This window comes from Desulforhopalus sp. IMCC35007, from assembly GCF_005116575.1.
Classification (GTDB): Bacteria; Desulfobacterota; Desulfobulbia; order Desulfobulbales; family Desulfocapsaceae; genus Desulforhopalus_A.
In genome coordinates this window covers 229,176-286,846 of record NZ_SWCN01000003.1, presented here as the reverse complement: position 1 = coordinate 286,846, position 57,671 = coordinate 229,176, and the positions used below count along the sequence as shown (strand labels likewise).

The 57,671-nt window shown below is 46.5% G+C and carries 48 protein-coding genes and 1 pseudogene (2 of these 49 cut by a window edge); 24 read left to right on the top strand and 25 right to left on the bottom strand.

Annotated features, from left to right (window positions below; translation table 11 throughout):
- From FCL48_RS04740 to FCL48_RS04730, 3 genes are all read right to left on the bottom strand, one after another.
- Positions 1-441, bottom strand: the 5' portion of a protein-coding gene (locus FCL48_RS04740) for an efflux RND transporter periplasmic adaptor subunit (protein ID WP_136871098.1). 1,143 nt of this gene lie to the left of the window's left edge; only the first 441 of its 1,584 coding nucleotides appear in the window; the start codon lies at positions 439-441; the stop codon falls past the left edge of the window.
- A gap of 18 nt (positions 442-459) precedes the next feature.
- On the bottom strand, positions 460-1,869 hold the full coding sequence (locus tag FCL48_RS04735; protein ID WP_205747645.1) for a TolC family protein: 1,410 nt from the start codon (positions 1,867-1,869) through the stop codon (positions 460-462).
- A gap of 119 nt (positions 1,870-1,988) precedes the next feature.
- Positions 1,989-2,426: a hypothetical protein gene (locus tag FCL48_RS04730; protein ID WP_136871096.1), complete on the bottom strand. Its 438-nt coding sequence runs from the start codon at positions 2,424-2,426 to the stop codon at positions 1,989-1,991.
- A gap of 532 nt (positions 2,427-2,958) precedes the next feature.
- Here FCL48_RS04730 and FCL48_RS04725 point away from each other — a divergent pair.
- Together FCL48_RS04725 and FCL48_RS04720 are read left to right on the top strand one after the other, a co-directional pair.
- Entirely contained in the window at positions 2,959-4,683 is a 1,725-nt protein-coding gene (locus tag FCL48_RS04725; RefSeq protein WP_136871095.1) for a nitrogen regulation protein NR(II), read from the top strand.
- Positions 4,680-6,053: a sigma-54 dependent transcriptional regulator gene (locus tag FCL48_RS04720; RefSeq protein ID WP_136871094.1), complete on the top strand. Its 1,374-nt coding sequence runs from the start codon at positions 4,680-4,682 to the stop codon at positions 6,051-6,053. The genes FCL48_RS04725 and FCL48_RS04720 overlap by 4 nt, the downstream gene beginning before the upstream one ends.
- Before the next feature lie 61 nt (positions 6,054-6,114).
- On the opposite strand, the gene FCL48_RS04715 is transcribed toward FCL48_RS04720, so the two are convergent.
- Together FCL48_RS04715 and FCL48_RS04710 are read right to left on the bottom strand one after the other, a co-directional pair.
- Positions 6,115-6,573 (bottom strand): c-type cytochrome, encoded by a 459-nt coding sequence (locus FCL48_RS04715; RefSeq protein ID WP_136871093.1) that lies wholly within the window; start codon positions 6,571-6,573, stop codon positions 6,115-6,117.
- 297 nt (positions 6,574-6,870) lie between these two features.
- Positions 6,871-7,398, bottom strand: coding sequence for a TraV family lipoprotein (locus FCL48_RS04710; RefSeq protein WP_136871092.1), 528 nt, complete (start codon positions 7,396-7,398; stop codon positions 6,871-6,873).
- A gap of 979 nt (positions 7,399-8,377) precedes the next feature.
- On the opposite strand from FCL48_RS04710, the gene FCL48_RS04705 reads away from it, so the two are divergent.
- The 4 genes from FCL48_RS04705 to FCL48_RS04690 all read left to right on the top strand — a co-directional run bounded on the left by FCL48_RS04705 (position 8,378) and on the right by FCL48_RS04690 (position 15,486).
- Positions 8,378-9,772: a TolC family protein gene (locus tag FCL48_RS04705; protein ID WP_136871091.1), complete on the top strand. Its 1,395-nt coding sequence runs from the start codon at positions 8,378-8,380 to the stop codon at positions 9,770-9,772.
- Between the two features lie 23 nt (positions 9,773-9,795).
- Entirely contained in the window at positions 9,796-11,154 is a 1,359-nt protein-coding gene (locus FCL48_RS04700) for an efflux RND transporter periplasmic adaptor subunit (protein ID WP_136871090.1), read from the top strand.
- 117 nt (positions 11,155-11,271) lie between these two features.
- Positions 11,272-14,409, top strand: a complete 3,138-nt coding sequence (locus FCL48_RS04695) for an efflux RND transporter permease subunit (protein WP_136871089.1) — start codon at positions 11,272-11,274, stop codon at positions 14,407-14,409.
- A 636-nt stretch (positions 14,410-15,045) separates the two neighbouring features.
- A complete protein-coding gene (locus FCL48_RS04690) occupies positions 15,046-15,486 on the top strand; it encodes a hypothetical protein (RefSeq protein WP_136871088.1) in 441 nt (146 codons plus the stop codon).
- An 83-nt stretch (positions 15,487-15,569) separates the two neighbouring features.
- On the opposite strand, the gene FCL48_RS04685 is transcribed toward FCL48_RS04690, so the two are convergent.
- The 6 genes from FCL48_RS04685 to FCL48_RS04660 all read right to left on the bottom strand — a co-directional run bounded on the left by FCL48_RS04685 (position 15,570) and on the right by FCL48_RS04660 (position 20,548).
- Entirely contained in the window at positions 15,570-15,842 is a 273-nt protein-coding gene (locus FCL48_RS04685) for an HU family DNA-binding protein (RefSeq protein ID WP_136871087.1), read from the bottom strand.
- An 87-nt stretch (positions 15,843-15,929) separates the two neighbouring features.
- Positions 15,930-16,283 carry a recombinase gene (locus tag FCL48_RS04680; protein ID WP_136871086.1) on the bottom strand — a complete coding sequence of 118 codons (354 nt, stop codon included), beginning with the start codon at positions 16,281-16,283 and terminating at the stop codon, positions 15,930-15,932.
- Between the two features lie 16 nt (positions 16,284-16,299).
- Positions 16,300-17,016: a hypothetical protein gene (locus FCL48_RS04675; protein WP_136871085.1), complete on the bottom strand. Its 717-nt coding sequence runs from the start codon at positions 17,014-17,016 to the stop codon at positions 16,300-16,302.
- Positions 17,016-18,440, bottom strand: coding sequence for an HD domain-containing protein (locus FCL48_RS04670; RefSeq protein WP_240744743.1), 1,425 nt, complete (start codon positions 18,438-18,440; stop codon positions 17,016-17,018). The genes FCL48_RS04675 and FCL48_RS04670 overlap by 1 nt, the downstream gene beginning before the upstream one ends.
- 6 nt (positions 18,441-18,446) lie before the next feature.
- The gene (locus FCL48_RS04665) at positions 18,447-19,811 is read right to left on the bottom strand and encodes a type IV secretory system conjugative DNA transfer family protein (RefSeq protein ID WP_136871084.1); all 1,365 of its coding nucleotides are present in this window, start codon (positions 19,809-19,811) and stop codon (positions 18,447-18,449) included.
- Positions 19,811-20,548, bottom strand: a complete 738-nt coding sequence (locus tag FCL48_RS04660; RefSeq protein ID WP_136871083.1) for a hypothetical protein — start codon at positions 20,546-20,548, stop codon at positions 19,811-19,813. Before FCL48_RS04660 ends, FCL48_RS04665 begins: the two co-directional genes overlap by 1 nt.
- Positions 20,549-21,227: 679 nt before the next feature.
- On the opposite strand from FCL48_RS04660, the gene FCL48_RS04655 reads away from it, so the two are divergent.
- The 9 genes and pseudogenes from FCL48_RS04655 to FCL48_RS25835 all read left to right on the top strand — a co-directional run.
- Positions 21,228-21,929: a hypothetical protein gene (locus FCL48_RS04655; protein WP_136871082.1), complete on the top strand. Its 702-nt coding sequence runs from the start codon at positions 21,228-21,230 to the stop codon at positions 21,927-21,929.
- Between the two features lie 124 nt (positions 21,930-22,053).
- The gene (locus FCL48_RS04650; protein WP_136871081.1) at positions 22,054-23,031 is read left to right on the top strand and encodes a hypothetical protein; all 978 of its coding nucleotides are present in this window, start codon (positions 22,054-22,056) and stop codon (positions 23,029-23,031) included.
- A gap of 104 nt (positions 23,032-23,135) precedes the next feature.
- Positions 23,136-23,531 (top strand): single-stranded DNA-binding protein, encoded by a 396-nt coding sequence (locus tag FCL48_RS04645; protein WP_136871080.1) that lies wholly within the window; start codon positions 23,136-23,138, stop codon positions 23,529-23,531.
- Between the two features lie 165 nt (positions 23,532-23,696).
- A complete protein-coding gene (gene radC, locus FCL48_RS04640) occupies positions 23,697-24,179 on the top strand; it encodes a DNA repair protein RadC (protein WP_136871079.1) in 483 nt (160 codons plus the stop codon).
- Positions 24,180-24,268: 89 nt separating this feature from the next.
- Positions 24,269-25,096 (top strand): DUF932 domain-containing protein, encoded by an 828-nt coding sequence (locus tag FCL48_RS04635; RefSeq protein WP_136871078.1) that lies wholly within the window; start codon positions 24,269-24,271, stop codon positions 25,094-25,096.
- Positions 25,097-25,273: 177 nt separating this feature from the next.
- A complete protein-coding gene (locus FCL48_RS04630) occupies positions 25,274-25,582 on the top strand; it encodes a HigA family addiction module antitoxin (protein WP_136871077.1) in 309 nt (102 codons plus the stop codon).
- A gap of 186 nt (positions 25,583-25,768) precedes the next feature.
- Positions 25,769-26,539 carry a ParA family protein gene (locus tag FCL48_RS04625; RefSeq protein WP_136871076.1) on the top strand — a complete coding sequence of 257 codons (771 nt, stop codon included), beginning with the start codon at positions 25,769-25,771 and terminating at the stop codon, positions 26,537-26,539.
- Positions 26,529-26,813: a hypothetical protein gene (locus tag FCL48_RS04620; RefSeq protein ID WP_136871075.1), complete on the top strand. Its 285-nt coding sequence runs from the start codon at positions 26,529-26,531 to the stop codon at positions 26,811-26,813. Before FCL48_RS04625 ends, FCL48_RS04620 begins: the two co-directional genes overlap by 11 nt.
- A gap of 29 nt (positions 26,814-26,842) precedes the next feature.
- Positions 26,843-27,444: pseudogene (locus FCL48_RS25835) on the top strand (arginine deiminase family protein); the annotation flags it as partial.
- Between the two features lie 7 nt (positions 27,445-27,451).
- Here the strand turns inward: FCL48_RS25835 and FCL48_RS04610 are convergent.
- Entirely contained in the window at positions 27,452-27,757 is a 306-nt protein-coding gene (locus FCL48_RS04610) for a J domain-containing protein (protein WP_240744742.1), read from the bottom strand.
- 35 nt (positions 27,758-27,792) lie between these two features.
- Positions 27,793-28,665: a DUF72 domain-containing protein gene (locus FCL48_RS04605; RefSeq protein ID WP_136871074.1), complete on the bottom strand. Its 873-nt coding sequence runs from the start codon at positions 28,663-28,665 to the stop codon at positions 27,793-27,795.
- Between the two features lie 1,234 nt (positions 28,666-29,899).
- Here FCL48_RS04605 and FCL48_RS04600 point away from each other — a divergent pair.
- The 8 genes from FCL48_RS04600 to FCL48_RS04565 all read left to right on the top strand — a co-directional run bounded on the left by FCL48_RS04600 (position 29,900) and on the right by FCL48_RS04565 (position 43,210).
- On the top strand, positions 29,900-30,856 hold the full coding sequence (locus tag FCL48_RS04600) for a DUF6602 domain-containing protein (protein ID WP_136871073.1): 957 nt from the start codon (positions 29,900-29,902) through the stop codon (positions 30,854-30,856).
- Positions 30,857-31,335: 479 nt separating this feature from the next.
- Positions 31,336-31,977 (top strand): hypothetical protein, encoded by a 642-nt coding sequence (locus tag FCL48_RS04595; RefSeq protein ID WP_136871072.1) that lies wholly within the window; start codon positions 31,336-31,338, stop codon positions 31,975-31,977.
- 324 nt (positions 31,978-32,301) lie between these two features.
- Positions 32,302-35,499 (top strand): hypothetical protein, encoded by a 3,198-nt coding sequence (locus FCL48_RS04590; RefSeq protein WP_136871071.1) that lies wholly within the window; start codon positions 32,302-32,304, stop codon positions 35,497-35,499.
- A 502-nt stretch (positions 35,500-36,001) separates the two neighbouring features.
- On the top strand, positions 36,002-36,802 hold the full coding sequence (locus FCL48_RS04585; protein ID WP_136871070.1) for a hypothetical protein: 801 nt from the start codon (positions 36,002-36,004) through the stop codon (positions 36,800-36,802).
- Positions 36,803-37,342: 540 nt separating this feature from the next.
- A complete protein-coding gene (locus FCL48_RS04580) occupies positions 37,343-38,806 on the top strand; it encodes a PKD domain-containing protein (RefSeq protein ID WP_136871069.1) in 1,464 nt (487 codons plus the stop codon).
- Between the two features lie 621 nt (positions 38,807-39,427).
- Complete coding sequence (locus FCL48_RS04575) at positions 39,428-40,105, top strand: VWA domain-containing protein (RefSeq protein WP_136871068.1); 678 nt, start codon at positions 39,428-39,430, stop codon at positions 40,103-40,105.
- A gap of 4 nt (positions 40,106-40,109) precedes the next feature.
- Entirely contained in the window at positions 40,110-40,856 is a 747-nt protein-coding gene (locus FCL48_RS04570; protein ID WP_136871067.1) for a PP2C family serine/threonine-protein phosphatase, read from the top strand.
- Positions 40,857-40,858: 2 nt separating this feature from the next.
- Entirely contained in the window at positions 40,859-43,210 is a 2,352-nt protein-coding gene (locus FCL48_RS04565; protein ID WP_169309078.1) for a hypothetical protein, read from the top strand.
- Positions 43,211-43,368: 158 nt separating this feature from the next.
- On the opposite strand, the gene FCL48_RS04560 is transcribed toward FCL48_RS04565, so the two are convergent.
- On the bottom strand, positions 43,369-44,355 hold the full coding sequence (locus tag FCL48_RS04560; protein ID WP_136871065.1) for an HNH endonuclease: 987 nt from the start codon (positions 44,353-44,355) through the stop codon (positions 43,369-43,371).
- 363 nt (positions 44,356-44,718) lie between these two features.
- Here FCL48_RS04560 and FCL48_RS04555 point away from each other — a divergent pair, with 363 nt between their 5' ends.
- Positions 44,719-45,003 (top strand): hypothetical protein, encoded by a 285-nt coding sequence (locus FCL48_RS04555; RefSeq protein WP_136871064.1) that lies wholly within the window; start codon positions 44,719-44,721, stop codon positions 45,001-45,003.
- A 22-nt stretch (positions 45,004-45,025) separates the two neighbouring features.
- On the opposite strand, the gene FCL48_RS04550 is transcribed toward FCL48_RS04555, so the two are convergent.
- The 11 genes from FCL48_RS04550 to FCL48_RS04500 form a co-directional block, all read right to left on the bottom strand.
- Positions 45,026-48,133, bottom strand: coding sequence for a conjugal transfer protein TraG N-terminal domain-containing protein (locus FCL48_RS04550; RefSeq protein ID WP_136871063.1), 3,108 nt, complete (start codon positions 48,131-48,133; stop codon positions 45,026-45,028).
- 13 nt (positions 48,134-48,146) lie between these two features.
- Positions 48,147-49,598 carry a conjugal transfer protein TraH gene (locus FCL48_RS04545; RefSeq protein WP_136871062.1) on the bottom strand — a complete coding sequence of 484 codons (1,452 nt, stop codon included), beginning with the start codon at positions 49,596-49,598 and terminating at the stop codon, positions 48,147-48,149.
- Positions 49,574-50,497 (bottom strand): conjugal transfer protein TraF, encoded by a 924-nt coding sequence (locus FCL48_RS04540; RefSeq protein ID WP_136871061.1) that lies wholly within the window; start codon positions 50,495-50,497, stop codon positions 49,574-49,576. Before FCL48_RS04540 ends, FCL48_RS04545 begins: the two co-directional genes overlap by 25 nt.
- Positions 50,457-50,993, bottom strand: a complete 537-nt coding sequence (locus FCL48_RS04535; RefSeq protein WP_169309077.1) for a S26 family signal peptidase — start codon at positions 50,991-50,993, stop codon at positions 50,457-50,459. Before FCL48_RS04535 ends, FCL48_RS04540 begins: the two co-directional genes overlap by 41 nt.
- A complete protein-coding gene (locus FCL48_RS04530; RefSeq protein WP_136871059.1) occupies positions 50,974-51,297 on the bottom strand; it encodes a hypothetical protein in 324 nt (107 codons plus the stop codon). Before FCL48_RS04530 ends, FCL48_RS04535 begins: the two co-directional genes overlap by 20 nt.
- Complete coding sequence (locus tag FCL48_RS04525) at positions 51,294-52,052, bottom strand: TrbC family F-type conjugative pilus assembly protein (protein WP_136871058.1); 759 nt, start codon at positions 52,050-52,052, stop codon at positions 51,294-51,296. Before FCL48_RS04525 ends, FCL48_RS04530 begins: the two co-directional genes overlap by 4 nt.
- Positions 52,031-52,957, bottom strand: a complete 927-nt coding sequence (locus FCL48_RS04520; protein WP_136871057.1) for a TraU family protein — start codon at positions 52,955-52,957, stop codon at positions 52,031-52,033. Before FCL48_RS04520 ends, FCL48_RS04525 begins: the two co-directional genes overlap by 22 nt.
- On the bottom strand, positions 52,944-53,585 hold the full coding sequence (locus FCL48_RS04515; RefSeq protein ID WP_136871056.1) for a hypothetical protein: 642 nt from the start codon (positions 53,583-53,585) through the stop codon (positions 52,944-52,946). The genes FCL48_RS04520 and FCL48_RS04515 overlap by 14 nt, the downstream gene beginning before the upstream one ends.
- Positions 53,575-56,121, bottom strand: coding sequence for a TraC family protein (locus FCL48_RS04510; protein WP_136871055.1), 2,547 nt, complete (start codon positions 56,119-56,121; stop codon positions 53,575-53,577). The genes FCL48_RS04515 and FCL48_RS04510 overlap by 11 nt, the downstream gene beginning before the upstream one ends.
- Positions 56,122-56,124: 3 nt before the next feature.
- A complete protein-coding gene (locus FCL48_RS04505; RefSeq protein ID WP_136871054.1) occupies positions 56,125-56,544 on the bottom strand; it encodes a TraV family lipoprotein in 420 nt (139 codons plus the stop codon).
- Positions 56,545-57,318: 774 nt separating this feature from the next.
- Positions 57,319-57,671 carry the final stretch of a bifunctional acetyl-CoA hydrolase/transferase family protein/GNAT family N-acetyltransferase gene (locus tag FCL48_RS04500; RefSeq protein WP_136871053.1) on the bottom strand. The gene runs 1,534 nt beyond the window's last position, so the window shows 353 of its 1,887 coding nt (coding positions 1,535-1,887); its start codon lies beyond the right edge, outside the window; its stop codon occupies positions 57,319-57,321.

Genomic DNA, 57,671 nt, shown 5'->3' with positions numbered 1-57,671 from the left:
GAGTTTTTCAATCCATCCATTAACCCTTGGATGAATATGCTCTAAATGGTCTTCATCGTACTTCACATAACCAACTGTATTAATTTCAGAATGGAGTGAACCAAGATGTGCTGCAGCGGTTCGTACTCCCAGATTGTTAACCACATCGGGAGGAATTCTTACCGTCCCGGGGCCAGCCTCTGATCCACTTTCTTTTTCTCCATAAAAGGGTATGAGGTCCATGCCCATTGGTGATTTTCCGGGTTTATCCCTTTTATAGTTGGGGTCCATCGGGGCTACCCAGTACAACGGCTTCTTTTCGGCCGTTGGCGGAGCGCTGTTCTGTGCAACATTAAGAGATGGGAAATAGCCTCTCAACTTGGGGTAGAAAGTAATGGCGATGAAGGAGCCAATGGCACCACCAACAACAAGCAATGCCAGTATACTTATAAGTCTCTTCATTTTCTCTCTCCCACAGAGCTATTTTTTTGCAATGATATCATCGGCATTTTCCATAAAATAGTAGTTCAGCTCGACAATGGTTTTTTGTCTTTCCACATCTATGCCCAAGGCATCAATCTGCGCATTCAATTCAGCAATTCGGGATCGGACGACTTCGGCAAAATCACTATCGTCATTGGTATATGCTGTAAGAGAGGCCTCGGCCTGTTCGCTCATTTGTGGCAATAATTGAGACTTATAGAGTACTTGACGCTCATTCAGCCTTTTGAGTTGTGTTCTGGTCTTTTCAAAATTGGCTATCATTTTACGAACAAGTGACCACTTTTTCGTTTTGACTGCCTCGGTCTGGGAAACTGAAGATTGGACTTCCTTATCCTGGCGGTTACTCGTGAACAAAGGCAGGTCGAAACTAATACCTACAGAGGCAAAATCAGCCCGGTCTCTCCCGTTCTGGTCCTCAGCCCGATAGCCATAACTGGCATTGACCCCCCATGCCGGTTTATATTTTTGTCTGGCAAGATCAATACCAATTTTACTGGTCTCTATCTCCCGGTCGAGGGCAAGCAGCGACGGGTGTTTGGATACAGATTCATAAAATTGCTGAGCATCAGCTTCTTTAGTCGATAAATAGAGTGACTCCCGCAGCATTTTTATGTCGGGGAGCTTCTTGGCCAACGCCAATTGTGACCAGGGGAGAGGTGATCCGGAATTCAATTTTTCCCCATATTCCTCACGAAAGTATTCACTCACCCACTCAGAAAGCTTTTCCATGAACATTTCTTGCTTCTGTTTGAGCATGGTGAGTCGATCATCCAGTCGAGTCAGCTCCAATTGAGCCCGAATGATATCCTGTTGTCTGGTTTTGCCATAAGCCGCTGAATAGCTCGCCTCAGCAATATCCGCCAGCTGTTCAAACAATGGGCGATCCTTTTGGATTAACGCGATACTCTCCTGGGCGTTATATGCATCAAGCCAGAGTTGACTCACAGTAACGACAATATTTGCTTTACGATCCTGACGTTGAAACGGAAACTGACTACCCATCGTTTCCAGCTGTTTCCGCTTAATCGTCAGGCTGTCTCCGCGGGGAAACATTTGTGTCACCCCTACTTTAAACTGCGTCATGGCTTCCTGGTTAAAATCGAAGGTATCGATTGGTACGTTGGCGAACCCTAACGATACTTGCGGATCCGGCAGTGTTCCCTCATAAACGCTCATTGATTCGATTGCGTCTTGAGAGTGCCGGTTGCCTGCCAACCAGGGATCATTGAGCTGTGCAGCTTGCACAGCCTTTTCAAGAGTGAGTGTAAAGTCTCCGGACTGAGCTATTCCGACAAGGGCTGGTAAAAATCCGATGAGGCCGAAGAGTTGGATAAAAACAAATCGAACCGAGAAAACCGTTGTGAGTTGTCTGATTATGCTTAACACGGGGATCTCCTCTTTGAGTGAAACGGACCTGACTAATGGCAACACTGCTGAGATGCTGGTTGTCTGGTAACCGGTCATCGATCACAAAAACAATGACCGGTTCCTGCTGAAGAAATCAATCACATTGCCATGTACGGGTACCAGAACTTAACTGTCTGTTTTTCATCTTCACCCTTGAAGAGACAGATGACACCCCATTTCCCAGGCTCGTCAATGATAAAATTGGCGGCAAAAATGCCTCCACCATAATCTTTTAAATCGGCGATTTGCTCCTTTTTACTAGGGGAGATAAGTTTCACTTTCCCGACTATCTTAGTAATTTTGTTACCATCACGCGTAAACGTTGCCATGACATGATGGGTCTTGCCCTCTGGATCTTTCATATTCATACTGGCCAGATCCATGACTTTAAATTCGGTATGAATGTCCCCAGCCATAGCCATATAAGTAAAACTTCCATCCTCGGTACTGTTACCGTGGTCCATTCCTTCCATCGCCATGGAATTGCCAGCAAAAATTAAACTGACCAGTGCAAACAATAACAAAAATCTTTTCATCGAGGTCTCCTTGCGTTTTTTTTGTGTTCAGTTGAGAAAGCTTATTTATGACCACAGTCCGTACTCTTGTTGTCTTCAATGTTACATTCACATTAAGATCAGTGATGATAGTAATCAAAGGTAATTATACTTGAAGGTGAGCTAAGAGATGGAACTCCCTTAATACTCTTGTCAAATGCAACAGTTATGCCAATAGGTCTGGTTAGAGGATAGCAGAGTCCATGTGCAGGCCAGCGTGAACGAAACGCGGTGGTTTGCCGATGCAGCACTCAAATAGTTGACCGTATGCATTGTCCAGTTAATTGACACTCGTCGGGTGCCGCTGTATAATTATTGTACACTTAAAGTATGGATATTGGGTTGGTTGGGGCCCACCGATATCTTAAATGAGAATCTCTTCCACTAATCGAGAGTTTCTTAACCACATAGTGAGAGGCACTATTTCGAAGATACTGAGTTGTGAGGTTAGCAGTTGTCTTGGCAAGAAAATTGCTGTTCTCATTTACATAATCTTTGACACAAGGTGAATTTGATGCAAGACAACCTGATCCTCAATGCCCCAAAGACATTTGCTATTTCCAAACCGGCTGTCATCCTTTTGGTAATCAGTGCCATGCTTATTGGCATTCTTGTGATTGCAACCATCAAAAACAGAGACCGTAGTCAAAAACTCATGGAACTTTCCTTCATGAGGCAGGGAAAGACAATGATCCACGCCTTTGAGGCTGGAACTCGAACATCGATGATGTTTCGTAAATCTGCAGGACATAATCCTCTGGAAGATCTTGCGATTGAAGTGTTAAAGGACAAGGGCATCGCCTTTATCAGAATTATTGATGAAGATAACGCAGTTGTTGTATCTCAGGGAAATATTTCACAAGCCATTCTCAAAAATTTCCCTGATTTAAAAGAAGTCGGGGACAGTCCAGTTTTTTCAATAAGTTGGCCCGATAATATTTTTCAAATATCCCAGAAATTTAATCCTGTTACGACATCTATGCATGGTATGTCGATGATGGAAAGCCGGTGGGAACAATGGAATCTTGCCTTCAAGCCGAAAGGACAGATGTATATTTCTGTTGGTTTTTATACCAGTGAGTATGAGAAGACCAAGCAGCAGGATATGTATCACACCATTTTCATGTTGGTGATGCTGCTTCTTCTTTTCTTTGCAGGATTATATTTTCTTTACCTCTATCAAAGGATGGGTGTTACCCACGCAACACTGCTTAACACCCAACTCTACACCAATAATGTTCTGGAAAGCATTCCGGATTCACTTATAACTCTGGATCAGGCAGGGTATATCGTATCATGCAATAGAAATGCTGAAAAATTGTTCGAGCGTCGCCCCAATGATATTATCGGAAAAAAAGTTTTGGATATTTTTCCGGCATGCCCACCGGAAACACTCACCACACAAAGTAATGTGATAGAAAAGGATGCCGAACTTGAGGTTCCGAACAGTGAATCAATACCCATTAAGATCGGAAGTGCCCAACTTAAGGATCATCTAGGTAATAAGATTGGCAGGGTTCTGGTTATAAGAGATGTGGGAGAAATACGCTCAATGGAAAAACAATTAGAACACTCCAGGAGGCTTGCCGCCCTTGGTGCCATGGCAGCAGGTATTGCTCATGAAGTGCGTAACCCTCTCGGAACTTTGCGAGGTCTGGCTCATTTTTTCGGTTCTGAGGATGGTGCGTCAGATGCTTGCAGAGAGTATTCAAAGTTCATGATAAGTGAGGTTGATAGATTGAACCACCTGGTGACCGAACTCCTCCAGTTTGGCGCTCCCCGTGAACTTAATTTCGAAAAGATAGATATAAAAGCTATGGTAGGAAAAACAGTCGCTTTGCTTGAACAAGACTTTGTTGAGAAGAGGATCAGCCTTGTTCATAAATATGATGAAAGCACTGAACTATACGGCGACACCGATCTCTTGATTCAAACCCTTATGAATTTGTTGAAAAATAGTATCCAGGCGACACCGCCCGGTGGCCAAGTTTCGCTAAATATTAGCTGTGATAAGGAGATGTGTCGAATCTCTGTATCCGATACAGGGAGTGGGATGTCTGAAGAAACCAAGAGTAGAATGTTTGATCCTTTCTATACAACAAAAAAAAGCGGTACTGGCTTGGGCCTTGCGGTTAGTCACCGAATTGTGGAGCGGCACAATGGCTATTTTGAGATTAACTCTGTTGTTAATGCGGGCACAACTATCACAATTGTGCTCCCTCTTAAGGAGAGAACATGATTGATACACAACAAAAAAAACCTCAATTGCTGTTAGTGGATGATGATATCGGACACAGAACAATGCTCAAGTTAAACCTCGAAAGGCTTGGTTACAGAATAACTGAGGCATGTGATGGGGATGAAGTTCTTGCCGCATTGCAAAAGAATCTCTTTGACCTCATTCTCCTTGATCTAAAAATGAAAAGAATGGGCGGTATAGAAACCCTTGAGGCACTCGAAGATGCGGGAAACCATATCCCCACCATAGTGATAACCGCATTTTCTTCCATAGAAAGCGTTGTAAAGGCTATGAAAAAAGGGGCCTACGATTATATCACTAAACCTATTGATATTGATAACCTGGCACATGTATTGACAAGAGCGCTAGACCATTCAACTCTCAAGACGGAAAACGCCTATCTTAAAGAACGATTGGCGGAGGACTATTCTTTTGGCAAGATAATTGGTTCAAGCGAGGTCATGCGAGATCTTTTCTCTACGCTCAAATTGGTCGCCCAGAGTGACGCCACAGTGTTGATTCAGGGAGAATCGGGGACAGGTAAAGAACTCGTGGCAAATGCTCTGCACGAAAATGGCCTTCGTAAGAAAGGTCCTTTTATTAAGGTAAACTGTTCGGCACTTCACGAAAACCTTCTTGAGAGTGAACTTTTTGGCCACGAGGCCGGTGCCTTTACCGGGGCAAGCTCAAGGAGAAAGGGTAGGTTTGAGCTAGCCCACGGTGGCACACTTTTCCTCGATGAGATTGGTGATATGAGCCTGCCAACGCAGGCAAAGATTCTCCGGGTACTCCAGGAGGGCCAATTTGAAAGGGTCGGTGGCAATGAGACGATCAATGTTGATGTTCGAGTGGTAGCTGCAACACACAAAGACCTTCAGGAGATGATCAAAGTAGAAACCTTTCGACAGGATCTTTATTATCGCCTGGCTGTTGTACCGATTGATCTTCCGCCACTACGAGAACGTCAAGAGGATATATCTGACCTGGCAAATCATTTTCTCGATAAAAAGAACAAAAAGAACAAAAAAAACATTAAAGGCTTTCATCCGGAAACACTGAATATATTTATGCGATACAACTGGGTGGGGAACATACGAGAACTGGAGAACACTGTCGAAAGGGCCGTTGTACTCTGCCTTGGAGAACAAATAACTCCACGGGATCTGCCCCCGCGTTTTCTGCCGGAAAATGGAAGGCCGGCCGCCAGCGACTTCTCTTCGCGAGGGTGGACTTTGCGCGATATGGAACGAGAAATGATCCGAGCAACCCTTCACGACACAGACAACAATAAGAGTCTTGCTGCAAAAAATCTCGGTATCGCTCGCCAAACTCTTATTAATAAAATTAAAGAATACAATTTAGAAGGCTAACCTCGATCAACGAGACGATTTTTAGTATCTTCCTGAAGGGTATGATCTCTATGTTATTAATTCAATCGTGCCCGTGTTCATGCGTGGACTTCTTTGCCGGTGACTGCACTTTTAGTGACTGGACATAGTTGACTAAATGCCATACCTCAATTTTTTCAAGTTCATCTTCCCATGCAGGCATTTCCCCACGCCCATTTTTTATTTTCCAGGCAAAATCCCCATCAGGATGCCCTCCGGCCATTGCTTTTAAATCGGTAGGTTTAACAGATAGTCCCGAAGCGTCAGGTCCATTCCCCTGTGCTTGGGGGCCATGACACCGGGCACATAATTCCGCAAATAATTTCGATCCTTCTGAAATCGAATTACTGTCTGGAGGCACAGGGTTTTCCTGCTGGGCTGCTTCGTGGGGCGCTGTCCAATGTTTCTCCTCCATATGGTGTCCGCCCTCGTGCGACCCACTAGCACAGGCCATGCTGGCAGAACCTACTAGTAGGGCAGCAAGTAGAATTATTTTCTTCATCAGTGGCTCCTTATTAAAGATATTTATCACAACAACGGCAATCTATAAACGCCACCATACTCGCTTTTTTCTAAAAACACAGAAGCGTTATTTTTTCTCATCACCTGAATGTATGTGGCCTGTCAAGGGGCAACAACAGATCGTTGTTTATGAACTGTATATTTTCTCTACATTGTCACGATTTTCTCTTAATTTTCACAGAAACCATCATAAGACTACCGATTGCTATTTGGTACAGATTCGTTTTTCGTGATTACTGCCTTAACAGCTCGTTTTCCTCTGTGGAAAAGAACCCAATTAGGTGAAGGATTTAAAATCCTGTTGCCGCTTGCCGGGGATCCCGTCCTGGTTCAGGAAAACTTCAAGATCAGGATAATAGACCAGGTAGTTCAGAAACGAAGAGAACGGGGTACGCCTGGTCATCTTGTCCAGATCGCTCTGTTTTAAATACTGCCTGGGGCCGAGGATGGCCTGTTGTAAAAGCCAGGCAAACATCGACTTTCGCTCCATTAGATCAGTCAGGGTCCACTTTGAATTCTCGATCTTGACATAGACGTAGCGGCTCATGAACAGTTCCTCGCCTTCACCTTTATAAGGAAGCAGGAGTACCCTGAGGATTTTTGGTGGTTGCAATAGCGGCTTTTTCTCTTCCTGCAATAGTCCGGCAAGTACCTTATATCTGTTATTCTGAACTTTCTGTTTCAAACCATTTATCGGTTCTGATTTTTCTTCCGATATTGTCTCCGGATAACGAGCCTTTTTATAGGCAGTAGGGGTGTCAATATTCCCCGGCATCGTCTCTGGCCCGGCATTTGAAATCGTCATTGTAGGGATTAAGGACAGGGCCGCAGCTTGTAAGAAACATGAGGAGGGGACTCTGGCTGATTATCTGGTTGAATGCTTTCACTGGTCATTTTGCCGAGGTTAAGATTAGCTACAAAGATCGTGAGTACTGCATACCTGTTTCTCTATATTCTTTTTTCTGTAGAGATGACCTGTGATGAAGCAAAATAGGATCAGAAAACGATGGAGAGGACAGAAAAGTGCTAATTATCCTCTATCTAAAGCTGGAGGATTTGATGGATATATATTATCTCAATGACTACCATTTTTGAAATGGTAGTCATTTTTTCGGTATGCACTTTGGCCGGAAGCAGCAGAAGATTCTATTCTTATAAAAATGCTGGCCAAATTTCGTATAGATAGGGTTAACTTTTATTTTGGAGATACAGGCTATATACAGTTTGAGGTAATACCAATTTGACAGAGGTTCATGCTGGCAATTTTAACCGTGCACCCCGAACAGTTCATCTCGCTCAGGAAAGACAACTACCCTTACTGAACGTGGTAGCTCCCATGGTTACTTTGACGAACTCTGCGACCTGCTGTGAGTGGACACCCCCCGAGACTCGGATAACCAACGTTTCAAACGAGGGGCGAAAAAAGCAGGAAGTGCCAACGGATATTGTTTAACCGACGTATAACCTCGCGTCTGATAATTAACAGGTGTATGGTCTAAATAACACGTGACATCGTGTTTGCAAAACCATATGTTTTATTAATCAAAAAGTGGCGATAAGTATCTGTTGCGAGCAACTAAAACAAGAGTAAAGTCATACGGCCTGATTGGCGGAACGGCATCGCACATCAAGCGATTACGATTATGGGAAAAATGGTTGCTGCAGGAGTTTTGCAGAGGCCAGAAAGGTAATCTCAGAGACTCTGTATCTGCTATCCATTCCTGGCACGAAAACATCAATCCGTGAAGTTTAGCACAATAAATACCTTCGTATCAGGAGCGCCCATGCGGTCCATACATAACTTTACCCTACTCCTGCTACTGATAATTTCGCCTGGCGTGGTATGGTCAGAAGACCTCAAACTGTCGGGCGAAGACCTGTCGCATTTCGTTGCTACAGCAGTGGCAAACAATCCAGAGTTGAAATCATCGCAGTCTCGCTGGCAGATGTTTGCCAATAAGGCCAAACAGGCCGCGGCACTGGATGACCCGATGTTTATGTTCAAGCTCCAGAATATGCTTGTTCGTGAACCATTTGTTTTCGATAAAGATCCCCAGTCGGCCAAAGTAATCGGCATCTCTCAGCAAATCCCATTTTGGGGTAAGCGGGCCATCAAACAGGAAGTTGCCAACTTCGAAGCTGAATCCTATAAATGGTCCATTGAGGAGCGTAAGCTGGAACTGACCCGTATGGTCAAGGAGAACTTCTACCAGCTCTGGGCTGTTGATAAGTTTTTGGAAATTGTTGAGAAAAACCTGTTGATTCTCGCCGACTTTGTGACCATTGCGGAGTCGAAGTATTCCGTTGGTCAAGGAGTGCAGCAGGATATCTTCAAGGCAGGCCTGGAACAATCTAAGATGCTGGATATGCAGATTACCCTTAAGCAACAGCGAAAAAGCCTGGAAGCCAATCTTAATTATCTCCTCTATCGCCCCGGAGATACACCGGTCGGCCACATCGCGGATTTCACCCTGCCGCAATTCACGCTCTCTGCTGAACAACTGAACAAGATCGCATTGCAGCAGCGTCCCCAGATAAAAAGTCTTATAAGTCTGACAAACAAGGGACAAGCATCCCATCGTTTGGCACAGAAGGAATTCTATCCCGACTTTAACCTCTTCTTTGAGTACATGTTAAAGGATAGAATTGCGACCGACATGATAACGGACCCCGGCTATGACATGTTCACCGTCGGTGTGACAGTCAACCTGCCCCTCCAGCAAGAACGCCGCCAGGCTATGCTGGCCGAATCAACCTCCGAGACAGGCATGGCAGCGGCAGAGTTGAACGCTTTGAAGAACAGCATCTCCTACACCATCAATGACAGCATAGCCCAGTTGGATCGCCGCCGGAATCTGGTTGAACTCTACAAGGGAGGAATCATTCCCCAGGCCGAGCAGTCCCTGGAATCGGCGGTCATCGGCTATCGAGTAAGCAATGTAGATTTTTTAACCCTCCTCGACAGCAGAATAACCCTGTTTACCTACGAGCGGGAGATGTACGATTCCCTGGCTGAGTATATGATGAAGCTAGCACAACTTGAAGCGACTGTCGGAATTGATCTAGTAAGCAACACCAGTGGTGCAATGATACCACAGCTCGCTATCGTGCCGGAGCGGACACCAAAACAATCACCATCACCTGTTGCTCCTGTATCTGAACATTCACAACATCGTTAAAGTCACGATACCGAGGTATGACCATGGCTCTGTACAAGACAGTCGCAATCCCGCTGGTGGTGATCATTCTGGCTTCAGCAGCAGGAGGTGGCTGGTTCCTTTGGCAGAGGCAGCATGCCGGTAACACATCCGAGCAAAAGGCGACCCAGAGCAAACAGCTCTATACCTGCTCCATGCATCCCTTCATCATTAAGGATAAGCCAGGTACCTGTCCGATCTGCGGGATGGAATTGATCAAGAAGATTGATAATACACCCGTTAATGATGCTGGACAGACTCCGGAGCAGAAACAGGTGGGTCAGATGCTCGGACATGTCGCCATGTCTGCGAATCAGCGAATTATGGCAAATGTTACCACAATCAAGGCCAGGCAGCAGACACTCGACAAGGAGATCAACGCCGTCGGTATTGTGCAATTCGACCAGTCACGTCAGGGCAAGGTTACCGCCTGGATCGCCGGTCGAATTGATAAACTGAACGTCGATACGGTTGGGGCTCAGGTCAGCAAGGACAAGCCCGTGGCAGAAATTTTCTCGCCTGACCTGCTGGAGACGCAAGAGGAATACCTGCTGGCTGTCAAGAGCCGTGACCTGTTGAAAAAATCGTCAATCCCATCAATCTCCCGGAATGGCGACGGGCTGGTCGCTTCAGCCAAACAGCGCCTGATGCTGTATGGAGTTAAGGCGAGCCAGATCTCTGAGCTGGAAAAAGCGGGAAAACCTACCATCCGCCTGCCTATCTACACTCCTTTGTCCGGTATAGTCATCGAAAAAATGGTTCAGCAGGGACAGTACGTTAATACAGGTGAGGTCCTCTTCAATATCGCTGATCTTTCGAAAGTCTGGGTGGAAATAGACGTCTTTGAAGATGAAGTTCCTTATATACGAGTTGGACAACAGGTGGAGATACGGTCCACGATAGAACACGGTGCCGTATCCAACGGCAAGATCAGTTTCGTATATCCTTTTCATGACCCAAAAACCCATACGGTCAAAGCACGGGTGGAAATGGCCAACCCCGGCTATATGTTAAAACCGGATATGTTTGTCAACGCTATAATCAGAGTCCCGCTGGTGAAAGGAATCGTCATACCAGTTACGGCTCTCATCGACACAGGTAAACGTCAATTGGTCTGGGTTGAGGCGTCCCCTGGAATGTTTGAACCGCGAGATGTTAAGGCGGGCGAGCGCGTAGACGATAAAGTCCAGATTCTGTCCGGCATCAATGTAGGTGAGGAGGTTGCGGTTTCAGGTGCCTACCTGATTGACTCCGAATCACAGTTGAAAGGTGGTGGAGGTCATGAAGGTCACGGCGCCCCACCGGCACAGCAGCAATCGGAGGACAACGGAGACGACTTGAGGATAGAAGACATGAAGATGTGATGACGACGCCCTATCCTGGAGCAGAACAGGGTATTTCTTTAGTAATATCATTTTCTGACTGAAACGCTCAGAGAATACTTTGTAATTTATTGACGATCTCCTACAGGATTTGCGGCAATGATTGAAAAGATAATCGATTACTCCACCCGTAACCGTCTCTTAGTCCTGATGATCTTTGGTTTGATCATCGTCTGGGGTGTCTGGGCGGTCTACAAAACACCGGTGGACGCCATTCCCGACCTCTCCGACAACCAGGTGATTGTCTTTACCGATTATCCCGGCCGTTCACCGCAGGTGGTTGAGGATCAGGTAACCTATCCGTTGGCGGTCAACCTCCAGGGATTACCGCGGGTTCGTGCTGTAAGGGCCTCCTCTGCCTTTGGCTTCTCAATGATTTACGTCATCTTCGAGGATAAGGCTGACATTTACTGGGCCAGAACCCGCGTCCTTGAGAGACTGAATTATGCAGCTTCACTGCTTCCACCTGGCGTGGTTCCCACTCTTGGACCGGACGGCACCGGTGTGGGACATGTCTTTTGGTATACTATCGAGGGCAAGGGCTACGATCTGGAGCAACTGCGCACTCTCCAGGACTGGTTTGTGCGATACCAGCTGAATACAGTTCAAGGAGTGGCCGAAGTTGCCTCTATCGGCGGTTTTGTCCGCGAGTACCAGATTGATTTGGACCCGACGAAACTCTTTTCCTACAAAATCGCCTTAGGACAGATCATAGAGGCGGTGAAGGCAGCCAATAAAGACGTGGGTGGCCGTCTTATCGAGCAGGCTGACGCCGAATACTTGATCCGTGGACGCGGTTATGTAAAAACCAAGGAAGACCTGGAGAATATCGTAGTCGGCGCTGATATGCGGGGAACCCCGATCTATGTCAAAAATCTCGGCACAGTTCAGATGGGTGGAGCGATTCGGCGGGGCTTGATCGAGATAAACGGCGAGGGTGAGGCAGTAGGCGGCATCGTGGTTATGCGCTACGGTGAGAATGCCAAGGATGTCATTAGCCGGGTCAAAGAAAAGATTAAGGAGTTGGAGAAGGGTCTGCCACCGGGAATGAAAATAATGGTCTCCTATGATCGTTCTGATCTTATCGACCGGGCAATTGATACCTTAAAAAAGAACCTGCTGGAAGAATCTGTCGTTGTCTCGCTGGTAATTCTGATCTTCCTCCTGCATTTCCAAAGCGCCCTGGTTATCGTGCTAACCTTGCCGATCTCGGTGCTGATTGCCTTTATCACAATGAAGCTGATGGGCGTGACCTCCAATATTATGTCCCTGGGGGGAATAGCCATAGCTATCGGAGTACTTGTAGATGCAGGCATTATCATGGTTGAGAATTGCTATCGCCACCTGTCTGAAATACCACCTGAAGAACGTGCTGGCAGGCGTCTGGAGGTCGTAAGCGCCTCCGCCAAACAGGTCGGTCGGGCCATCTTTTTCTCCCTGGCCATCATTGTACTTTCCTTTGTGCCGGTTTTCCTGCTGGAGGGACAGGAAGGCAAGCTCTTCCATCCTCTTGCCTTCACTAAAACTTTCTCAATGATGGGCTCCGCGATTATCGCCATCACTCTGGTCCCGGTTCTGATGTACTTCTTTATGCGGGGCAAGATGCCCCCAGAGAGCGCAAACCCGATTTCGACTTTCTTCATAAGATTGTATTCGCCTGTTATCCGCTGGGTGCTGGTTTGGAAAAAAACCACCATTGCACTCAATCTGGTGGCGCTGGCAATTGCCATCCCGATGTTTATGGATCTGGGCAGCGAGTTCATGCCGCCTTTGGATGAAGGTTCGCTGCTGTACATGCCGGTGACCCTCCCCAATGTCTCGATTACCGAGGCAAAACGCATCATTCAGGTACAGGATGCAATCATCAAGAGTGTTCCCGAGGTTGAGCATGTTCTTGGCAAGGTCGGCCGGGCTGAGACCTCCACCGATCCGGCACCAGTTTCCATGTTCGAGAGTATTATAATCCTCAAGCCTAAGGACCAATGGCGTCCAGGATTGCAGAAGGCCGACATCGTGGCTGAATTGGACGGCAAACTGCAACAAATCGGGGTTCGAAACGGCTGGACTCAACCGATAATTAACCGCATCAACATGCTCTCAACCGGGGTACGTACCGACCTGGGAGTCAAAATATTTGGTAATGACCTGGATGTGCTGAAGGATCTTGCGATTCAAGCCGAAGCAATTCTTAAACCAATTGACGGCGCTGCTGATGTGGTGGCTGAACGGGTAACCGGCGGTAACTACATCGACATTGACATCGACCGCGAAGCGGCTGCACGCTACGGGGTCAGCGTCGGTGAGATCCAGGATGCCATTGAGATCGCCCTTGGTGGTGAGATGCTGTCCACAACGGTTGAAGGCAGAAATCGGTTCCCCATCCGTATTCGCTATCTGCGGGACTACCGTGACAATATTCCGGCCATCCGCCGCATCCTGGTCAGCGGCATGAGTGGCATCCAGGTGCCGCTCGCTTTGGTGACCAGGCTGAAGATATCTACAGGTGCCCCGGAGATTAACAGTGAAGGAGGGCTCTTGCGGTCGCTTGTCTTTCTGAACGTCCGTGGTCGCGACATGGGTAGTTTTGTTACCGAGGCAAAACAGATACTGGAACAAAGACTCAAACTTCCCCCCGGCTATTACCTTGCCTGGTCCGGACAGTGGGAAAACCAGATTCGTGCCAAGGCTCGCTTGCAGATACTGATTCCGCTGGGCATGGTGATCATCTTTATCCTGCTCTACTTCACTTTTCACTCCGCACTGGAGGCCAGCATGGTTATGCTGTCGGTGCCCTTCGCCCTGGTAGGTGGGGTCTACCTGGTCTCGGCCCTGGGATATAACCTGTCGGTGGCTGTTTGGGTCGGCTTTATTGCCCTATACGGCATTGCCGTGGAGACCGGAGTGGTAATGGTCATATACTTGCATGAGGCCTTGGACAAGAAATTGATCAATGGCCCCTGCACAGAGCAAGATATTTACGATGCTACGTTCGAAGGTGCCGTTTTGCGCTTGCGACCAAAATTGATGACCGTGGCTGTATCTCTGCTTGGCTTGATTCCGATTATGTGGTCAACGGGCACCGGTGCCGATGTTATGAAACCAATTGCCGCGCCGATGATCGGTGGAATGATATCCTCAGCGGTTCATGTACTCATCATGACACCAGTAATATTCATCCTGTTAAAGCAACGAGATCTAAAAAAAGGCAGGTTGCATTATTCCGGCATGAAACATTAAACCATCCAATAACAGGAGTTTCGTATGACGCGTAACATCTCAACCACCATTCCCGTAAGACTGTCTGCGGAAGAGAATGAGATTAGTGAAAGCGCAAGTAATAGAATAATAAACAACAACGATAAATTGCGCAGAATGTTATCCAGATGAAAGTTTCTACATGAGTGCTCAGAGCGATTAGCACAAGGCGATGGTGAGGGTAATACGAGGTGAATACGCAAAACAATGAGCTGCAAATCCGCCCCGCCAGGACCCAGATGCTCCGACGAGCGTTTTTGAAGGGCCCATTCTCAAAACCGGTCCTTGACGGAGCTGCCTTCAGTGGTAAAACTTAATTTATCGGTATTCAATGATAAAAAGAATAGCCAAGTATCTGATTAATTTAAAAAGATAAAATAGGTTTGTTACGTATACGATCAGAGAATCAATCGTGAAAATTGCTCCATTTCTGACCATCGTCGACGCTGATAGTACTTTCTTCCACGTTATATATGTTTGGTCGATACCACAACACTACAGGTTGCCTGAACAGATTTTTGACAATACAATTAAATTATGGAATCAATAGGATCGTGATTCATGCTGGCATGAGCTGCAGTTTGTTTTTTCACTGTCAAAAATCACCAACAGATCGACATGACAAAATCATACGCTCCGCGAATGCATTCGGCGGAACACATACTCAATCAGGCAATGGTCAGGAAATTCGACTGTGGGCGTTGCTTCAGCGCTCACGTGAACAAGAAGAAGTCCAAGTGTGACTACCATTTCGACAGAGCACTGACTGATAATGAAGCCAAGGAAGTAGAAGCAGAGGTCAACCAGGTGATTTCCGCGAACCTGGACGTAACCGATGAAATAGTTTCTCTTGAAAAAGCCGCTCGGAACTTCAACCTAACCCGTCTCCCTGAAGGAGTCGAGACCGTCCGTATTGTACGAATCGGCGATTACGATTTCTGCCCCTGTGTCGGAGAACATGTTGACAATACTACTGAAATAGGCGAGTTCCGGATGATCTCCCACGACTTTAACGACAGAGTTCTTCGTATACGCTACAAACTTGGCGACTTGGAATAGTGGTGAGAATGAGCAGGGAAAATAACTTGAATCAAAAAACCTGGAACCAGGACCTGTCAGATTTGGATCCAGGTTTTCACAATTTATTTCACAGCATCACTCAGCTTACTGCCGGCTTTGAATTTAACAATCTTTTTGGCTGGAATCTGGATGGTCTCTCCCGTCTGGGGATTACGGCCTTCGCGAGCTGGCCGTGCGCTCACCGAAAATGTACCAAAACCGATCAGGGTGACCTTGTCGCCCGCTGAAACTGCTCCCGTGATTGCATTAAGGATGCTGGTCAACACCTGATCGCTTGCAGTCTTGCTCAAGCCACATTCGTTTGCCACTTTTTCTATTAGATCGCCTTTGTTCATAATCTTTCCTTGTTAATTTTTGGGAGTTCAATAGGTTGGGACAGCTCATTATTGCTCAAATAGTAGGTTTCCTGCCGTTTTGCAAGGTTATTTCGATCCCATGTCCTGGTCATTTTTCATAAATTCACTGATTTCCCGCGGCGTGTAATATCGGAATCGTATTCTCTTGCTCAGTCTGTCGGTATAGTCGGAAAAAGCCATTACAATTTCGCGACCTTCTTCCATCAACTGTTCTCCTTCCTTGTGCGAGATTCCATCCAACTCGCCGAGTCTGGCCTTGAAATTGATATACGCCATGTCGAATTGCCTCAGGATGTTAAACATGGTCGAGCTGAGCGGTGAGTTTATTTTTAGGACCCGTGATCCCCGTTCCTTGACCATACTGATCTTTTTTTCCTGAATCTCCTGCCAGGATAATTTCGTTTCTTTATTCTCAGCCATTTTTTCTCACCTTTTGTTATGCAGAAATTATTTTTGCGTTCCTTTTGATTCGATACCGATGCCAGAGGTCCAGAAGATACACTGAACCATATGGGCAGATGGCCGCTATGACCATCAGGATGGAGCTTTTGACGGCCACCGGCATCAGGTGCGGTTTTATCTCAAAGAACCCGTAATATATTTTCTCAGCCATGGACCCAAAATGGATGACCAGTTTCCAGATGTTTTCAGGTGTGCTGAGCCGATAGAGTATCAGATAAATGACATAAAGGAGGAAGGCCTTGAGCAGCAGGGACATGGCCCGGCCCAGAAGCAGTGAGTTGATCGCCTTTCTGGTGATGTTGCCGACATAGTAGCGACTGATATAGGTACACATCGCGGTATTAATGAGCAGGACGAGATAGGGGATAGAGCCGAACATTAAATGGCTGAAAGTGTCGAGTTTATGAAAGACGAAGGGAAAGAGATAGAAATGGAAGACCGGGAAAAGCAGTATCAGGGCAAAGCCTTCATGAAAACCGCTTTTTATACCAATCTTGAAAAAGTCCAGCGTTCGATCCAGGGTAAGGAATTCCGCCGGGATATTCTGGCCCTTGCTCTCGATAACGTAAAATTGCTGGATCTCGGAGATGGCGTTCAGCAGATTGCTGGGCTTGTAAATCCTGCCGTTATCGGTGGTGATTATCTGGGCGTTGGTGTCGCTTTGCCCTTTATTTTCCCAGTCTTTGCCCATTATCCGTCCTGTAAATCATTGTTGTCGAGATAGGGACTGACCTTTACGATATCGCGCAGCATCTCGGGTTTGCTTTGTTCCATCTCGGCGATCGATCCGAAGGGTGCAGCATGAAACGGCGTATAGTACCCTCTGATGGCTTTGCCGATCTTTCGGGTTACCATGAAATATCCACCGAAAAAGGAATCTTTGATCAGCCCCCGGTCGACAATTTCATCTTCTGTCCGCAGTTGGTGGACAATCGTGAACAAGACCTGCCGCATTGTTTCATCCCTTTGGGCCATAGCAGCGATTTCCATGCAGCCGGCCTTCTGTGCCTGGTTCCGCGCCACTTCTTCCAGCACCTTGACTTGAAAGTAGACATGGCCGTCCGGCATGGAGAACGCCAGGAAGCGACGACCAAACATCTTGTTGATATACGGTTTCAATTCTGCCAGAAACCGAGAAGCATCGAACCAGCCGGAGATATCTCTTAGTTTCGGTGCGACGAATGTTGGTTTTTCCTCGTTGGATTCGTTGTTGTCGTTGTAAATATCCGCCTGTGCCTGGCGAGCTGCTGCCGGTATACTTTTTGTCTCTCGCTGTGGAATATCCGCCGAGATATTTTCATTTACCACCGCTTTGGGTTCTTTTTGGAGAACTGTTTCTTCCAGTTCTTTCTGCCTGGCCAGCTGATCGGCTTTTTTCAAGGTCTTGCCGAGTAGTCCCTGGGCCATTTTGTGGTGCAGCCTGACCGCCCGTAAGATATCATCTTTTTTAGGCAGTTCGTTAAAGCCGGCAATTGCTGCCAGAGGTCGTCCTGCAGCCAGGGGATGCTCTCCCAGAGAATAGAGATATCCCCGTATTGATTGTAACTTGCCTAAATCGTGACCTAATGCAGCAACCATAGTATCCGGGATGACGTGCCAGGCCTTATTGTCGGAGAGGATCTGCACCACCTGCTCAGCCACGTTGAGTGAATGGTCAAGCAAGGTTGTTTGGGCAAGTAACCGATAGGTGTTTTCATCCCAGTTGCCTTCCACATCGCCATGGATATTGACCACTGACGGGCATTGCCCCTCCCGGTCCAGAAGCTTCAAAATCTGTCCGCACACTGCTTTCTGCTGGGGAAATTTGTCAAACCAGGGTCTTTGCAGGGGATTTTCCATAAATGCCATGGCTCTAAGATTGTGAAGTTCAAGAAATTCATTTTCTGCCAGGACACGCTCCTGGTCTCGCCAAAGAGGGGAGAGCTCCGAGATATGGATTGTTTTAGAACCCTCCTTAATCCAGATCTTGGCCAGCTCATGCAGATGTATTTCTTCTACTACCTTTTCCCTGCTAAAAAGCAGGATTAAAATAACGATCGCAGCCAGCCCCAAAGCCAGCCACAACATGCAGTGGTTCCAATCAACCCTCCTGACCCAGTTGCCAAGGGCAAGCATCAACTCTCAGCTGCCCCTTGGCCGGTTGACTTGAGTTTTCACTGACAGATCAGGGAATAGCACCTTCAATTCTCCGTCACTGACCGTAGCGGTTTTCCCCCTATAGGTGCCGGAATAGGTGCTGAGGAACAACTCCCGAGGGGCCATATTAAGAATCTCAGTATGTTTGATCCTGATCTCTTCCGTCTCCCGAATCGATAAACCGCCGCCAACCGAGATAATCGGCGAGAATCGCCGTTCCTCGCCGAGATGCCTCGACACATAGCTTGCGGTGTTTGCATCCGGTACCCGCATAAAGAGCTTGGTGTTACAGTTATCCAGGATAGTGTTGGCCCGGTCCTCTCCGACTTCCGCATACAACTGACTGATTGACTGGCAGTAGCCGTGGATAAAGACTTCAGCCCCACCGGCTTTGGCAAACAAGTCTTCGATCCCTTGGTAAAGAACGGACTGGGCCTCGTCGATATGCAGCACTAACGAGGGTGTGACACTCTTACCACTGGAATAGACCCGGCCAACAAAAGCCTGGATCATCGAAATAATCACTTTGCCTGCTGTGTAGGCCGCGCGTTTGGTAAGAAGAGAGCCCAACTGCACTACCAGGATAATACCTTTGCCCTGTTCCAGACGTTTGATGAAACGGTTTTCGTCGGCTTTACCAATGATCTGACCAACACTCCCGGAGGTCAACTCGGTGAGTGCCACCCGAAGAGAGCTGGCCACCTTGGAGTAGTAATCCGCCGGAGTAGAAAGGATCTTCTGCATGTCCAGACAAAGCTGTTCAGCATCCGGAGTATTGACATAATCCAGCTTCTCTTTAAGTCGCTCCAGGTCCTGGTGGCTGATATGGTTTTTGATATCATTCAGATTAAAGGATGGTGTTGTGCCGGCAACTTCGGCCAGCATGATCAGGGCTTGCACCACGACCAGGCTCACTTCATAGGCGACCCCGAAAAAGTACGGTTCCCGGCCCACTGCTACACCGGCAGTGATATGGGCCACTAATTCCTCGGGCATATAGTAAGAGGAGAGGGGATCGAGAATGGCGCTGTATTCCGGGAAAATCGGGGTAATCAACATCAGGTCCTGCAGGCGTCCGGTCTTATCGGCAAGTTCAGTAATCTTGGAAAAGAGAGCAATATCCCCCTTGGGATCAATAGCCACAACAGAATACCCTTTGCGGATATCCTGCTCGATGATGTGTTCCATAATCCGGGTTTTGCCAACCCTGGTAGTACCGAAACACCAGAAGTGGCCTTTGCGGAAACTGTCGGGAAAACCCAACTCAAGAATTGCTTCCGGATGATCAAGATGAATACCGGTGCCGATATGTGTCCACAGTGTTTTTTTCTTTATTTTATTTTTAATCATCAGATTTTTTTGACAAAGTTGACCTGTACCCGTTCTTTCAGCTCCTGGGATACAGCCGTGATGGCTGACTTCGGCAGTCGTTTAGTTGTCAGCACGAAACTTTTATGGCCGACATAGCGCTTGACGCAGCGAAAACTGATCCGCTCAGCCTCAGGGCCAAGGTTGCTTTTAAGTAAAGTTTCAACGAGAGTTTTGGACACCCGATCGACGACAATTTTCAGCCTGGGGGTATCACCCAGTACAACAGGATCAATTCGCCGCACGTGAAAAGCCCGGCGCATGCCAATAGAAAAGTTTCCGGAATTTCGCTCATGCAGGCCGATACGATTTAGCGGGCAAACTGCGGTCACGATTTGGCCTGGTATAATTTCCGTCTCGACGAAGATGTTCTGCTCGGAATCGTGGGCTATAATGTCTCCCCAGCACAATTCCTTCTCATAAGATTTGTAGTATCTGGTTTGCTTCAGTACAGCTGACCTGGTGAGACTTTTCTCCAAATGTTTCTTAAGGGTATTTGGCCCCCGGATTGCCGTAAGATCGACCAAGCGCTGCATGGTAACACCATTGATTTTATTGTACGCCACGGCCTCCAACTGCAGATCATTTCGGAAAAAAACCATCACCTCAAGGCGATACCACCGGGAAAGGACAGAAGAGAACACGTTTTCGATATCTGCCATGACCTCGTTTCTGGTAAGTCCATATTGCTCGGCAAATGTAGCTATGATGTTCTGCATGATTTTTTTCACCGCGTTGTGCTTGTGTAAATGACAACTCATCCTTGGCTGTTCTATATTCTTTTTTCAGGAGGGGTGACGGTTTCGTGAAAATATCAAAAGAGAGGAACTGGGGACAAAATTAGGTGATGGCCTTTTGTAATTTGCTATCCCGAACGAAAATGGCCTGAATTTATAATATCATTTCGAAGTATTTCATGCCTTTTTAGATAATCCGATGCGGTTGTTCGTACCAATGCAGGTGATACAGCAGCTCTGAAACGCCATCGCAAAAAAGCATCTGGAAATTTATTTTCCCCTTGCATTTTTTGGTGTCAGCCATAAAATACCTGCATCATTCCAGCTCATATTCAATGAGATACCCCTTCACCGGGCTTAGCTGAATACGTTTCACGTGTTCTTGAATTCCAGGTACATCAGCCACTTTTCTCAGGCAACGTTTAATCGCAATGGCGGACTTCTTTGCCTTTTATACTGAGTGGCTCTTCCAACATATCAACTTCACACTTTATCGTTGATAAACCGAAGTTTGCTCTATCTTTGAGACCTTCCAGGTTTATTCTACGTTTTCCATATCATTTCTCAATCATCTCCACCAAACCCCATAAAAAGGGAGTGAAACACATACTCTCGATAGGGAAATTGTTGTTTCATTTCCGCAAACAAGGAGGAAACAGCAATGGCAAATGAAAATTTATTTCAAAAAGTAACCGAGATTAATGGACAGCTTCGAGCTTTTGGTCGCGAGGCCGTGCAGGAAATCAAGATGATGAAAGACGGGGAGGTAATTGGCCAGGTTCGGTATGGGTATAAACCCCAGTACGTTTTTGACACTGTCAATAATGTGCTGCTGCCGGAGAACTGGCGGTATGAAGTGGTGAGCAAGGAAATTTTTGATACCCAGGCGGTGATCGAAGTAAAACTGTTTATTCGTATAAACGACGACTGGCTTTGCAAGGGATCGCAGACAGGACAAATGCAGATCATTAAGAAGAATGTTGGCGATGCTTACAAAGGCGCAATTACCGATGCTCTGCAAAAATGCTTCTCCCTGCTCTCGATCGGCAGCGATTCCTATAAAGGATTGCTCGGCAGCGTATACCATTCAGGTACTCGCCCTACAGAAAGCAAAAAGCAACAAACAGTTAAACCACCTGTTCAGCCACCAGAAAAAAAGCAACCATCCGAGACCAGTAAAACCAAACAAGAACAACCAGACAGTATCGACCTTCCGAAAATTGCCGGAGTTGATTATCAGCGTAAAAACGGCATCGTCGTTGCGGTTGGTAAAGTCTATGAAAAAAGGGATTTGCTCAAATCAGCAGGCTTCAAGTGGGACAAATCAGATAAGAGCTGGATAAAAGAAGTAATGGTCCAATAATTTATCCTGGTTCGTCCTACTCGATTTTTATTCAACCTTGCGAGGGAGTGATTTCGTATCCCTCAAAGGGATCCGTGTATCCTCCCTTGTCTCATTTTTCGTTTTATGGAGGTTAACAAAATACATGGATATCAAAAACACCCTGCTGACAAGTCTACGCCAACTGGCAAAACAACACACTGAAGAAACCCTCGGGGATCGCAGTGATTACCTTGGCGCATCGGAAATTGGCTATTGCCCAAGAAAAGTGATCCTGGAGAAAATAAATCCATCCGAGCACGATCTAACAGCCCTTCTTCGTTTTGAACGGGGACATATGGCCGAAGAGATCATTGCCAAGGTTTTTACCGCTGCCGGATTCTTTAATTTCGAGCAACAGGTAGAAATTTTAGTAGACGGTGATGTTCCAGTCAAAGCACATATCGACTTCGTTTTCTCCTCAGATATCCATAAGATCAAGTCTGTCCTGGAAGTGAAGAGCACAAGTAACATTCCTGACGATCCGTATGGTTCGTGGGAGTCCCAGCTCTATTTTCAGATGGGCGCCTTAGCCGAAAAATTCCCTGGTCATAAAATCAGAGGTGCGTTAATCGCGCTCGATCTTGCCAACGGCGAAGTTGAATTTTACAACGGCTATACCCCGCAGAAAATTATCTATAACGGATTGAAAAGAAAAGCTGAAGCAATCTGGTCGCACTATCAGGCAATGCGTAGCGGTAAGGATGTTGAACTTGCAACGGAGCCAGATCTTCTTTGCGGATTTTGTAACCATTTGACAACCTGTCCACGCTTTGCGGCTGAAGATGTTCCGCATCTGGCCACCATTGTCGATGAATTACAAGAACTGCAACTCAATGAGCAGAAACTGAAAAATAAGATTGCTCCCTGCAAGGAAAAGATTTTTGCAATCGTCCAACAAAAGGGACCGATTAAATCTGCTGGTTGTATTCTCCGCAAGGCTACCCGAAGCAGGAAGCACCTCATCATGGATCGTCTTGAACCGTTTTTGGCAGATCACGGCAGTTCCATAGACGAATTTCAAGAAGATCGGTCTTTCTCCTTTTTGGAGATCAAAAAGGCGAAAGCAGCGAAAGCAGCGTAGATAAGGAAAACCCAAAAAGTCTAACCCGGGGGGATAGTTTTCCCATGGTGGGAATCTGTATTTCTCCGAAATCTTAATTGTTTTTCTAAACAAAGGAGAACAACATGAACAAGGCAATGATAATCGGCAACCTCGGTAATGACCCTGAATTGCATTACACCAAGAACACTGCTGCTCCGGTGACAACATTTTCTGTTGCAACCACTGAGCGGTGGAAAGATGAGGAAGGTAACAAGCAGGAACATACCGAATGGCATCGCGTTGTTGCCTGGGGAGGGCTTGCCGTAGTCTGTGGCGAACATCTCCATAAAGGCGATAAAATTCATATTGAGGGAAAACTGAGCACACGAAAATGGGAAGATCGGGATGGCAATATCCGCTATACCACAGAAATCATCGCCAGAGAGATGGAGATGCTTGGTGGTAAAAAGGAATCCGGTAACTTTGCACCGAACGGTGAGGGTGAAGAACCTCCACTGCCGGAAGATGTGCCTTTTTGACCAATAAGACGAACCAACAGAACAATAAAAATTCCCGGCGGCGCAAGCAATAACCTGAGAATCTCAGGGCCGTGATTGCATCGCAAAAACAGATTTTCATTCACCCGACCAGGGGAACCTTTCCCCGGTGGGGCATTGGTTCCCCCTAACGCAAGGAGGTGGCCAATGCTATTCGTCCATGATCAAGACGGTGCGTATCGTCCTGCACCCAAAGAACTGGTTCTGACCGAAGCAAATAAGCTCAGCGGTTACCAGTTACGACGAGGAACCAAAATCTTATCTGCTGAGACCGCCAAAACGGTAATCGGCTACAAACTCCGAGGTAAACAGCATGAGGTTTTTGCCTGTTTATTCCTGGATTGCCAACACCGGGTCCTGGCGTTCAAAGAGATGTTCATCGGCTCGATCAATCATGCCACAGTCCATCCGCGGGAAATCGTCAAAGAGGCTCTGCAGCTGAATGCTACAGCACTCATCCTGGCCCATAACCATCCGTCAGGAGCTACAGAGCCAAGTCAACAGGATATTTCTCTCACCAATATCCTGAAAGATATTCTGAAAGTCATCGATGTACGGATCCTGGATCACCTGGTAGTTGGTGACGAGGTAACCGCATTTTCCGAATTAGGACTCTTACAAGAACAATAAAACCATCCCCAATCCAGGGGGCAAACCTGCCCCTTAAACGGGAGAGTCTTGCCCCCTCATTTTCTTTCTTATTCCAAGGAGGCAAGACCATGACAACATTTACCCCTTTAACTAACGATCAAATTGTAACACTTGCCCCGGCAGCAGGATCTCTTGCACCCATTAACGGGGTATCAAGCCGATACTCTTTCGTGCCAACGTTAACTGCTATTGATTTGCTGCGCGATGCGGGCTGGTTACCGATCAAGGCTGAACAAAGTGCTGTGCGTGCTGTTGACCGGGAGGGATTCCAGCGACATTTAATCCGTTTTGCTAAAGATGGTCTTTCGTTTGCTGGCGAACGGGTTGATCTGGTACTGTATAATTCCCATGACCGGGGCTGTGCATTCAGGTTGATTACCTCGGTCTGGCGAAAAATCTGCGGGAACGGCCTGATGGTTGCGTCGGAATTTGCCAACTTCAGCCATAAGCATATCGGATTCAGTCCAGACGATTTCATTCAGTCAGCCTTCGAGATAGCCGCTGCAGCCGGAACCATTGCCGATCGAGTCAACGAGATGAAGGTTATCGAGATGACTCCGGACGAACGAGGCGTCTACGCCCAAGCAGCCCACAGTCTGGTATATGATGAACCGGAAAGCGCACCTGTCCGGCAGGATCAGTTGCTTGCCGAACGGCGTTTGGACGATAAAGGCAAAGATCTATGGACGACCTTTAATGTGGTCCAGGAAAACATCATGCGTGGCGGCCTCAAAGGCATAAACAGAGACAGCAATGGAAGGCTGAAAAGATCAACCACACGTCCAGTCAAAGCCCTTGATCGCAACATCAAACTGAACCAGGCTCTCTGGTTGTTAACGGAGAAAATGGCTGAGCTGAAACAGACCAACACCGGTCTGTCAGTTGTGCCTGTCTGATCTACTTTCTACTAACGATAGCCGTCTCCTTCGGGGGACGGCTTTTTTGTTGTGTACTGTAAAGATACGAGTTACAAAAAACATGATAGATCAGGTTTCTCGGTTTCAGGCTACACCCTTTACTGGTGATGATGTAGAGCTGGTAAATTATCTGGATTACCATTAAGAGGAAAAGATATGGGTGCAATGCATAATCCACCCCATCCTGGGGAAATCATAAAAGAAGATGTACTGGAAGCGGAAGGTATAAGCGTGACCGAGGCGTCCCGGCAACTTGGGGTTTCCCGCGTCACCTTATCCAGGCTGTTAAACGGCAAAAGTGGTATTTCCGTGGATATGGCATTGCGCCTCTCCCAGTGGCTTGGCACAACCCCTGAACTCTGGCTGCGCATGCAGGATTCCTGTGACCTCTGGCAAGCCGGTAAAACAAAGCGCCCTAAAGTAAAACCTCTGCAGAGCAGGGAAACCACCTCTTCTCCATCTTAATAGCTTCCGTCAGTTTTGTAACGATAGCCGTCTCCTTCGGGGGACGGCTTTTTTTATGGATGATTTTTATATCTTTTGTGCTATACAAAGGTATGAATAAATATTTACTTTTTTATATAACTATTTAGTCATATAAAAAGATCACAACAAATCTATACAAGTTGTTCTTTACTACAGGAAAACACGATGAAAATAATAATACTGAACCAGAAGGGTGGTGCTGGGAAATCAACGATTTCCACAAACATGGCATATTGTCTGGCGATGTCAGGAAAGAAGACGCTTCTCATAGATATGGACCCCCAGGCACACAGCTCTGTTATCTTCTGCACGGACATTCCCAGAGATCAAACAGTCAATGAGCTGCTCTCGAGCAAATCGTTTAAAATTGACAATGTTATTCGTCAAGCAGTGCTCGGTGAAAATGAAGAGCCAGTTGGAAATCTTTTTATTATTCCTTCCAATATCCACCTGGCCATAACTGCCGAACAGATCACAACAAAAATCCACAGGGAAAAGCTTCTCCATAATCATTTGAAAAAAATCGAAAAGGATTTCGATTACATCATCATCGACTGTCCACCAACAGTTAACGTGCTCACGGTCAATGCAATCTATACCTCTGACATGATTTTGATCCCGACTATTTACGGACGTTATTCCCTGGATGGTATTGCCGATCTTTTTCGGTCGATCGAGGATGTGAAAGAATCCAGTGACTTTAAATATATGATTTTGAGAAATGGTCGTGACTCCCGCAACAAGCTCTCCAATGTATTTGTCGAAGAACAGTTGGAACCGTTTAGAGAGAATCTGTTAAAAACTGTGATCCGCAGAAATGAGGCCATTAATCAAGCTCAAATGAATAATGAACCCGTGATGGTTTTCGACCCAAGATCTTACGGTGCTGAAGATTTCAAAGAACTTACCGAGGAGATTCTCAGCTATGGCAACTAAGAAAATTACAGGACAATCCAAGCTGGCTCAAACGACAGGATCAAAAGCTGATTCCAAAGAACGTCTCGATTTGGTGCCATCAAGAAAAAAGCCATCATTGAAGGCATACCGACTTTATGATGATGATATTGCCAGGCTTAAAGAGATTACCGCGACTATGAACAAAGAGAGTCACCGGCACATCAGTGAAACTGCTACTATTCGTGCCTTGATTGTGTTGGGAGCCAGTGCAACTGGTGAAAGGCTTTTAAAAGCGTTACGGGAAACGATATAGCTTTGTAAATTGATTATCCTTTTGGTAGACCTGATTCGATCTTCGTTGAGGATCCAGCATTAGTTTTCATCGAAGGGGCTGTGCTACTGAGGCCAGGGGCACCCACGCGTCAAGGTGAAACAGCTGAAATTTGACCAATCCTCCATGATCTTTTCGATAATGTGCTGGAATTGCCTCAACCAGGCCATGTTGAGGGTGGGGACATCCTGGTAACGCCGACCTCAGTGATGATAGGTCTTTCTACCAGGACCGATCAAGCCGGTGCATCAGCATTAATCGAATGCCTCAAAACTATTGGGTATATAGGCAAGATTGTGAAAACACCCGAAGGTGTGCTGCATTTTAAAACCGAATGCTCACTCTTGGACGAGGAGACTATGCTTGTTACTCGCCGCATGGAACAATCTGGAATCTTCGATGGATTCCGAAAGATAGTGTTGCCGAAGGGAGTAGAGCCGGCGGCAAATGTCATACGGATTAATGAATCCTTACTGGTTAGTTCGAATTACTGCGTAGAATCGATCTTCTAGATCAGAACGGATATTTTGTAGTGCCTATCAAGACGACAGAGATTCAAAAAATTGATGCGGGATTGTCTTGCATGTCTTTGCGCTGGCTTGCTGTTAAATAGCATTACCTTACTTTCCCCACCACGGTGTATTGCCAAATCGTTCAAACCACCATTCTTCCACTGAACAGGTTTTTTTTATTTCTTCTTCAGTGAAGGAGAATTTATGCTGATTGCAGTACTCAGTGATGCTCTTGTACGCAGTGATTATTCTTCTTGTCATCTCGGCGCAGTCCTCCCTGTCTTTCGTGCATTTGTCAGGATGCCATTTGTTCAGTAATATTCTGTAGTTTTCTCTTATGTCTTGCAGGGATGCTCGCTCAGGGAGGTCCAGTGTTTTCCGGGCTTCGGTAATCTCGTCGTATTTTGTCATCATAAGAAGGTATGTCTCATCGTTGAAACATTGTATTCTCAACCAAGTTGTAAAAGCGCTTTGATCTTCTCAATAGTCCGAGGGGCAGATCCCTCGTAGTGATTATTTACATTGACGAAGACCTGATGGTGCCTTTCAAGAAGATCATTCACAATACTTTTAAGACTCAAAATCTCGTCATCTCTCGGATCAACAATCTTATCCCAGACATTATTTGTCTGCTCCTCGATTCCCTGTCGATCTAAGCCATGAAGTCTGAGCACTACCGGATCACTCAGTTGGCCTTTGAACTTCTCGTACAGTTCAAATATCGAAGGCATATAGTACCCCTGCAGGAAAACGTGTCCCAAGTGATGTTCGGCTAGAAAATCAAAATACTCATTCTTTAAATAATTCGGATTTCGAATCTCAATACAATACTGATAACCTTCAGGAAGACCATTGTGAAAGACATGAAACATCTCAAGAAAATGACCCATGCTGGCCATTTTATTCTTGTTCAGATATTCGAACTGAAACATCAAGGGTCCAATGTGATCGCCAAGTGGTTCCAATGCTTGTAGAAACTTTCCCATGAGTTCAGTGGAAAGGAAATATGGATTGGGAACCAGCGTGGCGTTTTTCTGTTTGTTGTAATGATGAGTCAGGGTGATGCTGTTTGGAACCTTAATGCTGAAGGTAAAACCTGGTGGTACTGACGTTGCATATTCACGTACAACTTTCGTTTTTGGAAGGACAACGGTATTCCCTTTAAACAGAGACCAGAACCATTGGTCAACCTCGACGGTTTGGAAATGCGCGCTGTATTCCTTGAGAAAATTTATCTCGTTATCCTGAGAATAAACGAGTCCCCGCCAGGAATCATATTTCCAACTGCATGTACCGATTTTGAGAAGGTGTTTTGTCTCCATTTCAAGAACAATAAGATTTCTTTATGGTGAGAACAACTGTGTGGTCTGATCCATGATATATTTTCTTGTACTTACCGAATGTCGTTTGTCAATAGAAAGATCAATTGGCAAGAGCTTGACTGTATAAAACACACCTGTCTTGGTGCTGTGTTACTGGTTTTCCGTGAGGGTTGAGGGCAACAGGTGAAGCATCTAAAAGGGTGTTGTGAAAAATGGTCTGTATCACATTTTGTATGTTTATTATGCTATACAATTATCTATATAAAAAGATATATAATTAGATATCTATGCAACCTTGAAATCTGGGCTTTGCAAAGGAGTCAAAATGAAAAAAAGATGACGACCTTGATAAGTTTAGAGCCGGTGCCGGCAGGTACACCGTCAAAAAAAGGAAGAAGTGTACACCTGGGAAGATACTCATATCCGGGAAGATGTATTGAAAAGCATTCCCCTTAGGCTTTTCGGAGCCACTCTATCTAAAACTAAAATACATAGCCACTCATACTCCGTTACAGTATGAACTCCTTTATCCTATAGCGGATTACAGAAGAGATTGAATAGGACGTTGCCAAGTTGATTGGCTGAAAAGATAAGAAAGGGCTGCGCCAAGAAACAAAGAAACCAAGAGAAAACAAGAAACAGCGTGTAAGAAGAAACAAAGACACAAAGAAAACGGCTGCTTGCCGTGGCTCTGAAAGTTGGTTATGATCTTTGTTGCTGAACATAGCTGTTTGTTATTTATAAATTGGAAAAAAGTTGACCTTGATGGCAACCGCTGACATTCCCTTTCGACTATCAGCACCTTTGGGAAAATTATACACTTTCATAGAAGAACGGTGGGTGTCGAGTTGATGGAGAGAATCTGGTAGCAGTTTAAGGAGGAGAGTATTCGACGTACTTCCTCAGGCTGAAAGATGGTTCATAATAACGGATTCGAAGAGGCGGCTATGAGAGTCAAGATGCAGTGGAAATATGTTGACTTTTGAGAAGCATTTTTTTGAACAAGCAACCAAAGCCTTTTAGCAGCATTTGCTAAATATTTGCTGCGAAACCTTATCTGAAAAACCTTATTGTTCCCGTCTAAGAAAAGGATTAACTATTGCTAATAGTCTTATAAAGACCATAAAGTTCATGATATCAAGATAGAAACCGTGTGATTTTGTGTTACTATCCTGCCCAATCATCCTCTGATTAAATCAGATATCCAGTTTCTGGATAAAACCTTAGCTTGCATATGAGCCATTATCGAAAACTCTTTCAATCCCGGATTCAGGCCGCCGTTGCACAAGCCCGGAGCGCGTCGGAGTTCTCTCATCAAGGGGTTAAAGGCGACGTTGTAGAAATACTGATCCGCGAACTATTTCGCCCGTTATTGCCTTCTGACGTCGGCATCGCATCTGGCCAAATCCTTGAGATTCACGGTGATCGTCTATCCAGGCAAATGGATGTGATTATTTACGACCGATCAATAGTGCCACCCATTCTTTACCGTGATGACGTAGGCATGATCCCTGTTGAAGCAGTCCTGTACACGATTGAAATCAAAACAACGCTTAATGCTAATGAACTAAAAAAGGCCCATGAGGCTGCCGAAGAACTTCGTGCATTTCGCCATCTTCCCGGATTACGTGACGAACATGGAAGAGAATTTCATCACAGGGTAGATCCTCCGCGATCGGTGATTTTCGCACTGAGTAGTGATTTAACGGGGACAAACCTCAGCGAGGCTGAGCGTTACCGAACCATTTACGGCGAAGGCCTTCCATATCTGGTCGCCATTTGTGTCGCCAACCGCGAATACTGGTGGGAGGACCGAGGGACCTGGAAGAAAATGCCGGGAACAGAAGACTTTAACGAAACGCTGGGACTCATTGGGGGGGTAGCGAACACTTATAAGTGGATTGGCCGAAATCGAGGATGGCCTAATCTCGGCCATTACTTAATTGACGACGGTGACATTGAGGTAACTATCCCAAGCGGCACTATGGCTACGGTCAAAATTCATTGCGAAAAATGTGACGCAAAAGAAATACTTTCGCTCGACAAAAAGATCGAATTGATCACCGACAATCCCGAAGGATTCCGCTTGAAAGGCGGATGTCCGAAATGCGGCGGCGACTTCGTGGCGCCACCAGGGCGGTATGTGAATCGTGGCGGTTTGCTTGAATTGATGGATGAAAATGAAAGCTGACAAACCAAAATGAAAAATTCAGGGGCACAACACCAAGCACCAACAATAAAATGTACTGGGTGCGACCAGTGATTTTCGCGTTCTCAAAGTCCAGGTATCGCCTATGAACCGAAAAAGACTGATTGGAAATACATTGACTTCGGAGTCACCATAACTTTGATAATTCATGACACGATTTTGGCGACTTAAATCATTTATTGAGTCGAAGGCTTGAGGAGAGGTTCAGAAGTTATCTTTCTGTGAAACTCCACAAATCCACTGTTTCACAGATCTGGTGAGTTACTTCTGAGCTTGTGGAGTAAGTGTTCTGCAAGTTCCTATCGCCAGAATTTGCTGGGAAATTATAGAGGATAGTCGGATTTTCGGTGTAAAACACCGAAAATTGGCCCTTTTCATATCAAAAGAATCGAAAAAAATAAGACTTTCCCAAAATCGAGGTGTTTTCCTACAGACTCGTAGGATCAGGAAATGGTGAACTTATGACACTTAAGAAAGGCGGCGAGCAAATTACAGATGAAAAGCTGCAAAATGATTTGACTATATTGACACACACGAGAGATATCAATTTGATAACTCAATGGCACAATCTGACATTGAGATCATACAAATCATTCTTGGATGATATCGACAAAGCCGTAGCTGAGGGAGAAGTCGACGGAAAAGATCAAAATGATATGAGAAACATCGTAAATGGGTTTATGGAAAGAAAAATGAGGAACTTCTGCTTCATTATGCATTTGAGTAATTTTGAAGAAATCAGCTTTTTAGTGTGTAAAGAGAAAAAAGAAACAATAAACAAAGCCACATCGTCTATCATCAGATTTAAGAAAGGTTGGTCTTTGAAGGCGGGTTGTGACGTAGAAAAACTGACAGATTGGAATACGCTACTTAAAGCGGAAAAAGTCAGGAACTGTATACTTCATGCCTGTGAACGGGTTTCTTTAGTGTCAGAGAAGCGTAGGAAAGGTCTAGAGGCTATAATCAAAGAGGAGAATCTCACGGTTTCCTCAGGCCGGATCGAAATCACTGTGGATTACATAGATAAAGTAAAAAATGCCATTTTGGAACTGGTCAACCTTGATAGAGGTGGCAAGTCGGGTTTTGGTTCTTCTGACCAATGAAAAATAATTATTAATTATTGTAACAAAAAAATGCACCGGATTAACCAGTGTTTTTCATGTTACTTGCAGTTATAAAAGTTCATATATCTTCTATAAACCGGGAAAGACAGAGTGGAAATATCTGGACTTTTGCACAATCGACATCTAAGGATACATTACATGTGTGCTTACAGAGCGCAAGCTTCGATCCTCCATGGTGACCAGCTGACGTTAGGTGTTATGTGTTTCGGAATCACTGGATGCAATCAACGACTGATGTGATCTGGGTTTAATCTTCTGATTACGTGATATTTGAAAGTTTATGGTTGACGGTAAAACAGACTAATGAGATTAATTTCAGGAAAATTATTTAAGACTTTATCACATCGAGTAGATAAGGAAATACAAGAATCACTCTATCAAAATGAAGTCTTTTTGAAGAGCCGCTGGAGCTTCTTTGAAAGAAGCATCGTTCTTTGGTCTAGCCATTACAAAAAGTATATCGCTTTAACCGTTACTCTATCTTTTTTGGTTGTTGCTAATTTGTTTCTTTGGCAACCATGGGTAAGACCTCTCGTTATAGAGTACCTGCCACACTGGAGAAAGCTTCTTGATTGGCAAGGTGGTTTTCTTGCTGGTCAGTTGACAATTGTTGCTGTGGTATATCCCTTGGTAATCGGTTTAATAAGTTTACTATTTCAAAATAAATCCGCCAAAAAAACTATTTTCCCAATTTATCAAAAATACTCCGGTTTTATGTTCGCTGGCCTGAGTGGATTGACCCTCTCTACCTTCATTATTCTAGGTTATTTTTTGCGGGCTCATCTTAATGACTCTGGATATATAGCCTTCTGTATAACTACTGCTATTTGGCTCGCATCAAATATATTGCTCACCGCATGGTTCTTTGTTCAAACCTTCCGTATGTTGGAAGAGGTGTCTAGAGACAGGTTGGTTTTGCGATTCTCTATTCATGAATCATGCGAATATGATATCCGGGAACGGATAAAGCAGACTCTTGTCCTCGATGCTGTTAGGCAGAAACTGTTAAGTAATCCCAATGAACAAATATTAAACGTACTCACCTTAAAGTATTCTAATAATGATTATCAAGAATTAACACGAATAGTTGCTCGTACCTGGTTCATCAAAGACATTCGTTACCGACTGATCAATATTGCGATTTTTCTGCAAACAGCCATTCTCAATCTTGCCAAAATTAAAGGAGCCACACTCGTTATTCAGCCCAGGAGAAATAGCCGGAATGGCAATGATATGGTTGTTGCAAGTTATGACGGCTTCAAAGTCAATTATCTAGTAAAATTACTGATACAAAGTGCTTTTTCTTTCAAAGGCCAAGATGTACAAACTGGACTTGGTCTGTCTGCGATTCTTAATGCTTTTGTGGGGTCTGCTTATGATGCCCTCCGGGAAGGCAATTCGAAAGATTTCTCAGATGCTTTGGATAATATTGTTAATTGGCACACGGAGATCGCACTCGCATTGTCCTTTAAAAATGATGACGGTTATACCGATAATTGGCTATTACTGCCAGCAAGCAACTTTTTGGGCCGAAGCTATTTGAATGAGTTGTTAGGGGAATATCATCGGCTGGCTCGTGAGTCAGTGGAGAGAATTCCGGATAACTCACGCTTTTACTATGACATGCTTTATCTTCATAATAGAATATTTACGAGACGTGACAAGCTAGTTAAACAAGAAATTAGGTCACTTATTCAAGGCAGTTACAATATGTGGTATCTGCTGATTGAATGGCGGTCATATTCTTCAACTTCGGGAGATATGCGTATTGCCAACAAATATGAAGATATTCTCTATGATTTCGTTGGTGCCTGGGAAAGCTGGCTGATATATATAGAGCCTCGCTCGAAAAAAGCTGGTGGTATTGACAAATCCTACCTAGCTTATATTACTCACCTTGAATTTACCGCATCGACAGCAATTTCCGCGCTCAGGTTCAATAATTATGAGGCCGCTGGTTGGGGCGTTGATATGCTTAATAATTGGCTTAGCAATCTCTCTTTAGATAATAACCCGAACGCTGAATATTTATGGCGGTCAGTATTGCTGAATTATAGTTTTTTGCTAAAAGATTCCGAAAGCCCTGCTTGGCATGCTGTTCTTAAAGGGAACGAATATGATCATTTAGCAGCTTTCAATCTGTCTTTTAAGAATGCCAGCTTAGATTTAAGGATATTAACGGCCTGCTACATATTACTAAAACCAGATCAAGATAATAAGGAGATGCTTGTTAAATATGTGAAGGCACTACTGTCCGGGGTTTCTATCCACCAAACAGGAGCCACAAGCCGCTCTCGTCATAGTATCTCAAGTGCTGGTGATCTTTTGGGAGCGTATATTCGTCATCGTGATTATCGCCATTATGGCGAAAATACATACGGTAGCTGGCTATCATCGATTTTAGACTCATTTGGTCGTATTTACGAAGAACGGCGTGTGTCTGGACGTATCTACTCTGGTTGGGGAGCAAACGACCCAAGAAGTATGAACGAAGCCTATGTCGAGATAGCAATATCACTCTCCGAAAGAAAGTGGAGGCTACCTAATGAATGGGAAGAGGCTATTTTATCCGACGCATTTAGGCATATTGACCGAGAAAAAATGATTTCAGATATTAGAAATTGGATACAGATAGCACAGTGTGAACAGTCGTATATTCTCATTGATGAAGAAGCGAAAGTCGGTCTGGTTTCGAATTTTTGCGACTCTCTTAATGAGATTATTAAAAGGGTTGAGAAGGCTCAAGTTGAGGAGATTACAGGGTCAGATATTGATCAAAATAGGCTAAATTTCTTTAGTATAGCAAGCTCAGGTATTTTTAAAAATACCGGTACACCGGTCTTCCCTCTAAGCCTGTTTGAACATATAGAGCACAAAGTGGAAATGGATGACAGTCTCTCATATGAATTAAATATTGCAGATTACGCGAAAGAGAGGGTTGCGCTTGGTGTTGAAACAAATAGGCCCAATAATGAAGAAGAAGGGATTGCCGACTGCGTATCAGCAAACGTTCAAGTTAATGTGCTAAGAAAGTTACTTCAATACCCCCTATCGGCCTCATACAGGTATAAAAGTATCGATTATATTCTTTCAGATGTCAGGAGGCTGGTGAATTCAATAGCCTGCCCTGTGTTGTTTGTTGGCAGTCAGGCGCTATCAAACACCTTACATCGCTCATCATATGATAGAGATATTGCAGACAAACATGAAATAAGCCGACTGGATGGCTTTGGTAATGAATACATCTGCCATGTAGGTCGTTGCGAGGTCTACATCTTGCCTTTTAACGGTGTCGATTATTGCTTGCTCACCTCCAAAGAGTTGTTTGCCAAGGTCTGGTTTAGGAAAATAACCGATGATCAATTTATTGAAACTGATTTTCTTCCAAAAGAAGATAATGAAAATATAGGTAATTTACATTTTAAATATTGGATGGATATTGAGCTCTTAGAAAAAATACCCTGTGTAAAGCTTGAGTTGGATTTTGACGAAGAAGAGTAAATCTAAAGTCTTGGGTTGTAGGAATTAGGAGTATTTTGGAGGTCCATATAGCTCCTATGTACCGGAAAAGACTTATCTGATAACCCCTGAATCTCAGCAAGACATAAGATTCCGGATTTATTTTTACTCGATATAACGCCTGACACGAGTTGATGCTCACCAAAACGTCATAATAAGAATATTTTTGCCAAAGATCGTCGCTAAAAAACATCATCTTTTAAGTAAGTTACATTAAGCTGAGAAAGAGGGGTAATCAGAAAGACTTATTGGAAATATGTGTACTTTAGGGAAACCGTGGTCTGTCCCCGGTTGATGCTTGTATCATTGATTTGAATATTTCCTTCTCGATGCACAAAGATCATTTTATAACAAAATGGCTAGAGTCTGGTTGGGACGATGCTGTGAAAATATTAAAAAAAATAAAGATAACGTTCATGCAGCATTTTTTCAATTATATCAAATACTGGAATTCATTTACTCTCAAAGCAAGAGAGGTAAAACAATGAATCATCGCAATTACGCGCAAAAATGTCTTAAACGGTGCGAAGAAGAACTTGGCAGCGGTGATCATGAACGGCTGAAATACGCTGCACTTGAACTCCGGATGTCAATGGAGGCACTTACTTACGACCGTGCCCTTGCGTACAAGGACGAGTTTCCACCAGCAGAATATGAGACCTGGCAACCGCGCAAGGTGATGTCAGTGCTTCTCGATATAGATCCCTCAGCTGACAAGGATAGTTCCCTCGCCATTGGCAAACAGAAAGAATATGGCGTCCCTGCCCAAGCGATGAGGTCTTTGGGTTCAGAGAAAGTTCTCAATATGACCACCTTGCGGAAACATTATGACGCCCTAGGTAGCTATCTACATCTCCAGTCGATGAAACAGGTTCGGGCAGGAAAGCCGCTGGACTTTGACAAGATACGATCCCGATGTGAGGAAATTGCCGCGTTTGTCGGAGAAGTTCTTTCATCCCCAGTCTTCAATGTTACACTGGGGAGTTTTGCGACTATGGAGTGCATGGAATGTGGGAAACCAATTCGTAAACGCATGCCCCACGGGCAAGAAGTCGTGAAAGTCGAATGCTACGAGTGCCACGCCGCTTACACCCTTGTCGACAAAGGAAATAACAATATCGAATGGCAACCGCAGCAACATGACATTGAGTGTGCGAATGATGATTGTAAGCACAAGATAGTCGTTTGGCTCCATGAGGTGGAAGCTGGGAAGCACTGGAAATGTCCAAGCTGTAATGGAAAAAACACATTTGAACTCGGTATCTCCTATGAGGCGGAGCAATAGAAAGAGCTTTGTCATTCGGTGTCTATTAAAATTGCAGCGTTTGAAAAAGGGGTTGGATTTATTTTAAAGTTCAGATATCTCCTATTGATTTTGACCGACGGGTTTATGTGGTAAATTCTCGACACGTCACCAATATTTTCTGTCAGTATCTTCTTTTTGACTATGGTCAGGAAGCATCTTAACCGAGCGTTTTCCCCTCCACCACTAAGCCTTACTTCATACTGCCTCCAACTGCTTTCATTAAACCGAACCGCCACATCGTCGTATAATTGTCTTTATTGTATCAAGTAGTTAATCAATCCGCATTGCCGGAAAACCGACCCAAGAAAGCGGAAAAGAAGGATCACCACTAACATTCTTTGTTATGAGATTTCTCCCAAAAGCGTCGTAGCGCAATGGATACAGCGGATTACGCCGTATGTCTCTGTATTGGGTTCCTTTCTTGCATAACAAATAAGTTGAGTCTAAAAAGAACCTGCCGTGATGTTGGGATGTCACTGGCTTTATAAGTCAAATACCTATTACACAAAGGAGTCAAAGATGATGAGAGTTTTTTCTAAGGCTGGCAATGCAGTCTGCGTTTTATTAGTGGCAATAACCTTTGCATCGGCAACCTTCGCATCGGCTGATACTCAGGTCGGGGGAATTATAACATCAAACACGACATGGACAGTAGCCAACTCACCCTATCTCATCTCCTCTACCGTACAAATATCTTTGGGAGTGGTCTTAGTTGTTGAGCCAGGTGTAGAAATTTATGGCTCCAGCAATCGCATCCAAGTTTGGGGTGAATTTCGGGCTATTGGTAATCAAGATTTACCTATTATCCTTAATCAGGTTCAGATAATGCCTGGAAGTCTTTATGGAAATGATCCACAGAACGGCCTGATAAGAATAGAGTTCGCACGAATTTACAGTGGTAGCCTATACACGGGATATGGCAGTGCGGTATACGGTTCCATTATTCTTCGTGACTCACACCTTGAGGATATGCCCATGACATATCTTTGGTACCCAATCGGGGATTGCTATATTGAGAGAAATGTCTTTGTCAACAGTGGTAGTATCAGCGTTGGACTCAGTGGGAATAAAAAAGTTTATATACGAAACAACGTATTCTACCAACCCACAACTTATGCAATCGATAATTGGGCGAGTTATGATACATCGGAAACTATCGCCGAATTTAATAGTTTTCTCAGTACTGATAGAGTTGCTATTATGCTACCAGGTGGTGGATATGATAGCGCCGATATACTAGCTATAAATAATTACTGGGGGACGACTGACCCCACTGTTATCGAATCGATGATTTATGACAAAAATGATGATTACAGTAGTGCTAATTACGTTCAATATGTTCCATTTCTCACTGAACCCCACCCAGAGACACCTATATCCGATTTCAACCAAGCACCTTCTTCTGATTGTGGATTTGAACAGGTCGTGTTCGATGAAGTAACTCTTGATGGTAGTGCATCTAACGATACCGATGGATCAATAGTTTCGTATTACTGGACACTTCAGCACAATACAAACCCAGCAAATAATGCTAACGCGACTGGGGTTAGTCCCACCGTAACTGGATTAAGCAACGGCTTCTATGACGTATGCCTCACTGTTACCGATGATCTGGGTGCAACAGACATCGATTGCTCGCTTGTTGCCGCCGCTGGTTCTTGTTTTTTCACAGGTAGTACAATGTATGTTGAATTCATTGTCGCTGCAACTGTTCGTGGCAGCAAGGGGCGAAGTTACGGTGAAGTATTAGTCACCGTTTCTGACGATTATGGTAAACCTGTTGCTGGTGCTGCTGTTACTGGAACATTTACTGGTGACTTTAATGAGACGAGTAGCGGAGTAACTGACAGCAATGGTGTTGCTGTCATAAACACAACAACAGAGTTTAAGAAGCCTTTATATACATTTTGCGTACATAATGTGGTCAAAGACCCATTGGTGTATGTGTCTGATGACAATATAAAGAATTGCGAGACCAACTAACATATTGATAAGCTTAAGTAGGAAAAGCAGGGTCAAGCTATTTGGCTCTGCCTTTTGTGTGTTTTGGGGGCAGAAGATAATTCCAGAATCTCTCTGGTAGAGGGAAGAATCATTTGCCCCGAAAGACGCTGCCGACTTGAATCTCAAAAGTCAACATATCTATATTCGATCAAAACCTCCAGTCTTTGCCTAGGTCGACTACTGAGTCTGTCTGGGGCAAAGATTCTCCTGTTTTTCTGGACTGCTAGAAAGGTGATCAGGAAACACCTCTGCTTTTGCGTTTGGAAAAAAGGTTGATCTTGCAAGTTAGAACCTCCTGCGCCGATTTGTACAATGTTCTCAAGAAACTGTTAATCGTTCCATTTTGGATGATATACAGAAACGCGCACAGCCTATCATGCCAAATTCTTCAAGAACATTTTACGAAATATTGGTACATTACAAGGAATTTCTGGTAAAAGGAGCTAGGTATACTGCTTTGGCAGGCATAGAGCCATACAGAGATCCCTGCACAAGCCGAGAAGATATACAGATCAACAGGATAACTTGTAATGAGAGGGAACCAGGGAGCGATCATTGCCGCTGTGAGTATCCTCAATGATTTATAAACAAGGTGTAGATATGGATGAATTCGACCAACTACCATTTAGCGATGTGGAATTCGCGGAAAACCCCGAACAGCGTTGCCCGGTAATTCTACTGCTGGACACCTCCTATTCAATGAGTGGCGCGCCGATCTCAGAGTTGAACGAAGGTCTGGCGACCTTGCGGCAGGAACTTATGAATGATCCGATGGCCGCAAAGCGCGTGGAACTGGCGATGATCACTTTCGGGCCTGTGGAGATCAAGTCCGAATTTGCCTCGGTGGATCACTTCTATCCCGAAACGCTGGTGGCGAACAACGCAACCCCGATGGGCGAGGCGATTGTGACCGGGCTGGATATGCTCCGCCAGCGGAAGGACCGTTACCGCGAGAATGGCGTGAAATACTACCGCCCGTGGGTGTTCCTTATTACCGATGGTGCTCCGACCGACAGTTGGGAAAAAGCCAAGCGGTGCGTTCACCAAGGCGAGGAACGCCAGGAGTTCATGTTCTACGCCGTTGGCGTGGAGCAAGCGGATATGGGTGTGCTTGGCCAGATCGCCACACGCCAGCCGCTCAAGCTGAAAAGGCTAGCCTTCAAGGAACTGTTCCAATGGTTGTCCAGTTCCCTTAGCGCGGTCTCGCAGTCCAACCCCGGCGATGCCGTTCCGCTCGAAAACCCGACCGCCCCGGATGGCTGGGCTGTAGCTGGGTGATCCCGTGGCTTGGCGGTGGGCGTCCGCGTCCGTAATCGGCACGTCCCACATTCAGAATGGCGACAGGCTGCAAGATGCCTACTTTGTCTCGGAATTGGGCAATGGCTGCATTTTCGCTGTTGTGTCGGATGGTGCTGGCAGCGCTAAATTCGGCGCATTTGGCGCCTGGCTAACCTGCCGTTTCCTTTCAGTTCGATTCCGCGAATGGATGCAAGAAAATCCCGAGTTGCCGAGTGATGAGGGTTTGGTTGACTGGGTTGATGAACTTCGGGACCGAATTTCTACAATAGCAACCCGGCGGGGCACCGTTCCCCGGCAATTCGCCGCGACCTTGGCGGCAATCATTGTCGCGCCGGATGAAGCGGTCACGCTGCACATTGGCGATAGCTCCGTTGTCGGGAGGAAAGGCGGGGAATGGGATGTGCTTTGCTGGCCCGAGAACGGCGAGTATGCGTCCAGCACCTACTTTGTCACCGATGACCCCGAACCGCGTCTGAACATCACCCGTCACCAGCGCGAACACGATGCCTTCGCGTTGTTCTCTGATGGTGTAGGTGATCTGGCATTGTCGCATCTGGAACAGGCTGCGCACCCCCGGTTTTTCGATCCGATGTTGCGCCCGGTTGATGCCGCACCGCGCGAGGGACGCCTAGTCGAGCTTTCGGCGAAATTGGCCACATATCTTGCCGGTCCATCGGTTTGCGAACGCACCGACGATGACAAGACGCTGATCCTCATTTCTGGGGGATGACCGTGCAGGAAATCGTCATTGGAAAGGATCGGGTTTCAGTTGCCGAGTTGATCGGTAAGGGTGGTGAAGGCGAAGTCTACGCGATCAAGGGCCGTTCCAGGCAGGCTGTCAAAATCTACAACACCAGCTTGCGCGGTATGCGCGAAGACAAGGTGCGGGCGATGGTAGGCGAAGGCCTGGCCGTCAAGACCGACCTCGTTGCCTATCCCGGCGAGGTGGTGACAGACCGGCGCGGAAACTTCCTTGGCTTTGTCATGCGGCTTGTGTCGGGCTATCGCCCGCTGCATGAGCTATACAGCCCGAAATCGCGCCAGCGTCATTTTCCGAAGGTGGACTATCGATTTGTTGTCCATGCCGCGCGGAACGTTGCTCGCGCCGTAGGAAAGGTGCACCAAACGGGCTGTGTCATCGGCGATCTGAACCATTCCGGCGTTTTGGTCGCGCAAGATGCGACCGTTGCCCTAATCGACGCGGATAGCTTCCAGTTCACCCTGAACGGCAAATCTTATCCTTGCGTCGTCGGTGTGCCCGAGTTCACGCCGCCCGAACTACACGGGAAGAACCTCGCATCAGTTCAGAGAACCATAGAACACGACAACTTCGGGCTGGCCGTTGCAATCTTCCATCTTCTGTTCATGGGCCGTCACCCCTACGCCGGGCGCTACAACGGGCCAGACATTTCCATGGGCGATGCCATTGGCCAGAACCGGTTTGCCTTCTCGCTCACCCGCCAATCCGCAACACAGACAACCCCGCCACCGGGTGCACTGACGCTAGACGTGTTCCCCGATGCAATCGCCCGCGCATTCGAGAGTGCATTCGGAATTACACCGAGCGCGCGTCCTCGCGCGCTGGATTGGATACACTCCCTGAACACTCTGGAAAGCTCACTGAACCACTGTAGCAAGGTAAAGACGCACTACTACCCCAGCAATGCCGGTGGCTGCGTCTGGTGCAAACTGACGGGCAACAGCGGCTTTGACATGTTCCCCGACCTGACCGCCGTTGAACCGAACATCCCGACCGATGCGCGTGGCACGGAAGAGGCAATACGCGAGATTCTGGCGTTCCGCTTCCCTACGGTCGCAGACTTGCTTCCAGCTGCAGCTACGCCGCGTGGTGCCAGTAGCGTGCTCCGCAAAGCTAGGAACGGAAAGCGCGGGCGGGCGCTCATGGGCTTGCCAATTATGGCCGGCGCGGTTGCCGGGTTCATTTATGCCGCCCAAGCGTGGTTTGTGTGGATCGGGTTGGCAATCTGGGGATGGGCTACCCTTTCCGACCGTGAGGTTGAATCCGGCCCGTTCCAGCACGTCTTCAAGGATGCCGATGAGCGCATGCAGCACGAATTGAACGCTTTTGTCCAGCGCAACGGCATGATTGAAGTGGTGAAGGTGCGCGGCGATCTGGATGCCGCTATTGCGGCCTACAATGGCCACGCCGATGTGCTCGCCCGCGAATTGATGATGATGAAATCCAACCGAGAGTCGCGTCAGCGACAAGCATACCTTGACCGCTTCTCGATACGGCGTGCGAACATTTCGGGCATCGGCCCCGTGAAGACCGCAACGCTCGTTTCCTTTGGAATCGAAACCGCTGCCGATGTGAACCAATCTGCCGTCCTGAGCATTCCCGGTTTCGGCGACGTAATGACTAGCAAGCTGTTGGCATGGCGGCGTGGGCACGAGTCTCACTTCAAGTATGACCGGACGCCGAACGCTCAGGACGTTGCCGACGAAAGGGCGCTACGTGGGCGCTACGCGGCAGAAAAGGCCAAGCTGGAATCTACGATCCGAAACGGGCTGGGCACTCTGAGAAATGCCAAGGCCCGCCTTGACGCGCTCCCTACCAAGGCCAGAAACGACAGGGCACTTACGGACGCCTTTGCAGCCCGTGCGCAAGCCGAACAAGACCTGCGCGAGTTGGGCGCATCGGTTCCGGCTTCCACAGTGGCGTTGACGGTGACGCCACCGGCGAGACCAGCACCACAAACGTCTAGAGCACCCCGCGTCACGACTCCTACCCCTCCGCGCGTGACTACCAGCACTGACAGAGCTATCAACAAATCCACAACTGCAGGTCAAATCCAGACTGTATCAGTAAGAAAAGTAGCTGCAAAATCCCAACTTCAACTAGATGTTGAAAGAGCCATTAAAGATGGGAGAAAGATTCAGTTTTTATATAAAAAACCAAGCGATAAATATTTCAAGGAAAGGACAATTTCTCCAAAAGAGATAACTGAATTTAATCATACTTATCAGGATGGAAAAACCATTTGCGTAAAAGGAATTTGCGATTTAAGAAATGCGGAAAGGGACTTTGCGTTTAAGCGAATGAAAGAACTGAAGATATTATAAAGAAGCTATAACTACCGGCTACACTCAATCTAAAGAAATTCTTTATACCCATACTCAATTACGTATATAGACTGTAATTCTCTCGTTTCTCAAAAGTCCATATAGCTATATTAAATGGTGACTTGAAAGGTTCTTGCGATCAAGAAATATGTGGCAAATTACCGCTTGGTAAATTTCTCCCTCCTATGCCAAGCCAAACTATCCTGATCAGGCCAAAAACGACTTTCAGAAGGCTTGAACACTGGACGGTCTGAAAGAGTAAGAATATGCCCAGGCAGATTATGGTCATTTTTAACTGCTGGAGAAATCATCACCTGGTAATTGCCATCCACTGACATAAGCCCTTCGTCGTAAGACCAGTGACAGAGTTTACACAAGGCTATGCCGTTCGTCGGGTGGTCATTCTGGCTCACACTCCATGGCTTGATATGGGCGGCATCGACTATGGTGTGACCTTCTGGAGTAATCATTTTAATGCCACAAAGCGCACAGCGATGACCATAAAGTTTGACAATAGCTTTTCTAAACCCCTGATCACGGACTTTGTCAACATCGACTAGAGTGGATTGACGCATTGTCCGATCAGAGTCAGGGAACCGCTCTTGTGTTGTGAGCAGGCCGGTGGAATATATTTCTGATTGGCAATTGAGTACTGATCGTTCAAGGATTGTCTGCCGAACTTCAGGGGAAAAGTATTTCTCTATAAGAACCATGCGGAGTTTATCTCGAGAACCTGGCATTTGTAGCAGCGGATAGAGATCGTCACTGAATTTTGCTCCGAGATACAACTGTCGAAGTCGTTTCACCGAGCTTACCGCCAACCCTTTTTTGTGCTGCTGTCCTGGCTGTGGCTTCAACTCCCAGAAAGCTGCGCTTTCCAGATGATAGAAAGGATAGGACATACTTGCCTTCCGTTCAGGTGGCAGTAATAAGTCGCAATAGCTTTGGAAAGCTTGAGCAAGTTCAAACGATGGCTCTATAAAATTTCTGACAATTATTCCAGATTCGATAAAGTCGAGAACAGTTAAAAGCAGAAAGGGCTTGTAGGGTGAGCGATTATAGGTGAGACTTGTCCAGTTTTTCTTAGATCCATCCGTTCGCAGCTTAGCAAACGCATTCAGAAAATAATCAAGCCTGCCGCACATTGGTTTCTCCTGTCTTTGAAAACCGAGTTATCCTAACGGATAAGCAATCTACTGCTATTCAATACAACAGGCAAGTGTCGGGAAAAAAGTCGGATAAAATTTCTGAAGCTATCCTGCAAAATGAAGCTATTACTAAGCCAGAATTATCGATACGTGTTCGGATATCAGAATGTCATATCATATGTACTCTCCAGAAAAACGGTAAGCAGAAACGTATTGGCCCAGAAAAAACTGTGTCTGGCATGTTTCTTGACATGATTTCAAGAAATGGTAAACATTGTAAAAAGGTTTCGTTTGCCGAGCGTTTGAGGTGTGATATCGTTTTTATATGATGAACGACTCATTAAAAGGAGGGTGAAAATCATGACATTTAAGACACCTCCCAAAGCAGTTTGTCCCCACTGTGGATTTGAATCCGATGTTGAAGAGTTCTGCCCAGCTTGTGGTAAACTGGCAGATGGTGATATTCCTGTCCGAAAAGTCTCACTGGGGCACGTTTTCGACGCCTTTTTCTCTGGATTGCAAGAACAAGGGTTCCATGGGACTGAAGAGAATGAATTAATTGATATTGATGCTTCTGATGATCCGGGATTAGCGCATTTACCAGGTAACTCTTATCACTATATTTGGTCAGAAGACGAAGACTGACTCGGCACAAGCCTCACTATGCCTATTTCTTATCCCCAAGAGTTGAGGGCGCGTCTTTTGGGATAGGCCCAGGATCAGGAATGTCATTTCCTCTGACCAAATCAGGATCTTTATCAAAGAAACCTTCACTAGTCGCTCTCTTTGTTTGACTGTTTACGAGGCCTTGTCCTTGAAAAACATTTCCTATTCCTTCCTTGGTCAAGCCGCTGATTGTGGTTCGTATTCTACTGCTACTAATGCCATCCTCTTCATTCCTGTTGTAAGAGCGGAGAGCTTTTGCATCTGGGAAAACTGATGCCCCATTAGGTTCATGAATCGGAACATCACTTTTGGGCACTGAAAAGCTGTTTTGATTGATGTTGGAGGTCATGGTTGATGCAGTGCCGGCAGCACGATCAACTGCACCCAAACTTGCTTTCCCCTGTTGGACATGTCCTCTCGTGTCAGAAATACTATTATTCACCTCGTTTGAGGTATTTCCCCACCCATAGCCGTTACCACTGACAAAGCCATTAACAATATTGCTCATATTGTCGACACCTTGGCTTCCCTGTTGTGTCAGAAAGTGATTGAAGTCATTAATTGCACTTCGAATATTCTCAGGTGATTCACTACCATATCTTTCCAATGCATAATTCCTGACCAAGGCAGTTGTCAGATCTGCACCGTACGATTCTGTGGAACTTCGCATCTCTCTTGCATCGTTGAGGTATGAGTAAGCTTCTGTGGCACCGATTTGTTTGGCCATATTGGTAAGGAAATCTAGTCCATGTGCATCATTAAAAGTCTGTTGAAGAGATTCGGAACGGACCCTTGCTTGATCTCGGGTGAAAGCTTTACCCGTATCTTCAGAGACGTTAAAGCTCATTTTCTCATTATCATTTCCAATTACGGTAACCTGGCCACTTCCACTAATGATCTTTCGAAAACCACCTCCAATTGCAGACAGAAACTGGGTTCGAGTGGTTTCGTCCATGGTATGAACAAAACTTGATTTATCATCAAAAGACCGTTTCCAGTTGCTTCTCTCTGTATTATCCAGGCGATTGCTAAACGTTCTGGCTTCGCTGCTGGAGAGGCTGTTTTTTTGTAGCTGCTGTGAGGCTAAATTCCAATTAGTACTGCTGCCCAGACTGTTTGAAGCCGCAACAATGCGCTGGTGCTGGGCCATGGCTCCCACCTTGACCGGATCAAGGCCGTTGACGGCGACGCTAGTAGTCGTGAAATTACCGGAATTATCCACGGAATATGAAGCTTTTCCGCCTGCACTAGTGTCCAGCATCATTCCGGTACCATCTGCACCGGTGGTCATGATGCTGGTGGAACCATCAGCATTCACGGTTTCAGACTTTATTCTGGTGCCGTGTCCGTCCGGAGCAGTGGAGACCTCCACCGGCCCTGAGCTGGTTCCCACACCCATTCTGGTCGAAGCCATCATGGTGGCCATGTCACTGTCTGAGGTGCCTGGGTTTATCTGCCCAGATTCCTGCAGCGTGTTCTTGGCATTCATCGCCGCAGTATATCCCCCGACTGACCGATGAGTACTCCAGGCCTGTGCCGCTGCCATATTGGTAAATCGATGCTCCGGCATGCCTTCAAGCAGACCAGCTGCCCGGACCTGCTGATTCATGGCTGCTGAAGTGCCTTCCGGTGTGAGTAACTGACCGGCTTGGGCACCTGCTGATTGGGCAATGCGGCTTAAATTCCCGGCAAGCATGGCCAGGGCGTGGCCACCAAAGCGAATAAGCATCATCGAGAAAAAACTTGCCAGCATGATGCCTGCAGAGCGGATCACCCCGAACATCGCCAATAACTTGAGGGAGATGGTTGGAAATGCGGCCATGGCATACACACCCAGGTTTGATTGCCGCATATCCTCAAAGGCATAGGAGGCATAGTCCATTGCAGCTCCGTGGATCACCGCATCGGTAATTCCCCAGGTAGTGAGGAAGACAAAAAAGCCGAACATGACCGACGCAGCTTTACCGACGACCGGGGTAGGGAGAAAGAGCACCAGAAAGGGGATAACGCCAATGGCTATGGCGGTCATGATGGCCCGCATGATGGGGATCCACTCGTTCATGGTGAGGCCGATCCCCAGACCGGTTGAGGTTATCTTCCGGTTACTCTCCATCAGTACGGCGGTTTCGTTATCATCCTGGTAATAAAAGTTGTAGAGGATTTCGGCGATCTGTCGCTGCTGGATGATTTTTTCCGGGGTAACCATGGCCCCGGTGGTAAAATTTAAAGTGCTGGTGAGCAAAGCCTTGCAGGTGTTCAACTCCACAGGGTTTGACGGATCAAAATAGGCCTTGCTGCAGACCTTTTTGATAGCCTCATCATAGTTGGTCGGATTGGCATAGATGGGTTGCAATTTGTTCCAGGCCTCAGTGCAGGTGACGGCGCTTCCCTCAGGGGTAGCGGAATCGTAGTACACCGTATAGACAGCCGGATTAACCGCCTGGCCCAGGTCAGGCAGGAAATCAGTGGTCGTGTTGCGCAGATCATCGAGTGACAAGGTCGTTCCCGGCCGCAGCAACTCAAAGGTTACACAATCCTTGATATAGCGGATCATGCTGGTTCTGACAAAGTTGTTTTTGGGGGAAGAGCCCTTGACGGACTCCAGGGCTTTAAAGCCTATCCCCCCGGCATTTGTCTGGTATGCAGCATCAGGAGCGGCGGCAGTGTCGATGATATCGACCATTCCTTTCTCGATCTTATTGAGAAAGCCGGCGGTAAACACCACCGCATCGGGAATGCCGCCGATGGTCTGAAATCTGTTCAGGACCGGGTCATAGACGGTGATGTTGCCTTTGGGCACAAACAGGGCAAGGTACATGACAGCGCCGACCAACACCGGCACCGCCCACACCAAAGGAATGATTCGTGCGCCGGTGGCGGCCCTTGCCAGCCAACCGCAAGCGGCAGCCAGAATGCCCAGCACAGTGACGACAAAGAGCAGACCCTGGTAGCCTGAATCACTGAAAATGAGAGCAATTTTAGTGAAGGCCTGAGTGATCGGGTTAAAGCCGCCATAGGTATAATATTCCATATCCAGTGCCAGGGCGGGTGCAGCTAGAAACAGGATAAGGCCAATGGCTGAAGTGATAGTTATTAGGTCTTTTTTCATATTTTAACACCCTCTACATTTGCAGCCTGGTCGCAACATCTTTGCCGTAGCGGCGGGTGATTTCTGCCGTCATCTGTGCTTCAATCTTCTGCATGTGTTCGAGGTAGGTCATGATGCTATTCATCTCACTTGCCGAAGCAACATAGCTGGCCCGGGCAGCTTCCTGAACCTGTTTGATCCTATCCAGCATAAGGGAAATATCCTGGTCGGCATGCTGGGCAAAGACTACGGCCGCACATCTCTCCGATGGCTGGCCGGCAGTTGCTCCGGTCTGTTTCTCAAGCATTTCTTTTGCCTTTCTGGCAACAATTTCAGCCCGGAGATAGAGGTCGGACAATATCTGCAGGGCGTAGGCGTTAGCGGTAATGTCGGCAAGACCGGCCACTGCTGCATCTTTCATATCTGTTGTTATCGCCGTTTTGAGGATAGGCAGAGCCGCAAGAGGGTTGGTTTGTAGAAATGTCTGTTCGGCAAGGCTGAGGGTGGTTTTGGTTTCAATCTTGCCGGCAATGGTCATCAAAGTATCCCGGACATATTGGACCAGGTCCCGGTTGGTATCGGTAATCTGGCTGCACATGCCGTTTGTGGCCTTTGCGTATATATTGCCGCCGGCAAAACCTTTAATGTCATCGGGATTATTCTGTGGACAAGGTGCTTCGTAGGAGACCTTATATGCATTTGCCGGGCCTTCCAGGTTAACGTCTCCAACCAGGCCGCGAATAAGATCGGTATAATCCGCCGGCAGACCCATTTTGCTGCCGACATTTTCTAAAAGGGATCCTCCGGCAAGAAAGGTGCTTTGGATATCGGCGTTGCAACCACTGGTTATTTGGGCCACGTCGCTGGCTTGCGGGACATTGTTATTGGCTTCATCTTCCTTGGTAACGATGTCCCACATCTCTGAGACACCCAGGGATAACTTGTTTTCCTTAATGGAGGTGGCGAGCTTTTCCCGCATGACCTCGGTCGAATGAAAACCATTGTCATCCATGACCACCCCGACCAGCTCTTTTGCCGCCGCGCATTCATCAAGTTGCATGGAGTTGAGCTTGTCGGAGAGTGCTTCAAAGTTCTTGATCGTGTTGGAGCATTGCTCGCAAAGCGTTTTCAGGCCGAGATCAAAGGCCACCGCTGCAGCACCGGACAGAATTCCCTGGAGCTTATCGACGAGGTAATCGGTATTCATAAAAGAAAATCCACCCATGAATACATCAATGCCACCGCAACCGCTTTTGACACGCGGCATCTCCACGGTTACCGGGTATGTGCTGGTGTTTGGCCACCGGGCATTAAATGAGCCACCGGAATAGTATCCCCGCTGTTGTCCTGAAAAATAGTTCGGTGAGGTGGTCGTTTTCTGCTGGAGCCAGTCGTCAACCCAGGCGGCAGAGGCAATCACCGTGGAGAATAGAAAAATTACAATGGTTGCGGCAATGATTTTCAAGGTGTCTTTTGCTTTTGCCATGGCTGTTCTCCTTTATGCAGGATGGAAGTTGGATCGAATGCACTGCCTTTTTGGAATTGATACATCAGGAAGTTGTCGCCCTTGGTGTCTCCCTGCATAAACCGGATTGCCCGGTAAAGTTTTCTTTCAAGCTCCGTCAAGGTGATAACACCATTGGCTACGGTCATGTAGTCGTCTTGTCCTTTCTTTATAAGGAGCAAAGTAGGGGAGGTGGTAATGTTAAACCGGGTAGCGGCATTGAGATCTGTGCTGATATTTACGGTCTTAATCTGCCAGCCGTATTTATCGACAAAATAGGAAAGGATATGCGTTTGCTGTTCACAGAAGCCACAGCCTGGGCTGACGAAAAATATTAGGGCATGGTTGGCGCCTGCCTGGTTGATTGTCTGGGCAATTTCCGTTTGCTGCATCTGTACTCTTGCGGTGATGCCAGGACCTGCGGCTGGATAAACCTGATTGACATTAAAGAGGTCGCCGTATTTCTGGGTGACATACATGGTGGCATTGGTATAGGCCAGGGCTTTACGCCTGGCGATATCCTGCATGGTGAGATATTCCATAATGTTTTGCTCCTCCGGAGTCTGGACTGCTTTTTTCTGGAGGTCGTTCAGGAGTTGTTGGAAATCATCTGGATGTAGGTTCCATAGGTCGTCGATTGTATAGTTGTCCAGAGATGGAATTATGCGTGGTTTGACAGCGGGCTCTGATTTGATTTCCGGTTCATCGGGTTCAGGTGGAGGGTTTTCATACCAGAACCAGCCATGCTTGGTGTCCTGATAGAAATTGTTGTCGGTGGCACTGGCACCGGTACCGGACAGTAGAATAAGAGCCAGGCATACTGTTATCAAAGCAAGATGATTACCAGAGTGGCAAGGCTTTGTATAAAATCTGATCTGCATGGATAAAACCAAAGTATTTGGAGTCAAAACTGCGGGGATTTGATCCCACCATGAAATAGTTGTTGTCCGGTACTGGGCCGATAAAGTTGAATTGCGGTAAATTTCTCCCTTCGCTGTCCTTGGTCAGGGCTTTTCCAAGAAGTATTTTTCCACAGAAAAACCGGTTGTCCGCATCTTTTGCCAGTATCTCCCCGGGGCTGCATCCTACTTGCTTTATCAGACGATTATTTTCTTTGTTCAGCCCACGTTTTACAAAGGTCTCATGTTCTACCTTGTGTCTGAAAACCAGATAATCTCCGGTCTTGATGTTGCCTCTGGGATTGGTCAGAAAAAATATTCTATGCTTAAGTGACGCACTGGTTGAAACAATGATCCGTGACGGCAGCCATAAACCAATCAACAGAGCTGCCAGAAATACCAGGGCGATACTCTTTTCCCGGTTTTTTAGTTTCTGAAACAGCCTCTTTTGGTCGATGCTATTTGATATTGATTTCATCTCCATTTCTGAGCACCACATCTTTGAGCAGGATAACGTGAGTAGGGTCGGCGGCCGCGTTGTTCAGGGTATGTTCAAGCGCATCTAAGCTTGCCTTCCATTCTTCTTCGCTGATTTCTCCTGCCACCAGTAAAGCTTTTTGCGTTCTGAGATAGCCCTTTAAATCCAGCGCATAGATCTTTTGAGCGAAGTACTTGTCGTAGCCAAAGACTGTTACAGCCGCGATCATGATGGCAATGACCATTACCTCCAGAAATCCTGGACCGGAACGGGGGTTCGTCTTTTGTTGCTTATCCTCGTTCAATATGTGCCTCGCATTTTCTTTATCAGGCTGTCCAGAGCTGTGCTTTTCGCTTCGCGGTTGATTCTCTCCAGGAGGTAATCGAGTCCGGCATCTCCCTGGATCAGGTAGGCGTCATTTTCATTTTCGTAAACAACCGCTGGTACCCGGGTAATTCCGTATTTGGTAAAGAGAGATGGCAATAGATTGATTTCCACCTGGTAATATTCGCACGGTTTGCTTGAGTCCCGGCAAGCAGGGTCTTTTTGTAATATTCGGCTAAAATATGTTACATCGGCCTTGGTATCGGCCATGCCGCCCACCCAACCGCGCATCACCGGGATGACATTTGGGTCACCAGCTTTTGCAATGGTTGTGAGATACGCCTGCATGGTTTCATCCGGTACTGAGCTTGAGAAAAAGAGGTAGACTTTTTCCGTACTGGTTAGACTGCCGACCTTTATTTCCTGTTCCTCCTTCGCTTGTTGCTTCTTTTTCCAGGGAGCTGCATAGTCTGCAAAAACTTCCTTTCCCAGCCGTTGCTCTTCACATTTGATCTTTTCCTGAAATTCTGGAGAATGAAAATGGTTCGAAGTTTCTTGTGCTGCCTTCAGCCCTTCATCGGCATATTTATTTACCGGCAATCTCATTTTCTCAGCATCTTTTTTTGCTTGCTCCATAATGGAACGGGCATCTTCTGCTTGCGCCAGAGTGAAACCTGCTCCGAGAAGGAGAACGATAAAAATCACCAAAGAGTTCATTGGCAGCAGGTACAGCATTTCTGCTTTCTGTAGACAACCCACAGAAATTCATCGTTTGATCCCTTATCGCCCTGGTAGGGAGGGTTAAGGCCAGAGTCGTAAAACTTTGCCGATTTTCCGACAGGATATGCGGGCGATCGATCGGCCGGTCTGACAACGTGCATCTTGTAATGGCTTTTGATCCAGATCGGGGTGTAGTTGCAGCCGCAGAGATTGTCGGCAGGATCGCAGATCATCATGATTCTGTTCAATTTGTAAATCAACCGTGAAGCAACGGTATTGTTGGCCTGAACGATGTTGTCATTATCGACATGACCGGTCATCGGATAGGCGGATCCGCCACTGCCGACGCACCAGGGCATAAAGTCGAGCGGGTAGCCAACGTTTACTGCAGTTGCGTCAGCCATACAGGACATTTGCATGGCTTTGTTGGCGAAAAGACTGGCTTCCGGGTGGATGATGGCGGACATCTCATCATCTTGCCACATCGAATCATATTCACTCCACCACATGCCGTAATCGTTTCGATTACACCTCCCATACATCAGAGGAAGTAGATATCCGTGTGCCTGGGCGAAGGTCGACTCATTGGCTACATCTACGGCATCAGAACTCTTGTTTTTCCCGCCGAGTTCATCAATCAACGAAGAGCCCATCATCTCGCCCTGATAGGTGGAATAGTTGGCCACAGAAACCGTATCTTCCAGCAGAAAGGGTTCCCAGTAACTGATAATTACGCCGGTTTCATAGAAGACAGGGGGAGGGCGGGGGCAGATACAAATCCCTTCGATCTTGAATTCTATTTCATCCCAGTGGATATCAGTGGCTGAGTTAAATGCATCCCCAGATTTTTCAGCTCCTGCAGGGTTGTACATAAGCGTTATCAGCAGGGCGCATGTCCAGAGAGTTTTATTTTTTACCATCCGGCCCTCCCTGCTTGTCGCGAGGTATTACTACTTCTTGGACCAGCATCTTGTTTTCTTGTTGCACGACAATGGAAGGGACAGCGGTGAGTCGAAGCCTCTTTGCTATATCGCTGGTAAGGTAAAACACCGGGCGTTTCAGCTGTCGGATGAGTTCAAAGGCAGAACCGTTTGAGAGTAAAAGCCTGGCCCGATGGTTGTCAGCATAGGGAGTTTTCTTAAACCAATTGATCTGCAGTGGATCTTCACCATCGATTACCACCAGGCCGCCGGAAAAGGAAAGGTAGTCTAACGGATTGAACGTATATCCCTGGGGATAGAGAGCTTTACCATCTCCATCAACAAAATTCTGGCTGAGGGTGTAGTTCATATCAACCAGAAATGATTTGTTTGCAGCAGCGGGCGGCAATGCATGGAGATTTGCAGGCTGATACGATTGCATCAGAAGGGAGAGGGGAAGTTTATCTTTGGTATCATTTTTTGCCGCTTCTTGTCGCAGTTCTGCTACAACATCCGGTTCAAGAACAGGATATGTCTCTCCCACGGTACCGAGATTTATCATTGCCTGGGCAAAATGAGCGACAAAAATACAGGAGGTCATAAAGAATATGGAAAATTTACAGTTCACCTTGCTGCCTCATTCTGACCATCTCCTGAATGGCTTCATGATAGGTTTTTCCGTCCTGGACCATATGTTCAATCATGGCAATCTCCCTGGCCTTGGAAGTGTAGATGAAATAGGCATAGTCGTTGACCACCAGCCGGGCCACGCCAACACCGAAAGGGGTATCAAAAAATATTTCAGAGTAGTTGGGTGGATTGGATTTGACGCTTTTTAACAGCCGCATGGTGAACTCGTCATAGTCGAGCAGCCCTTTCTTGTTTGCCTGATCGAAATCCGTTGATTCCAGCAAAATCTTGAAGGCCGAGTTGCTGTTGATGACGCTGCCGACCTCGCCGAAGTTGTCCAGGTCGAGCAGAGATTGGGTGATAACCATGAAACTGCCGTTGTACTTTCTCGCCCGGCGATAACCTTCATTGATAACCGGGGCGATCATCGCTCCCTTATCCAGAAACTGCCATGCTTCATCAAAGATGATAAGCCGTGGCCGGGAACGATCGGAAAGATAGAGGTCCTGGGTAACCGCGTTGATGATCAAGAGTGTCACAACCCGGTACAGATCCGGCTGGACCTTGAGGTTTTCCAGCTCGAGCACGACAAACTCATCGTTGTGGATAGCAAAGGTGCTTGGCCCGGTAAAAAACCTGCCATGAAAGCCATGGCTGGTAAATTCCCGGATATTAAAGGCGAGCTTTCTGGCAGTTTCGATGAGTTTCGGATTATCAGCCATTTCGTCCATATTAGAGCCGGGAGCCTCCGGGAACTTCATCAAAAACTCATAGACCGTGTCGGCATCTGCTTCCTGCCCTTTTTGCTGCCATGCCCAACGAACACTGTTACGGATAAGGTTCATCTCGGTATCGTCACATTTGGCGCTATCGGAGTTGGAATAGGCCATCTGGGCAAATACCGCGGCCACGCTTTTCAATTCTTCTTCCGGCTCCCGGATAGAGGTGAATGGATTGAGGCAGATATGGGTGTCCGGCTGGAAATCGAGAAACCGAGCGCCGAACATATTGGCCATTTTCTTATAAGAGCCACCGATATCGATGATCCGCACCAATGCACCGCAGGCATAGTAATTAAAGGCAATAAAGTTGACCAAAAAAGACTTGCCTGAACCGGATGTCGCACAGCAGAAGACGTTTTGATTGGTGGCGCCGGAATGAAAAAAGTCCAGAGAAATGAGCTGTCCTTTTCTGCCGGTAAAGATCAGCTTTGGCTCACCGCCAGACCCGGCAAAATCGCCCTGAACCGGCAGGATCGGTGCAACCGAGGTGATGGGTGCGATAAAGTCCCGTTCCAGGTTTTCGATATTTCTGCCGGTTGTGTAGAGGCCAAAGGGAAGGGCGGAGAGAAACAGAATCTTCAGAATCAGATGATCCTGCTGCATAACATAGCCGTTGTTTTCCCACAGTCTCCTTACTCTGGTGCAAGAGTCCCTGGCTTGCTCCAGGTCATCATGCCATACCCAAAATACCGGGATTACTTTGACGAACTTTTCACCTCGCTCCAGGTCATCGGTGGCGGAGAGATACTCCTCCTGTTTGCGGCGCAGGCTTGGCGACAGGGAACCAACCGCCTGCTGGTTGAGTATAAGATTACATTTGGCATGGAGTTTCATCTCCAGACCTGCCTCAAAGACGATATTGAAGGTATAGAGAAAATCGGTCTTAATCTGGTCGGCATCAGAAACCACTCCCCATATCCCGCCAAAAAGTGAATTGGTTTGCAAGGGATCGATTTCTTTCGGAACGATCTTTGGGGTGGTACAGCAGAAATAATGGTCGCCGATCACCAAGTGATCCTGTTCTTCCTTGATAACGGTATCGCTGTTGATGATCTGCTTGTTGAGAGGGATTTCCGGATTGCAAGTATTGAAATTCTGTGTTGGATAGTCTTTCGGATAGTGGTTAAACAGCCTGCGACTCCATTCCAGCAGATCTTCAGCCTGCATGTGCCGGGGATAGAGAAGGGCGGCTTTCAGGGTCTCCTTTATCTGGCGCTTTATATCCAGCAGAGGTGCGGTTTTACCTTTCTTGAGAAGATCTTCCGGACTTGGAAGGTCCGGGCACTCTCCAGGAAGATTGACAGCAACAAAAAGGCGGAAGTTACGCACCGGGATATTGCTGCAGGCCTTCAAGCCTTTCTTACCCTTGGTCAGAAACGTAACCACCGCCTCGGTGTTTGACTCAACAAGAGGGTTTTTACGGGTCCTGTTCTGCTGATAGCGCTGAAGGATTGGCGTGATATGGGAGTCGGCGTGGAAGATGAGCTGAATAACACTGCCTTTAGGTAAACCGGCGCGGAACAATCCCTCCAGGGAAGTGATGGTTTTGGGACCCGCATAAATGACCGGAGAACATTCCCATAACATGCCCAGGCTCCCGTCCTGGTTCAGGAAAACTTCCAGATCAGGATAATAGGCCAGGTAGTTCAGAAAGGAGGAAAATGGGGTGCGCCTGGTCATCTTGTCCAGATCGCTTTGTTTCAAATATAGCCTGGGACCGAGAACTGCTCGTTGTAAGAATCCGGCAAACATCGACTATTGCTCCGTAAGATCAGTGAGGATCCATTTGGAATCCTCGATTTTGACGTAGACGTAGCGACTCATGAACAGCTCCTCGCCTTCACCTTTGTAGGGAAGCAGGAGCACTCGGAGGATTTTTGGTGGTTGCAAGAGGGGCTTTTTCTCCTCCTGTAGTAATTCGGCAAGAGCCTTGTATCTGTTATCCTGAATTTCTTGTTTCAGACCATTTGTCGGTGCTGCCGAGGCTTCGTCAGTCGCTGTCTCCGGATAACGAGCCTTTTGATAAGCCGTCGGGGTGTCAATACATTCCCCGGCATCGTCTCTGGCCCGACATTTGAAATCCTCATTGTAGGGATTAAGCACAGGGCCGCAGCTTGTCAGAAGCATGAAGAGGAGAAGGGGACTACGGCATATTGTTTGATTGAATATTTTCATAGGTCATCTTGCCGTGGTTAAGATTATTTACAAAGATCGAGAGCACTGTTCCTCTATCTTCTTTTTTCTATGGGGATGACCTGTCTGGATGGGAAAAATAGGATCAGAATGCGATGAGATGTAAATAGTGGAGAAGAGGGCGCTGGCGGGGAAGTGCGAATTGTCCTGTAGCTAAAGCCTGAGGGTTCGGTGGATATGTGGATATTATCTCAATAACTACCGTTCAAAAATGGTAGCAATTTTTCGGTATGCACTTTGTTAGGAAGCAACGGGTGGCACTATTTTCTAATAAAATTTCTGCCCAAATTTTACTCCATAGATAGGGTTAACTTGTCAGTAGTTATGTTGGGTACTGCTGCACTTTTGAGAGTTGTTCTTTGGAAATCAATGATCAGCAGTTACTCCATTTCTGCACAATTCCAGCAAAATAGGCAGGTCTACCCTCTCAGGAATAGTCTTAAATTTTGGTTTTGCTTAAGTGGATAAGATTGGCAAAGGACATCTTTTCACGTTAAGCTTTCTGTCCGTATCAAAAATAGTATGGTGAATAGACGTTTTTTACCCACATCTTTTTTACTTTAGCTATCTTAATCCTTTTTAAGGATGTCTCTTTTGGGTAATAGCGGTAACCAAAAAGGAACGATTGGAAGAGGATTGTAATAAGGAACGTTCAGGCTAAATTTCGAGCAGGTAAAAGTTGTGTTGCAGAAAACAAAGAGAACTGAAAAGTCCCCCCCTCCAAGTATTCTTGTGTTTGGGCTGTGGTAAGCTCTATTATTCGACAAGGTTGTTAAAGCGGCAACTCAACAGTAGGTCGCCGTCCTCATAGAGAGTGGTCACTTTGTACGGTAATGTCTTAAAAAGTTTTACCATCGCCTTGTTGCTCGGGATTGTATAGGCGATAAGGCCGGCGATGCCGTTTTCCCGGGCTGCTGCCGCGAGTTTTTTCAGAAACAAGGTGCCTAGACCTTTACCCTGGAAATCTTCACTGACAGAAAATGCCACCTCTGCCATGTTCTCATTGTCCAGTTTCATGCTCTCGGCAACGGCCACAATCCGTCCAAAGCCAAATTCTCCGACTACGGCAACCAGGGTCAAATCGTTGACATAGTTGACATGGGAGCGTA

What these genes read in the sequence shown, in the direction of transcription:
- FCL48_RS04685 (WP_136871087.1), bottom strand. Translation starts at nt 15,842, where the DNA reads ATGAACAAAGGCGATCTAATAGAAAAAGTGGCAAACGAATGTGGCTTG.
- FCL48_RS04585 (WP_136871070.1), top strand. Translation starts at nt 36,002, where the DNA reads ATGAATCATCGCAATTACGCGCAAAAATGTCTTAAACGGTGCGAAGAA.
- FCL48_RS04580 (WP_136871069.1), top strand. Translation starts at nt 37,343, where the DNA reads ATGATGAGAGTTTTTTCTAAGGCTGGCAATGCAGTCTGCGTTTTATTA.
- FCL48_RS04525 (WP_136871058.1), bottom strand. Translation starts at nt 52,052, where the DNA reads ATGCTGTACCTGCTGCCAATGAACTCTTTGGTGATTTTTATCGTTCTC.
- FCL48_RS04560 (WP_136871065.1), bottom strand. Translation starts at nt 44,355, where the DNA reads ATGTGCGGCAGGCTTGATTATTTTCTGAATGCGTTTGCTAAGCTGCGA.
- FCL48_RS04705 (WP_136871091.1), top strand. Translation starts at nt 8,378, where the DNA reads ATGCGGTCCATACATAACTTTACCCTACTCCTGCTACTGATAATTTCG.
- FCL48_RS04510 (WP_136871055.1), bottom strand. Translation starts at nt 56,121, where the DNA reads ATGTTTGCCGGATTCTTACAACGAGCAGTTCTCGGTCCCAGGCTATAT.
- FCL48_RS04520 (WP_136871057.1), bottom strand. Translation starts at nt 52,957, where the DNA reads ATGGTAAAAAATAAAACTCTCTGGACATGCGCCCTGCTGATAACGCTT.
- FCL48_RS04555 (WP_136871064.1), top strand. Translation starts at nt 44,719, where the DNA reads ATGACATTTAAGACACCTCCCAAAGCAGTTTGTCCCCACTGTGGATTT.
- FCL48_RS04595 (WP_136871072.1), top strand. Translation starts at nt 31,336, where the DNA reads ATGACACTTAAGAAAGGCGGCGAGCAAATTACAGATGAAAAGCTGCAA.
- FCL48_RS04655 (WP_136871082.1), top strand. Translation starts at nt 21,228, where the DNA reads ATGGCAAATGAAAATTTATTTCAAAAAGTAACCGAGATTAATGGACAG.
- FCL48_RS04715 (WP_136871093.1), bottom strand. Translation starts at nt 6,573, where the DNA reads ATGAAGAAAATAATTCTACTTGCTGCCCTACTAGTAGGTTCTGCCAGC.
- FCL48_RS04695 (WP_136871089.1), top strand. Translation starts at nt 11,272, where the DNA reads ATGATTGAAAAGATAATCGATTACTCCACCCGTAACCGTCTCTTAGTC.
- FCL48_RS04660 (WP_136871083.1), bottom strand. Translation starts at nt 20,548, where the DNA reads ATGCAGAACATCATAGCTACATTTGCCGAGCAATATGGACTTACCAGA.
- FCL48_RS04650 (WP_136871081.1), top strand. Translation starts at nt 22,054, where the DNA reads ATGGATATCAAAAACACCCTGCTGACAAGTCTACGCCAACTGGCAAAA.
- FCL48_RS04625 (WP_136871076.1), top strand. Translation starts at nt 25,769, where the DNA reads ATGAAAATAATAATACTGAACCAGAAGGGTGGTGCTGGGAAATCAACG.
- FCL48_RS04720 (WP_136871094.1), top strand. Translation starts at nt 4,680, where the DNA reads ATGATTGATACACAACAAAAAAAACCTCAATTGCTGTTAGTGGATGAT.
- FCL48_RS04575 (WP_136871068.1), top strand. Translation starts at nt 39,428, where the DNA reads ATGGATGAATTCGACCAACTACCATTTAGCGATGTGGAATTCGCGGAA.
- radC (WP_136871079.1), top strand. Translation starts at nt 23,697, where the DNA reads ATGCTATTCGTCCATGATCAAGACGGTGCGTATCGTCCTGCACCCAAA.
- FCL48_RS04535 (WP_169309077.1), bottom strand. Translation starts at nt 50,993, where the DNA reads ATGAAATCAATATCAAATAGCATCGACCAAAAGAGGCTGTTTCAGAAA.
- FCL48_RS04635 (WP_136871078.1), top strand. Translation starts at nt 24,269, where the DNA reads ATGACAACATTTACCCCTTTAACTAACGATCAAATTGTAACACTTGCC.
- FCL48_RS04550 (WP_136871063.1), bottom strand. Translation starts at nt 48,133, where the DNA reads ATGAAAAAAGACCTAATAACTATCACTTCAGCCATTGGCCTTATCCTG.
- FCL48_RS04725 (WP_136871095.1), top strand. Translation starts at nt 2,959, where the DNA reads ATGCAAGACAACCTGATCCTCAATGCCCCAAAGACATTTGCTATTTCC.
- FCL48_RS04645 (WP_136871080.1), top strand. Translation starts at nt 23,136, where the DNA reads ATGAACAAGGCAATGATAATCGGCAACCTCGGTAATGACCCTGAATTG.
- FCL48_RS04710 (WP_136871092.1), bottom strand. Translation starts at nt 7,398, where the DNA reads ATGACGATTTCAAATGCCGGGCCAGAGACGATGCCGGGGAATATTGAC.
- FCL48_RS04675 (WP_136871085.1), bottom strand. Translation starts at nt 17,016, where the DNA reads ATGGGCAAAGACTGGGAAAATAAAGGGCAAAGCGACACCAACGCCCAG.
- FCL48_RS04540 (WP_136871061.1), bottom strand. Translation starts at nt 50,497, where the DNA reads ATGCAGATCAGATTTTATACAAAGCCTTGCCACTCTGGTAATCATCTT.
- FCL48_RS04670 (WP_240744743.1), bottom strand. Translation starts at nt 18,440, where the DNA reads ATGCTTGCCCTTGGCAACTGGGTCAGGAGGGTTGATTGGAACCACTGC.
- FCL48_RS04505 (WP_136871054.1), bottom strand. Translation starts at nt 56,544, where the DNA reads ATGAAAATATTCAATCAAACAATATGCCGTAGTCCCCTTCTCCTCTTC.
- FCL48_RS04700 (WP_136871090.1), top strand. Translation starts at nt 9,796, where the DNA reads ATGGCTCTGTACAAGACAGTCGCAATCCCGCTGGTGGTGATCATTCTG.
- FCL48_RS04690 (WP_136871088.1), top strand. Translation starts at nt 15,046, where the DNA reads ATGACAAAATCATACGCTCCGCGAATGCATTCGGCGGAACACATACTC.
- FCL48_RS04590 (WP_136871071.1), top strand. Translation starts at nt 32,302, where the DNA reads ATGAGATTAATTTCAGGAAAATTATTTAAGACTTTATCACATCGAGTA.
- FCL48_RS04545 (WP_136871062.1), bottom strand. Translation starts at nt 49,598, where the DNA reads ATGGCAAAAGCAAAAGACACCTTGAAAATCATTGCCGCAACCATTGTA.
- FCL48_RS04665 (WP_136871084.1), bottom strand. Translation starts at nt 19,811, where the DNA reads ATGATTAAAAATAAAATAAAGAAAAAAACACTGTGGACACATATCGGC.
- FCL48_RS04600 (WP_136871073.1), top strand. Translation starts at nt 29,900, where the DNA reads ATGAGCCATTATCGAAAACTCTTTCAATCCCGGATTCAGGCCGCCGTT.
- FCL48_RS04610 (WP_240744742.1), bottom strand. Translation starts at nt 27,757, where the DNA reads ATGATGACAAAATACGACGAGATTACCGAAGCCCGGAAAACACTGGAC.
- FCL48_RS04680 (WP_136871086.1), bottom strand. Translation starts at nt 16,283, where the DNA reads ATGGCTGAGAATAAAGAAACGAAATTATCCTGGCAGGAGATTCAGGAA.
- FCL48_RS04620 (WP_136871075.1), top strand. Translation starts at nt 26,529, where the DNA reads ATGGCAACTAAGAAAATTACAGGACAATCCAAGCTGGCTCAAACGACA.
- FCL48_RS04605 (WP_136871074.1), bottom strand. Translation starts at nt 28,665, where the DNA reads ATGGAGACAAAACACCTTCTCAAAATCGGTACATGCAGTTGGAAATAT.
- FCL48_RS04730 (WP_136871096.1), bottom strand. Translation starts at nt 2,426, where the DNA reads ATGAAAAGATTTTTGTTATTGTTTGCACTGGTCAGTTTAATTTTTGCT.
- FCL48_RS04630 (WP_136871077.1), top strand. Translation starts at nt 25,274, where the DNA reads ATGGGTGCAATGCATAATCCACCCCATCCTGGGGAAATCATAAAAGAA.